A 57,545-nucleotide genomic window follows, 5' to 3' on the forward strand; every position below is an offset into this window, starting at 1 on the left:
TTCTTCAACAACTTCAACCACTTGCGCTTTCGATCTCTCGTAAGCGGGAGGCGAATTCTACAGCGTTACACGCTGCTGTCAACACCTCTTTTTCAACTTCCTTTTGGCTTCGATGAACTGAAGCAACTTGCTGCCGAAAACTGCGTAACTCATTGTTTACCAAGGAGTTTTCCGTTTCGACTGCGCCGGAAGTGGGGCGAATTATAGGCTTCCAGAATCTGCCGTCAACCTTCTTTTTCACATTTCTGTCATATAAGTCAAAAAAGCCCCAAGAATGCAAAGGCCGGCCCCAAGGGGCCGGCCTTTTACCTACCGAGCCTTACAGGCTAGGGAAGGCGAATTGCGACGCTTCATGGCTGGCCCGTTGCGGCCAACGCTGGGTGATTGCCTTGCGACGGGTATAGAAACGCACCCCGTCCGGCCCATAAGCATGCAAATCGCCAAACAGCGAGCGCTTCCAGCCACCAAAGCTGTGATACGCAACCGGCACTGGCAGCGGCACGTTAACCCCCACCATGCCGACTTCAATCTCATCACAGAACAGACGCGCCGCTTCACCGTCACGGGTGAAGATGCAAGTACCGTTGCCGTACTCATGATCGTTGATCAGTTGCATCGCCGCTTCCAGGCTATCCACCCGCACTACGCACAGCACTGGCCCAAAGATCTCTTCTTTATAGATACGCATCTCAGGGGTCACACGGTCAAACAGGCTGCCGCCAAGGAAGAATCCTTGCTCATGCCCGGCAACACTCAAGCCACGGCCATCAACGACCAGCTCGGCACCCGCCGACACACCTTCTTCTATATAGCCACTGACTTTATCCCGCGCCTGCCCCGTCACCAACGGGCCCATATCCAGGCCGCACGAAGTACCCGCCCCAATCTTCAACGCCTTGACCTGCGGCACGAGCTTGGCGATCAACGCATCCGCGACCTGGTCGCCCACGCACACAGCCACCGAGATCGCCATGCAACGCTCCCCGCAGGAACCATAAGCCGCGCCCATCAGGGCACTCACAGCGTTATCCAGATCTGCATCCGGCATCAGCACCGCGTGATTCTTCGCCCCACCCAGCGCCTGCACGCGCTTGCCGCGTTTGGTCGCTTCGGAATAGATGTACTCGGCAATCGGCGTCGAACCTACAAAGCTCAAGGCTTTGACTTCCGGCGCTTCGATCAATGCGTCCACCGCGCCCTTGTCGCCATGCACCACGCTGAGCACGCCTTTGGGCAATCCGGCTTCCTGCAACAGCTGCGCGATCAACAGCGTCGAACTCGGGTCGCGCTCTGAAGGTTTAAGGATGAAACAGTTACCGCAGACAATCGCCAGCGGGTACATCCACAACGGCACCATCGCCGGGAAGTTGAACGGGGTGATACCCGCCACTACGCCCAACGGCTGGAAGTCCGACCACGCATCAATGTTCGGCCCTACGTTGCGGCTGTATTCACCCTTGAGAATCTCCGGCGCCGAGCACGCGTACTCCACGTTCTCGATCCCACGCTTGAGTTCACCCGCGGCGTCTTCCAGGGTCTTGCCATGTTCTTCGCTGATCAACTGCGAGATCCGTGCTTCGTTCTGCTCCAGCAGTTGCTTGAAACGAAACATCACTTGGGCACGCTTGGCCGGCGGCGTATTGCGCCAAGCCGGAAACGCCGCCTTGGCTGAGTCAATCGCCTGTTGAATGGTTTCACGACTGGCCAAAGGCACCTGGTGAATCACCTGCCCGGTAGACGGGTTATAGACGTCGGCACTACGACCGCTGTCGTTGACCAGTTCACCGTTGATCAAATGCTGGATAAGGCTCATGCAGGGCTCCTGAAAAATTGTTCTATATAGAAGGAGAAATCAGTCGATCTTGTTCAGCACTTCGCCGACCGCGTCAAACAGACGGTCCAGGTCCTGCGGCTTGCTGTTGAAGGTTGGCCCGAACTGCAGGGTGTCGCCGCCAAAACGCACATAGAAACCGGCCTTCCACAACGCCATGCCGGCCTCGAATGGACGCACGATGGCATCTCCATCACGTGGGGAAATCTGAATCGCACCGGCCAGGCCGTAGTTGCGAATGTCGATCACATTCTTGCTGCCCTTCAAACCGTGCAGCGCATTCTCAAAGTGCGGCGCGACTTCGGCTACGCTCTGCACCAGGTTTTCTTTCTGCAACAGGTCCAATGCCGCCAAGCCCGCCGCGCAAGCTACCGGGTGCGCCGAGTAGGTGTAGCCGTGGGGGAATTCCACTGCGTATTCCGGCGTCGCCTGGTTCATGAAGGTCTGGTAGATCTCGCTGCTGGCAATCACCGCGCCCATCGGAATCGCGCCGTTGGTGACTTGCTTGGCAATGCACATCAGGTCCGGGGTCACGCCGAAGCTGTCGGCACCGAACATCGAGCCGGTGCGGCCAAAGCCCGTGATCACTTCGTCGAACACCAACAGGATATTGTGCTGGTCGCAAATTTCGCGCAGACGCTTGAGATACCCCTGCGGTGGCACCAATACCCCAGCGGAACCGGCCATAGGCTCGACAAATACGGCCGCAATGTTCGACGCGTCATGCAGCTCGATCAGCTTGAGCAACTCATCGGCCAAGGCAATACCGCCCTGCTCCGGCATGCCCCGGGAGAAAGCGTTGCTGGCCAGCAAGGTGTGAGGCAGATGGTCAACATCCATCATCGCCTGGCCAAACAGCTTACGGTTACCGTTCACACCGCCCAGGCTGGTACCGGCAATGTTCACGCCGTGGTAACCACGGGCGCGACCAATCATCTTGGTCTTCGTGGCCTGACCTTTCAGGCGCCAGTAGGCCCGCACCATCTTCACCGCCGTATCGGCACATTCAGAGCCCGAATCGGTGAAGAACACATGATTCAGGTTGCCTGGGGTCAGCTCGGTGATTTTTTCCGCCAACTGGAAGGACAACGGATGACCGTACTGGAAGCCTGGAGAGTAGTCCAAGGTGCCCAATTGCTTGGCGACCGCTTCCTGGATTTCCTTGCGCGTATGCCCGGCGCCACAGGTCCAAAGGCCCGACAACGAATCATAGACCTTGCGCCCCTTGTCATCGGTCAACCAGCTACCTTCGGCGGCCACGATCAGGCGTGGATCGCGCTGGAAGTTGCGGTTGGCGGTGTAAGGCATCCAGTGCGCATCCAGCTTCAATTGGCTGGCCAGGGACGATGGGGCGTTTTCGGGCATGTTCATCAGCAAAACCTCGCAGGGCAAAAGGCAGCGTCGGGATTGAAAAAGCGTTGTTGCAGCTAAATTGCCACGGGGATAAAGTCGGTGAAATCCAACTCTTCTAACCTTCAGTCAGGACTTCACTAAACTATGAGCAGCCGTCGTCCCGACCCTTTGGCCCAAGTCAGTGACTTCGATATTCGCCTGCTGCGCATCTTTCGCAGCGTAGTGGAGTGCGGCGGCTTCTCGGCAGCGGAAACCGTTCTCGGCATCGGGCGCTCGGCCATCAGCCAGCAGATGAGCGACCTTGAGCAACGACTCGGGCTACGACTCTGCCAACGCGGCCGCGCCGGTTTTTCCCTGACGGAAGAAGGCCGCGAGGTCTATCAATCTGCCCTGCAACTGCTGAGTGCCCTGGAAAGTTTTCGCACCGAGGTCAACGGCCTGCACCAACATTTGCGCGGCGAGTTGATCATTGGCCTCACCGATAACCTTGTCACTCTGCCCCATATGCGCATCACCCACGCATTGGCGCAGTTGAAAGAACGCGGCCCGGACGTGCAGATCCAGATCCGCATGATCGCCCCCAATGAAGTGGAGCAAGGCGTACTCGACGGTCGCCTGCACGTCGGTGTGGTGCCCCAGGCCAGCGCACTGTCGGGCCTGGAATACCAGCCGTTGTACAGCGAACGTTCCTTGCTCTATTGCGCGGTCGGCCACCCGCTGTTTTACGCCGACAACAAGCAACTCGACGACGAGCGCGTCGACAGCCAGGACGCCATCGCCCCCACCTTCCGCTTACCCGCGGAAATCCAGGCCCATTACCAGGCGCTCAACTGCACCGCCAGTGCCTCAGACCGTGAAGGCATGGCGTTCCTGATTCTCACCGGGCGTTATATCGGCTACTTGCCCGATCACTACGCCAGCCTATGGGTACAACAAGGCCGACTGCGTGCGCTGAAACCGGCTACACGTTTTTACGATTTGAGCCTGGCATCGGTCACGCGCAAGGGCCGTCGCCCTCATTTGGTGCTGGAAAGCTTCCTTGAAAGCCTGGCCGCCACCCGCTGATTCGGGCGTCGCACAAAAAGCTGAGCACTTGGACAGCTTTTTGCAAGGACTCAAGGACCTTGAACCGTCCGCCTTGAGTTGACCCGCCATGCCCCCAGAATCCTCCAGCCCCAGCGACCTCATCTACGGCCTCAACGACCGGCCGAAACCACTGCCGGCTCTGCTCGCGGCGCTGCAACATGTGCTGGCGGCGTTCGTCGGCATTATCACGCCGCCTCTGATTATTGGCTCCACCCTCGGCCTCACCGCCCACTTGCCCTACCTGATCAGTATGGCGTTGATGGTTTCCGGCGTAGGCACCTTCATCCAGGCACGCAGGCCGTTTGGTATCGGTGCCGGCATGATCTGCCTGCAAGGCACCAGCTTTGCGTTTCTCGGCGCGGTGTTGTCTGCAGGCTTTCTGGTGAAACAACGCGGCGGCAGCCCGGAAGACATTCTGGCGATGATTTTCGGCGTGTGCTTCTTCGGCGCGGCGGTACAGATTGTATTGAGCCGCTTTATCGGCCAGCTGCGCCGCGTGATCACACCGCTGGTGACCGGCATTGTGATTACGCTGATCGGCATCAGCCTGATCAAAGTGGGTATCACCGACCTCGGCGGCGGTTTCAATGCACCGGACTTCGGCGCCCCCGCCAACTTGGCGCTGGGCCTGTTCGTGGTTTTGACGATCATCCTGCTCAACCGCTCGAACACTCCCTGGGTGCGCCTGTCGGCCATCATCATCGGCCTGGCCCTGGGCAGCCTCGCGGCGTGGTTCAGCGGTAAACTTGTTCCCCAGGCTTTGCCTGACCTGCCATTGGTCAGCCTGCCTACACCATTCCGCTTTGGTTTCAACTTCGACTGGAGCGCCTTCCTGCCGATTGCGCTGATTTATCTGATCAGCAGCATCGAAACCGTCGGCGATCTCACCGCCAATTGCATGATTGCCCGCCAGCCCATCAGCGGCCCTTCTTATATCAGCCGGCTCAAGGGCGGCGTCCTCGGCGATGGGGTGAGTTGCATGATCGCCGCAACCTTCAGCGCCTTCCCCAACACCACGTTTGCGCAGAACAATGGCGTGATCCAACTCACCGGCGTGGCCAGTCGCTACGTCGGTTTGTACATCGGTGTGTTGTTGTTCTGTCTGGGCCTGTTTCCGCTGATCGGCGCCGTGCTGCAGCAAATCCCCAAGCCAGTGCTGGGCGGCGCGACCCTGGTGATGTTCGGCAGTGTGGCCGCAGCCGGCGTGCGCATTCTCGCCCAGGCACCGCTGGATCGACGCAGCATGCTGATTATCGCCACCTCGTTCGGTGTTGGCCTGGGTATCGCCGCGCAACCTAACCTGCTGCACCTGATGCCGACACTGGTGCAGAACCTGTTCGACTCCGCCATCACCAGCGGCGGTATCACCGCCATCCTCCTGTGCCTGTTACTGCCGGAGGCCAAGGCAAGTACCACCGCAGCAAACCACACCCCGGAACGCGACAGCCTGGAACCGCTTTGACGGTTTTATTGCATCAGGACTTGTCTGAGGCTTGAGGGTGGGTTATCTGTGCACACGTCGTCTCTATCGATCAGCACGGAAACCTCCATGAGCCTCGAAGTTCCTGCCCACAGCAACCACGGCGGTAAACCCGCCAGCCGCATTCGGCAAAAGAATGAACAAGCGATTCTCCAGGCTGCTGAAGATGAATTCGCGCGCCATGGCTACAAAGGCACCAGCATGAACACCATCGCTGCCAGCGCCGGGCTGCCCAAGGCCAACTTGCACTACTACTTCACCAACAAGCTGGGCCTGTACATCGCAGTGCTGAGCAACATCCTCGAACTCTGGGACAGCACCTTCAACGCGCTGACCGCCGAGGATGACCCGGCCGTGGCGCTCGCTCGTTACATCCGCACCAAGATGGAATTCTCGCGCCGCCAACCCCAAGCCTCGCGGATCTTCGCCATGGAGATCATCAGCGGTGGCGAATGCCTCACTGAATATTTCGGCCAGGACTATCGGGCCTGGTTCAGTGGCCGTGCCGCAGTGTTCCAGGCGTGGATTGACGCCGGCAAAATGGACCCCGTCGACCCCGTGCATCTGATCTTCCTGCTGTGGGGCAGCACCCAGCACTACGCTGACTTCGCCACCCAGATCTGCCGCGTCACCGGTCGCACCAAGCTGACCAAGCAGGACATGGAAGATGCCGGCACCAATCTGATCCATATCATTCTCAAAGGCTGCGGCATCAAGCCAGCCCTATAAACGAAGCGATTTATGTCTTTTACGCTCACCGGTTTTTGCGAGTTTCGTGAAGAAATACGCAAAAGCCGCTTTATCACCTTGGCGGCGCCGATTACCAGCCCGCAGGACGCCCAAGCGTTTTTCGAGCGACACAGCGACCTGAACGCCACGCACAACTGCTGGGCCTGGAAGCTGGGCGATCAATACCGCAGCAGCGATGACGGCGAACCCGGTGGCACCGCCGGGCGCCCGATCCTCGCGGCCATCGAGGCCCAGGGCTTTGATCAGGTGGCCGTATTGGTGATCCGCTGGTACGGCGGCATTCAACTGGGCACGGGTGGCTTGGCCCGTGCCTATGGCGGCGGGGCCAATAAATGCCTGCAAAATGCCGAGCGCATCGAGCTGATCAGCCGCGTACCCCTGAGCTGCGCCTGTGGCTTCTCCGAGCTGAACCTGGTGAAGCTGCGCGTCGCTGAACTCGGCGGGATTGTGGTGGAAGAAACCTTCACCGCCAACGGTGTAGAGCTGCAACTCGCCCTGGGGGAGGCGCACATCGACACCCTGCAAACCCAGCTCGCCGACCTGAGCCGTGGGCGCATCCTGCTCGAACGCTGAAACTGCTACTGTTATGCGCTGAACTCCCTGAACTGCGATTTCAAAGGAAGCCTTTCATGTCTACGCCAAAAACCGCACTGATCATCGGCGCCTCGCGCGGGCTGGGCCTTGGCCTGGTCAAGCAACTGCTCCAGGACGGCTGGGACGTGACCGCCACCGTGCGCGATCCGAACAAGGCCGATGCCCTGAAAGCCGTGGGGCCGGTGCAGATCGAGAAGTTGGATATGGACGACCAGCAAGCCGTGATCGCCCTGGCCCAACGCCTGAAAGACCGCACCTTCGACCTGCTGTTCGTCAACGCCGGCGTCAAGGGCCCGGCCAACCAGGAGCCCGGCCACGCGACCCTGGCGGAAGTCGGCCAGTTGTTCTTCACCAACGCCGTGGCGCCAATCAACCTGGCCCAGCGCTTTGTCGGGCAGATCCGCAAAGACACCGGCGTGCTGGCCTTCATGAGTTCGGTACTGGGCAGCGTGACCATTCCCGACGGCTCGGACCTGGCGCTGTACAAGGCCAGCAAGGCCGCCCTCAATTCGATGACCAATAGCTTTATCACGCAACTGGGCGAGCCCAAGCCGACGGTGCTGTCGCTGCATCCAGGTTGGGTGAAGACCGACATGGGCGGCGAAAATGCCCACATCGACGTCGAGACCAGCGTGCGCGGCCTGGTGGACCAGGTAAATGCCTACACCGGCAAAGGCGGCCATCACTTCGTCGACTACAAGGGCGACACCATCACCTGGTAATCCCCAAACTGTAGGAGCGAGCTTGCTCGCGAAAAACGCCCAGGCACCGCGTCAAACCAGACTGCCCGCGTCATCCCTGACGATTTTTCGCGAGCAAGCTCGCTCCCACAGAGGTAAACTGCCCACCTCGCCCTCCCCGGCGACCCTGGATCAGCAGACAGGGCAACACTGAGCTGGCAAACCTGAACCCATCATTCAGAGGAGCCGGCCAATGCCTGCGACCCGTATCTGGTTAAAAAACCCCCTCGCGATATTCACTGCCAATCGCCTTGATGCCCGTGGCGGCCTGGTGCTGCAAGACGGTGTCATCACAGAAGTGCTGGCCCAAGGGCAGGCACCTGCACAACCCTGCGCACAGGTGTTCGATGCCCGCGAGCATGTGGTGCTGCCTGGGCTGATCAATACCCACCACCACTTCTATCAAACCCTGACCCGCGCCTGGGGCCCAGTGGTCAACCAGCCGCTGTTTCCCTGGCTGAAAACCCTGTACCCGGTATGGGCGCGGCTCACCCCGGAAAAACTCGCCCTGGCCAGCAAAGTCGCCCTGGCCGAATTGCTGCTCTCGGGCTGCACCACGGCGGCCGATCACCACTACCTGTTCCCCGATGGTTTGGAAAACGCCATTGATGTGCAGGTAGGCAGCGTGCGTGAACTGGGGATGCGCGCCATGCTCACCCGCGGTTCCATGAGCCTGGGCGAAGCCGATGGCGGCCTGCCACCGCAGCAAACCGTGCAGCAAGGCCAGGTGATTCTCGAAGACAGCCAGCGCCTGATCCGCGAATATCACCAGCGCGGTGACGGTGCGCAGATCCAGATCGCCCTGGCGCCGTGCTCGCCGTTTTCCGTCACCCCCGAAATCATGCAAGCCAGCGCCGAGCTGGCCAACCAGCTGGACGTGCGCCTGCACACCCATTTGGCGGAAACCCTCGATGAGGAAGATTTCTGCCTGCAACGCTTCGGGCTGCGTACCGTGGATTACCTCGACAGCGTCGGCTGGCTCGGCCCGCGCACCTGGCTGGCCCACGGCATTCACTTCAACCCGGACGAAATAGCGCGCCTGGGCGCAGCCGGCACCGGCATCTGCCATTGCCCAAGCTCGAATATGCGCCTGGCCTCCGGCATCTGCCCCACTCTGGACCTGCTCGCCGCCGGCGCCCCGATCGGCTTGGGCGTGGACGGCTCGGCCTCCAACGACGCTTCGAACATGATCCTTGAAGCCCGCCAGGCCCTGTACATCCAGCGCCTGCGCTACGGCGCGGAAAAGATCACCCCCGAAGGCGTATTGGGCTGGGCCACCAAGGGCTCGGCGCAGTTGCTGGGGCGCACAGACATTGGCGAGTTGGCCGTCGGCAAGCAGGCGGACCTGGCACTGTTCAAGCTCGATGAGCTGCGCTTCTCCGGCAGCCATGACCCCATTTCCGCACTGCTGCTGTGCGGCGCGGACCGGGCAGACCGAGTGATGATCGCGGGTCAATGGCGGGTGATTGATGGTCAAGTCGAAGGCCTGGACCTCAAGGGCTTGATCGCCGATCACAGCCAGGCCGCGCGCCATTTGATCGCGGGCACCTAAGCCAGGCGCCAATCAAAATGTGAGAGCGGGCTTCTGTGGCGAGGGAGCTTGCTCCCGCTGGGGTGCGTAGCGCCCCCAAAAACCGGCTCCCCCATTGGATCTGCGGCGCCTTTCAAATCGGGTTACAGCCCCAACAGCGACAGCATGATAAAGGTCGCAAACAACACAAAATGCGTCATCCCTTCTATCGCATTGGTTTCACCATCGTTGAGGTTGATCGCGCTGACGATCAGCGTGATAAACACCATCACCGTTTGCACCGGCGTCATCGCCATCTGGAACGGCTGCCCGGTGTAGAGCGCCATGGCTTCCATCACCGGCACCGTCAGGATCACCGTGGACAACGAAGCCCCCAGCGCGATGTTGACCACCGATTGCATGCGGTTGGCCAACGCGGCGCGCAATGCCGTGAGGATTTCCGGAGCGGCCGAGATAGCCGCCACCACAATCGCGGTAATCACTGGTGGTGCGCCTGTGCCTTCCAGGCCCAGGTCGAGGGTCTTGGACATCACCTCGGCCAGCGCGCCAATCACGATCACCCCAAACACCAGGGTCGCAATGGAAAACGTCAGGCTGACAGACGGCGCGTGCTCGTCTTCCGGCTGTTTCTTACGGCGTTTCTCCGGGTAGCTGTAGCTGAAGAAATAACTGTGCGGCCCCACCTGCATGCGCAGGAACAAGGTGTAAAGCACCACCATCGCGCCAATGGTGAAGGCCGAGTAAATTTTCCAGTCCGCTTCGGGGATAAATTCCGGTACCACCATCGACACCCCCATGGCGGTAAGAATCATCACACTGTAGGTGCGCGCCGAGTCATCGTTGTAGGACTGTTCGCCATGCTTGATGCCGCCCATCAGCGCGGCCAGGCCGAGGATACCGTTGATATCGAGCATCACCGCTGAGTAGATGGTGTCGCGCACCAGGGTGGGCGATGGCTCGTTACTCATCATGATCGCCAGGATCACCACTTCCACCAATACCGCGGCGAGGGTCAGGATCATGGTGCCGTAGGGGTCGCCGACTTTTTCCGCCAACTGTTCGGCGTGATGGGCCACGCGCATCGACGCCATCACGATAAACGCGATCAGCGCAAAGCCGGCCAGCAACGCAACCAGTTGGCCGCTGTGGAGCATCCAGTGCTCCAGCGGGTAGGCGGCGATGGCGGCAATCAGCGCCAGCAGCATGAATTTTTCTTGCTTGAGGGATGTGAGCATTCCGGGCCTTTTCGTACAGCGAATCAGTCATTGATGGGGTACAGACTGCGCCGAGCCGCTAACGTTTCGTTACACCTTAGTTCAGGCCGCCCTTGCGTGAGTGACAGAAATACTCTCCTGCTGGTCAGGTTTTGCCGATTATTTCAGCCATGGCCTGTAGAATGCCGCCATTGCACCTGATGAGATTTTAAAAATGTACGATTGGCTCAACGCCCTGCCCAAGGCTGAATTGCACCTGCACCTGGAAGGCTCGCTGGAGCCTGAGTTGCTGTTCGCCCTGGCCGAGCGCAACAAGATTGCGCTGCCATGGAACGACGTCGAAACCCTGCGCAAAGCCTACGCCTTCAACAACCTGCAAGAGTTTCTCGACCTATATTACAAGGGCGCCGATGTGCTGCGCACGTCCCAGGACTTCTACGACCTGACCTGGGCTTACCTGCTGCGCTGCAAAGCTCAGAACGTGATCCACACCGAACCCTTCTTCGACCCGCAAACCCACACCGACCGTGGCGTGCCGTTCGAAGTGGTGCTCAACGGCATCGCCGCTGCGCTTAAAGACGGCGAGCAGCAACTGGGCATCACCAGCGGTTTGATCCTCAGCTTCCTGCGCCACCTGAGCGAAGACGAAGCGCAGAAAACCCTCGACCAGGCGCTGCCGTTCCGTGACGCGTTCGTGGCCGTCGGCCTGGACAGCTCGGAAATGGGCCACCCACCGAGCAAGTTCCAGCGCGTGTTCGACCGTGCCCGTCACGAAGGCTTCCTGACCGTGGCCCACGCCGGTGAAGAAGGCCCGCCCGAGTACATCTGGGAAGCCATCGACCTGCTGAAAATCCAGCGCATCGACCACGGCGTGCGAGCCATTGAAGATGAACGCCTGATGCAGCGCATCATCGACGAACAGATCCCGCTGACGGTATGCCCGCTGTCCAACACCAAGCTCTGCGTGTTCGACGACATGGCCCAGCACAACATCCTCGACATGCTCGAGCGTGGTGTAAAAGTCACCGTGAACTCGGACGACCCTGCCTACTTCGGCGGTTATGTCACCGAGAACTTCCACGCGCTGCACACCTCCCTGGGCATGACCCAGGACCAGGCCAAACGCCTGGCGCAGAACAGCCTGGATGCGCGGCTCGTGAAACCGTAACTGAATAGACTTGGACTCAACCTGTGGGAGCTGGCTTGCCTGCGATAGCGGTGTATCAGCCAGCCTCTTATTGCCTGACCTACCGCTATCGCGGGCAAGCCCGGCTCCCACATGGCCCCATCAGCTTCAAGCCTGGGTGAGTTCTTCCAGGGTCTTGCCCTTGGTCTCCATCCCGAACAGCCACACCACCAGCGCCGCCACCGCAAAGCACAGCGCGCCCAAGGCAAATACCCCGCCCTGCCCGGTTATCGGGAACACCAACCCGGTCACCAACGGCCCCAGCAACGAACCAACCCGCCCAATCGCCGACGCAAACCCCGAGCCGGTTGCACGTGCCGAGGTGGGATACAACTCCGGCGTGTAGGTGTACAGCACCGCCCACATGCCAAACAGGAAGAACTGCATCAACAACCCCGAGGTGATCAGCAGGCCCACGTTGCCGCCAAACACTGCGCTCTGCCCATACAGAAACGCCATCACCCCGCCGCCCAGCAGGGTCACCACGCACACAGGCTTGCGTCCCCAGCGCTCCACCAACCACGCGGCCATCAAAAAACCTGGGATTCCGCCCAGGGAAATGATCACCGTGTAATACACCGACTGAGTCACGGCAAAACCCGATTGCTGCAACAACGCACTCAACCACGACGTCAGCCCGTAGAACCCAAGCAGGGCGAAGAACCACACACTCCAGATCATCATCGTGCGTTGGCGGTACTGCGCCGACCACAGCTGCTGGAACGCGGAGAAAAACGTCCCCGGCGTACTCTCTACCCGTGGCAAAGCAACTGGCTCCGGCAAGTCGGCGCCGCCCAGGGAATCGCGCACCTTCTGCTCGATGCCAAGCAAGACCTTGTCCGCCGCCTCATGGCGCCCAGCCTGTTCCAGCCAACGCGGCGACTCCGGGATAAAGAAACGGATGGCCAGCACGAACACCGCCGGTACCGCCAGCACCAGGAAGATGTCGCGCCAGCCAATCACCGGCAACAAGAAGTAAGACAGTACGCCCGCAGCCACAAAGCCCAACGGCCAGAAACCATCCATCAAGGCGATATAGCGCCCGCGTCTTTTGGCGGGGATCAGCTCCGACAGCATCGACTGGGCAATGGGAAACTCCATGCCCATGCCAATGCCCAGCAGGATCCGAAACAACGTCAGCGTCTCCACCGTCTGGGCCGTGGAACACAAATAGCTCGCCAACCCCCAGAGGACGATGCTCCACTGAAACACCGGTTTTCGACCGAATCGATCAGCAAGCATCCCGGACAGCGAAGCGCCCACCACCATGCCGAAAAAACTCGAACTGGCCAGCAACCCGGCCTGGGCCGTGCTCAGGCCAAACTCGGTTTTGATCGAGCCCAACAGGAAGGTCATCATCGCCAGGTCCATGGAGTCAAAGAAAAACGCCAGGGCGATGATGATGAAAATGATTCGGTGGTAACCGCTGATGGGCAACCGTTCCAGGCGTTCCGCCGCGCTATAACCCTGCCTACCCATGCCACACCCCTCGTATGAAAAATCCCCCTTGCGAGTGTGCGGCATCGTTTGCGCCGGCTATTGCTGGATGCGACCTGACGACAGCTGAGAACGACGCCAGCGCCTGTAGGAGCGAGCTCGCTCGCGAAGATCGTCAACGATAACGCGGGGTTTCTGGATAAAACGCGGCGCACTCGAGTTTTTCGCGAGCAAGCTCGCTCCTACAGTTTGGCGATGCGGGCTATGTGCTCAAGTCCCACATCAGTAACAGACAAGGCCCGTGACTCGTTGATCACGCTGATCCAGTTCGCCTGCAGAAACAGTTGCATCAAGCCCGCCCCCAACGCACCGCCCAGGTGGGGTTGCTGCTGGCTCCAGTCGAAACAGTCGCAGGCCAGCGGCGATGCCAATGCCTGGGTAAAAATGCCCAACTGCGCCAACGCCTGCACGCCATTGGGCGTCACCTCTGTACGCGGCTCATGGCGCTCGATCCACCCGGCCTCAAGCATCCGTTGATACAACTGCGCTGCCAGCTCGCCGCCGAGGTGTCCATGGCACCAGCGGGCACGGCGCAGCAATGGCGGTGCGCGCAGCGCCGTTGGCAAAACATCAGGTGTGCTGCGGGCCGCGCTGGCCATAGTGGTGCTGGCCAGCGCATCAATGGCGGCACTGACATCGGCCGCCGCTACACGAAACAGGCGCTGGCCCCGCCGCGCCTCGATCCGCAACAGGCCGCTGCCGGACAGCCGCGCCAAATGTGCATTGGCTGACGCCGGCGACAGCCCGGCCAGCGTCGCCAGCTCTTCGGAAGTCTTCGCCGAACCGTCCATCAAGGCCCAGAGCATGGCCGTGCGTTTAGGCTCGGCGAGCAAGCTGGCGATCTGACTGATGCAAGGTGCTGCTCCCATGTATTCACTCCCTGTTAAACCATTTTTCTGCTGCGGTTGACGCCCAAGTATAGGTGCGCAGGCAGTAGGTTCCCCGGTGTCTGACGGTGCAAATCAGGACAAGATATGAGTGAAACTTCCGAGCGTGGCGCAGGCTATTGACGAGAAGCCATTCGTCCCGGTCGCTGGGCCGTCAATGTCGCACAACGGGACACGAGCATGTCCCGCAGCAGATTGATGGGTTTACTCAATTGCGCACGGTGGGCGCACAGCAGGTTGAGCGGGGTGCGCTCGCCCTGCAGTTCCGGCAGGATCAGACGCAAGCGCCCGGCCAGCACATCGGTGCTCACATCCAGCCAGGACTTGTAGGCGATGCCCATGCCCGCCACCGCCCAGCGGCGCACCACATCGGCGTCATCGCTGAAGCGATCGCCGCTGACCGTCAGGCCCACATGACGCTTGCCATCGTAAAAACCCCAGTGGTCGTGGACGCGGCTGCCGAGCATGTACAGCAGGCAATTGTGCTGGGCCAATTGCTCCAGATGGCGCGGCTCGCCATGCCGGGCGAGGTAACTGGGGGCGGCGCAGAGTACGCGAATATTGTCCGGAGCAATGGGCAGCGCAATCAGGCTGGAGTCTTCGGGTTCGCCGTAACGCAGGGCAATGTCCACGGGCTGGCGGAACAGGTCGGCGATGCGATCACCGAGCAACAGGCGCACGTTCAGTTGCGGATGCTCCTGCTGGAACGCATCCAGCCACGGCAACAGCTGGTTGCGACCGAAATCCGAGGGCGCCGACAATTGCAGCACACCACTGACATGATCCTGGCCACTGGCCAATAGGCGCCGCCCTTCATCCAGCGCGCTCAGTGACGCCCGCGCGTACGCAAGGAAGCCCTCGCCTTCGGCTGTCAGGCGCAGGCTGCGGGTGGAGCGCGCCAGCAAGCGCGTACCCAGTTGCTGTTCGATACGCTTGAGCGCGGCACTGGCCACCGCCGGTGACAGGTCCATGACCCGCGCCGCAGCCGACAGGCTACCCAAGTCGGCGGCCCGCACAAACAACTGCAAATCATCAAAACGCAGCATGCATTTCCGCTCATTATCAATATTTGGTTGAAACAGCCTGCTGTTTTAGCCGCTTTTATCGGCGTGGGAAATAGCCAATCATCTGCCCATCCCGTTAGCCCGTGCCCGGAGTCGACTATGTCCACCGCTTTTAATGTCATCGCCACGCTGATCGCCAAACCCGGCCAGCACGCCACCCTGGAAACCCTGCTGCGCGGCCTGCTGGAACCGACCCGCCTGGAAGCCGGTTGCGAGCAGTACGACCTGCACCAGGACCTGCAGCACCCCGAGACTTTCTACATGCTCGAGCGCTGGAGCGACGACGCTGCACTGGCCGACCACGACCAGAGCGCGCATATCCAGAGCTTTCGCGCCAAGGCCGCCGATGTGATCGAACACTTCGAACTCAAGCGCCTGAAATTTCTCGCCTGATCCCGCCTTTTTGTAGGAGCGAGCTTGTTCGCGAAAACCCAAGGACGGCGCGCGAAACCAGAAACACCGCGTCATCGTTAACGATCTTCGCGAGCAAGCTCGCTCCTACCTTGACCGTATTCACTTGGAGTCATCATGAAAGCCATTGCCTACTACGCCTCACTGCCGATCAACGATCCAGAATCCCTGCAAGACATCGAACTACCAGCCCCCGTGGCCGGCCCCCGTGACCTGTTGGTGGAAGTCAAAGCCATCTCGGTCAACCCGGTGGACACCAAGGTGCGCCAGAACGTCGCCCCGGAAAATGGCGCCGCCAAGGTGCTGGGTTGGGACGTGGCGGGTGTGGTCAAGGCGGTCGGCAGTGACGTGACGTTGTTCAAGGCCGGCGACAAGGTGTACTACGCCGGTTCCCTGGTACGCCCAGGCGGCAACAGCGAATTGCACACAGTTGATGAGCGCATCGTCGGCCATATGCCCCAAAGCCTGGGGTTTGCCGAAGCGGCCGCATTGCCATTGACCGCTATCACTGCGTGGGAGCTGTTGTTCGAACGTTTGCAGGTCGCTGAAGGCAAAGACGATCAAGGCCAGAGTCTGCTGATCGTCGGCGCTGCCGGTGGTGTGGGGTCGATCCTGACTCAGTTGGCCAACCAGCTCACCGCGTTGAAGGTCATCGGCACCGCCTCGCGCCCCGAGACTCACGCATGGGCCAAGGCCCTGGGAGCACACGTGGTGATCGACCACAGCCAGCCGCTGAGCGAAGTGTTGAAACAGGCCGGGCACGGGCAAGTGACCCACGTCGCCAGCCTGACCCAGACCGAGCAACACTTGGACCAACTGGTCGAAGCACTGCAACCCCAAGGCAAGCTGGCGTTGATCGACGATCCCAAGGCCCTCGATGTGAGCAAGCTCAAGCGCAAGAGCCTGTCGCTGCACTGGGAGTTCATGTACACCCGTTCGATGTTCGAAACGCCAGACATGATCGAGCAGCACAACCTGCTCAATCGCGTGGCCGAACTGATCGACGCCGGCACCCTGAAAACCACGGTGGGCGAGCACTTCGGCGTGATCAATGCGGCGAACCTGCGCCGCGCCCACGCTCTACTGGAAAGCGGCAAGGCCAAGGGCAAGATCGTGCTGGAAGGGTTCTGAAAAAACGGCTGTCAGTGTCGTCTGTTATCCACGTAGGTAACGGACGACACCATTAGTCCGAGAGTTGATCCTTGTCATATTTATGCGCCCGTTCAGGTTTATATTGGCCGCCTTTGCCACGATTCTTTTACGTGAGGAAGTCAGCAATGAAAATCCTGATAAAAGCGTTAGCAAAATCCCCAGGCAGCCAATGGCAAGTTCGTCTCGACGGCGAGGCCATCACCTTTCGCAGTGAAGCCGAGGCCCGCGCCTTCGCCGACACGCTGCAGGCCCGGATCCAGGCGCCCCATCGCTTCCCTCTCAACCAGCAACGTTCCGCTGGCTAAACCGAACTTCAGACCTGCGCCTGTACGGCCCTTGCCCGTTGCAGGCGCTGGGTCGCCATGGCAATGGTCACCGCCAGCACCCCGCAGAGGCTGATGACCATGGCCATCGGCATCGCCGTGCCGTCGTGCAACACACCGACCAACGACGCCGCCCCTGCAGCCACACCGAACTGAATGCAACCGAGCAACGCCGATGCGCTGCCGGCCCGAGCCCCCTGCCCGCTCATGGCACAGGCCGAGGTATTCGGCAAAATGCAGCCCAGACTGGCGATACAGATAAACAGCGGCACCAATAACGGCCATAGTGCCTCAGTGCGCAACGCGGCAATTCCCAACAGCGTCAACGCCGCCGCCACGTACACCCACACGGTACGCGACAACAAAAACGCCGGGCCGCGCTTGGCGAGCAATCTTGCGTTCAGTTGCGCCACCAGGATAAAGCCCGCGGCGTTGGAGCCAAACAACCAGCCGTAATGCTCGGCCGGTACGCCATAGAGCTTGATAAACACGAAGGGGGAACCGGCGATGTAGGCAAACATCCCGGCAATCGAGATGCCGCCGGTCAAGGCATAGCCCAGGTACACCCGGTCTGACAGTAGCGAGCCGTAGCGGCGCAACGAGCCCGACAACGGCTGGCGCGGCTGATTGGCCGGGAAGGTTTCCGGCAACCCGACCGCCACGGCGATGGCCGCCATCACGCTGAACAACGACAACGCCAGGAAAATCGACTGCCAGCCCCACACGCCGACCATCAGGCCACCGGCCAACGGCGCCAGGATCGGGGCCAGGCCGGTCACCAGCATCAGTTGCGAATACACCTTGGCCGAACCCACGGCATCGCATTTGTCACTGACCACCGCCCGGGAAATCACCATGCCCGCACACCCGCCAAGGGCCTGCACGAAGCGTGCACCGATCAGCCATTCCAGGGACGGCGCATACGCACAAGCGAAAGACGCGAGGGTAAACAGGGTGACGCCGCTGAGCAACGGCACGCGCCGGCCAAAGCGGTCGGCCAGCGGCCCGTAGATCAATTGGCCAATAGCCAGGCCCGCGAAATACACCGCCAGGGTCAGCTGGATATGTTTTTCGTCAGTGGCGAAGGCCGAGGCCATTGCCGGAAATCCCGGCAGGTAAAAGTCGATCGCCAACGGCGCGAAGGCGCTCAAGGCGCCCAGAATCAGGATTATGCGAAGGTTCATCAGACACCCAAGTGAGTCGGCAGCTCGACAGTCTAGCCGCGCTTGGGTGCCATGAACATTACGTTAGGTGGCTAACGATCAGAAAATCACGCCAACTTGACGCTGTAGCCTTCCTCGGCAATCAGATCGATCACTTGGTCAGAGGACAGACTGCTTGCCACCCGCACTTCTTTAGCCTTCAAGTCGACCTCCACACTTGCTGCCGAATCCTTGCTCTGTACCGCCTGGGTCACCGCTTTAACGCAATGGCCACAGGTCATTCCTTCAACGCTGAATATTTGCATGACATGACTCCTTTGATGAGGTTGAGCCCAGTGTCGAGCTTGCCATGATGGCAAGGTCAAGTTCTCAGTATTTCTGCCGGGCTGGTATTCGGCGGCGGCGTCGTCCAAGCTTCAACCTCCCTAGCTGTGAACCATGGAGCATTCGCCATGCGCTGGTCGTTTTTTGCCCTTGCCGGCCTGATGAGCCTGCCTGCCGCTGCGCCCCAAGCCCTGGCAGCTGAAGATTATGCGGTGCTGATTATTTCCCGCGAACGCCTGGAAGTGCCGACCCACTGCGAGATCGGCCTGTATATCCAGGACCAACTGGCCGGGCGTCTGTTCCAGGAACAGGCCACCTCCTTCAACCTTCCCCCCGGCGATGTGTCGCTGCGCCTGAAAGTGTTGCCGAGTCAGGCCCCCGGCTGTCTGCCAGGCATGCTCGCGCCTCCCGCGCAGAACATCACCTTGAAAGCCGGTGATGTACGCAAATTACGCATTGCACTGGGCCCGGACGGTATGTACCTCAAAGCGGCGAAACTGGAATACTGAGTAACCCCACGATCGTTCCCACGCTCTGCGTGAGAACGCCTCATCGGACGCGCTGCGTCCCGGGTACAAGGCACTACTTCAACGCCAGGGTGACGCGGAGCGTCACGGGCTGTATTCCCACGCAGAGCGTGGGAACGATCGGCGCAGAGCGTGGGAACGATCGGCGCAGAGCGTGGGAACGATCGGGCTTGACCTTCCCCACAGGTTAAGGTTGATCCTAGTGGCAACTTCTTCTGGAGGACTGCCCCATGAATGGATCCACCACCTTTGACCTGCCCATCGGCGGCATGACCTGTGCCAGCTGTGCCGGGCGGGTCGAACGCGCGCTGGGCAAAGTGCCTGGCGTGCAACGTGTCAGCGTCAACCTGGCCAATGAGCGCGCGCACATCGAAGTACAGGGCCAGATGGACCCCAGCGTGTTGATCGCCGCCGTCGACAAAGCCGGCTACACCGCCAGCCTGCCCCAAAGCGAAACCGCTACCGACGCCGATCAGGCCCGGCGCCTGCGCCGCGAGCGCTGGTCGCTGGTGGCGGGCATTCTGCTGGCGCTGCCCTTGGTGCTGCCGATGCTGGTAGAACCCTTCGGCCTGCACTGGATGCTCCCCGCCTGGATACAGTTTGCCCTGGCCACGCCGGTGCAATTCATCCTGGGTGCGCGCTTCTATGTCGCCGCGTGGAAAGCCGTGCGCGCCGGCGCCGGCAATATGGACCTGCTGGTGGCGATCGGTACCAGTGCCGGCTACGGCTTGAGTATCTATGAATGGCTCACCGCCGCCCCAGGCGTGACGCCGCACTTGTACTTCGAAGCCTCGGCGGTGGTGATCGCCCTGGTGCTGCTGGGCAAATACCTGGAAAGCCGCGCCAAGCGCCAGACCGCCAGCGCCATCCGCGCCCTTGAAGCCTTGCGTCCGGAACGTGCGATTCGCGTGCAGGACGGCCGTGAAGAAGACGTCGCCATCAGTGCGTTGAAGCACGGCGACCTGGTGCTGGTCAAACCCGGCGAACGCTTCCCGGTGGACGGTGAGGTGGTGGAAGGCCAGAGCCATGCCGATGAAGCCCTGATCAGCGGCGAAAGCCTGCCGGTGCCCAAACAACCCGGCGACGCGGTCACCGGTGGCGCCATCAACGGTGAAGGCCGCCTGCTGGTGCGCACCCTGGCCCTGGGCGCGGAAAGCGTGCTGGCGCGCATCATCCGCCTGGTCGAAGACGCCCAGGCCGCCAAGGCACCGATTCAGAAACTGGTGGATAAAGTCAGCCAGGTGTTCGTGCCGGCCGTGCTGGTATTGGCGCTGATTACCGTAGTGGGCTGGTGGCTGTATGGCGCATCCCTGGAAACCGCCATCATCAATGCGGTGGCCGTATTGGTGATCGCCTGCCCTTGTGCCCTGGGCCTGGCCACACCGACCGCGATCATGGCCGGCACTGGCGTCGCCGCACGCCATGGCATTTTGATCAAGGACGCCGAAGCCCTGGAACGTGCCCACGCCGTGAGCGCCGTGGTGTTCGACAAAACCGGCACCCTCACCTCAGGCGCGCCCAACATTGCGCATTTGGCGGCCGTGGATGGTGACGAAGCCCTATTGTTGCAACAGGCCGGCGCCCTGCAACGCGGCAGTGAGCACCCACTGGCCAAAGCCGTGCTGGATGCTTGCCGCGAAAGAGGCTTGGACGTGGCCGATGTGAGCGCCAGCCAATCCCTGACCGGGCGCGGCATTGCCGGTACGCTCGACGGTCGGCCATTGGCGCTGGGTAATCGCCGCTTGCTGGAAGAGACCGGCCTGGACGCAGGCGATTTAGGCCCTCGTGCCAAGGAATGGGAAGCCGAAGGCCGCACCTTGTCCTGGCTGATCGAACAAGGCGCGCGACCTCGTGTGCTGGGGCTGTTTGCCTTTGGCGACACGCTCAAGCCCGGCGCGTTGCAAGCCGTGCAACAACTCAAGGCGCAGCACATCAGCAGCCACCTGATCACCGGCGATAACCACGGCAGTGCACGGGTGGTGGCCGAGGCCCTGGGCATCGACGATGTGCATGCCGAAGTACTGCCCGCCTATAAAGCCGCTGCCGTGGCCGAGCTGAAAAAAACCGGCGTGGTGGCCATGGTCGGCGACGGTATCAACGATGCACCAGCCCTGGCCGCTGCCGATATCGGCATCGCCATGGGCGGCGGCACCGACGTGGCCATGCACGCAGCCGGTATCACCTTGATGCGTGGCGACCCGCGCCTGGTGCCGGCCGCCCTGGAGATCAGCCGCAAAACCTACGCGAAAATTCGACAGAATCTGTTCTGGGCCTTTGTGTATAACTTGATCGGCATTCCCCTGGCCGCCTTCGGCCTGCTCAACCCGGTACTGGCTGGCGCCGCCATGGCCTTGTCCAGCGTCAGCGTGGTGAGTAACGCCCTGCTGTTGAAAACCTGGAAACCCAAGGACTTGGAGGATCAACGCCCATGAACATCGGCCAAGCCGCCCGCACCAGCGGGCTAAGCGCGAAGATGATTCGCTACTACGAAGCCATTGGCCTGCTGAAAACCGCCCACCGCACCGACAGCGGCTACCGGGTGTACGGCCACGACGACCTGCACACCCTGACGTTCATCAAGCGCTCGCGGGACCTGGGGTTTTCACTGGAGGAGGTCGGCAAGTTGCTGACCCTGTGGGAGGACCGGCAGCGGGCCAGCGCCGACGTAAAAGCCCTGGCGCGCCAGCACATCGACGAGCTGAACCACAAGATTCGCGAGCTGGGGCAACTGCGCGATACCTTGCAGGACCTGATGGAGCACTGCCAGGGCGATCACCGGCCCGATTGCCCGATCCTCAAGGAGTTGGCAGCGGGCAACTGCTGCGCCTGACAGACAGCACAATGATCGTTCCCACGCTCCGCGTGGGAATGCCGCTTTCGACGCTCCGCGTCACGCTTTAGGACGCAGAGCGTCCAGGGATGCATTCCCACGCAGAGCGTGGGAACGATCAGCGTCGCTGTAAGTTACTGCATCCAAGGCGGCGGCGGTGGCTCGTCCGGCACTTTGCTTGGTGGCGCATCATCCGCCGCGCGAATCGCCTGGCGACGCTCTTCATCCAGCCGCGCCGCTTCGATTTCGCGGATCACACCGCCCACATCCGCCAGTTCTTCCGGTTCGTCGAACTCACCGGTCAATACACTGGCCGGGTGCAAGGTGCCGGCTTCATACAGCGCCCACATTTCCTTGGCGTACTTGGTTTTCTTCAACTCCGGGGCAAAACGCCCGAAGTAGGAAGCCATGTTGCCAACGTCGCGCTCCAGCATGCTGAACGCGTGGTTGTTACCCGCCGCATCAACCGCCTGGGGCAGGTCGATGATCACCGGGCCCGTAGGCGTGAGCAGTACGTTGAACTCGGAAAGGTCACCGTGCACCAGGCCGGTGCACAGCATCAGCACGATCTGGGAGATCAGGAAAGCGTGGTATTCGCGCGCCTGGTCCGGCTCCAGCACTACGTCATTCAGACGCGGCGCCGCATCGCCGTATTCGTCGGCCACCAGTTCCATCAACAGTACGCCTTCGAGAAAGTCGAACGGCTGGGGCACACGAACGCCCGCACCGGCCAGGCGAAACAGCGCCGCCACTTCCGCGTTCTGCCAGGCATCTTCGGTTTCTTTCTTGCCGAACTTGGAGCCCTTGGCCATGGCTCGTGCCTGGCGGCTGTTACGGACCTTACGGCCTTCCTGGTATTCGGATGCCTGACGAAAACTTCGTTTATTCGCCTCCTTGTAAACCTTGGCGCAACGCAATTCATTGCCGCAGCGCACCACATAAACAGCTGCTTCTTTACCACTCATCAGAGGGCGCAGCACTTCGTCGACCAGACCGTCTTCGATCAGGGGTTCAATGCGTTTAGGAGTCTTCATCAGCTTTTATTGTGGGTCCTGTATTACCAAACACGCGTGTGGCACTCGTTATACGGCAATCGGCTCGCCGGGGGGAGAGGCTACTGACCTCTGACCCCTTGAGAATGCATTCAATGGGCCAATTTTGTCGGCAATCAGCGTTCGATAATCGCCGTCACGCCTTGGCCACCGGCGGCACAAATGGAAATCAGCCCACGGCCCTTGCCCGCCGCATCCAACAATTTAGCCAAGTTGGCGACGATCCGCCCACCGGTGGCGGCAAACGGATGGCCCGCCGCCAGGGAACTGCCCTTGACGTTGAGCCGGCTGCGGTCGATCGACCCCAGCGGTGCGTCCTGGCCCAGGCGGGTCTTGCAATAGTCGGCGTCTTCCCAGGCCTTGAGCGTGCACAGCACTTGGGCGGCGAAGGCCTCGTGGATCTCGTAGTAATCAAAGTCCTGCAAGGTCAGGCCGTTGCGCGCCAGCAAGCGTGGCACCGCATACACCGGCGCCATCAACAGGCCCTCGGCGCCGTGGACGAAATCCACCGCCGCTGCTTCGCCATCGCGCAGGTAAGCCAGGATCGGCAGGCCGCGCTCCTTGGCCCACGCCTCGCTGCCCAGCAGCACCAGAGAGGCACCATCGGTCAGCGGCGTGGAGTTACCGGCGGTGAGCGTGCCCTTTTCGCTGCGCTCGAAGGCCGGCTTGAGGCTGGCGAGTTTTTCCAGGGTCAGGTCGGGGCGCAGGTTGTTGTCGCGGGTGAGGCCGAGAAAGGGCGTGAGCAAATCGTTGTGCCAGCCTTCGGCGTAGGCCGCCGCCATCTTCTGGTGGCTCTCCAGCGCAAGCTGGTCCTGCTCGGCACGAGGGATCTGCCAAGTCTGGGCCATCAGTTCGCAGTGCTGGCCCATGGACAGACCGGTACGCGGTTCGCCGTTGCGCGGCAGTTCCGGCTTGAGGTGATGAGGACGAAGTTGTAACAGGAGTTTTAATTTATCTGCCAGGGATTTGCTGCGGTTGGCTTGCAGCAGGATCTTGCGCAGCCCTTCATTCACACCAATCGGTGCATCCGAGGTGGTGTCCACCCCGCCGGCAATGCCGCATTCGATCTGGCCCAGGGCAATTTTATTGGCCACCAGCAGCGCCGCCTCAAGCCCCGTGCCGCAAGCTTGCTGAATGTCGTACGCAGGGGTTTGCGGTGACAGGCGCGAACCGAGCACGCATTCACGCGTCAGGTTGAAATCACGGGAATGCTTGAGCACCGCGCCGGCGGCCACTTCGCCCATGCGCAGGCCGTGCAGGTTGTAGCGCTCGATCAGGCCCTCCAGCGCGGCAGTCAGCATCGCCTGGTTGCTCGCCGTGGCGTAGGGGCCATTGGATCGGGCGAAAGGAATGCGATTACCGCCAATGATCGCTACACGGCGCAATTGAGTCATGGAAAGCTCCCTTGTGGTGGTGGGTGGAATCATCAAGCCTAGCCTAGGCTCAATCGAACGACTGCCACCCCAGGGTGGTCAACCTTTGAACCCCAGCCTTCGGAGAGCGTTCCATGTCTGACCGTTATATCGACTTCGCCAACTCAAGCCTCGGCCATCGCCTGGTCGCCGCCATTGGCCTGCCGTCACCGGTACGCCTGGAACGCTGGCAAGCCGGGCGCCTGCGCCCGGTCGAAGGTGCGCTGCTGCTGGGCGGTGGCGCATTGGCTACCCAGGTGCTGGCATTTGCCAACCGACTCACCGACGCCGTCTACAGCTACGGCGCCGAAGCCTCGACAGCACCCGCGTGGATTCCAGGACACGGCCCCAAGCTCAAGGCGGTGGTGTTCGATGCCAGCGGTTTGCAGCACACCGACCAGCTCAAGCAGCTGCGCGAATTCTTCCAACCACTGCTTAAAAACCTCGACCACAGTGCCCACTTGGTGATCCTTGGCCGGGCGCCGGAAAGCCTCAGCGATCCGTTCGCCGCCAGCGCCCAGCGCGCCCTGGAAGGGTTCAGCCGCTCTTTGGCCAAGGAGTTGCGCAGCGGTGGCGTGCTGCAGTTGCTGTACGTGGGCGACGGTGCCGAAGGCCAGTTGGAGGGCGCGCTGCGGTTTTTTCTCTCGCCCAAAAGCGCTTATATATCGGGCCAGGTGATTCGCCTGTCAGCTTGCGACACACCGGTGCAAGACTGGACGCGCCCCTTGGCCGGGCGCAAGGCGTTGGTTACCGGCGCCGCTCGAGGCATCGGTGCCTCCATCGCCGAAACCCTGGCCCGCGACGGCGCCGAGGTCATTCTGCTCGATGTGCCCCAGGCCAAGGCCGACCTTGAAGCCCTGGCCGCACGCCTGAATGCACGCACGGTGGCCCTGGATATCTGCGCCGAAGATGCCGCACGCCAACTGATCGAGCACCTGCCAGACGGGCTCGACATCCTGGTGCACAACGCCGGCATCACCCGCGACAAAACCCTGGCCAACATGACCCCGGAATACTGGGACGCAGTGCTGGCGGTCAACCTCAAGGCTGCGCAAGTGCTGACCAAGGCCCTGCTCGACAGCGGCACCCTGCAGGACAATGCACGGGTGGTGTTGCTGGCTTCCATCAGTGGCATCGCCGGCAATCGTGGGCAAACCAACTATGCCGCAAGCAAGGCCGGGTTGATCGGCCTGGCTCAAGCCTGGGCGCCGCTGTTGAAGGAGCGTGGGATCAGCATCAACGCCGTCGCGCCAGGGTTTATCGAAACCCAGATGACCGCGCATATTCCCTTCGCCCTGCGCGAGGCCGGGCGCCGCATGAGTTCCCTGGGCCAAGGTGGCTTGCCCCAGGACGTGGCCGAAGCCGTCGCCTGGCTGAGCCAGCCGGGTTCCGGTGCGGTCAGCGGCCAAGCGCTGCGGGTGTGTGGGCAAAGTCTTCTGGGAGCGTAAGCATGCAATGGCAAACGTTGGACAGCACCCCGCCCCTACTGCCGCTGTATTGGCGTGCGGCGCTCAAGCGCAAGATCACCGGCAGCTCACTGCCCGAATGTGGGTTGCGCTGCCGGATGAGTATCAACCCCAGCGCCGTTGCCGCGTACCGCAAGGTGTGCGGTTTTGCTGACAGCCCGATGCTGCCGGCGACTTATCCGCATATCCTCGCGTTCGGCCTGCAACTGCAACTGCTGACGGACAAGAGCTTTCCGTTTCCGTTGCTGGGGTTGATCCACCTGCGCAATCGCATCCGTATTCATCGCCCGTTGGGTGGCGTGGGTGACGTGAGTGTCGGTGTCTACGCACGTAATCTCAGCCCCCATCCCAAGGGGGCCACCTTTGACATCGTGACGGTTGTCGAGGATGCCCTTGGGCTCTTGTGGGAGGGCGAAAGCCAAATGCTATGTCGGGGCGTAAAGGTTGAAGGCGAAGCTGCGGACAGCGGATCGCAGACTCCAGGAACGCTTACCGAACTGACGCGCTGGAAAGCCCCCCCTGATATTGGCCGACGCTACGCCCGAGTGTCTGGCGACTACAACCCCATCCACCTCAGTACCCCGACCGCGAAGTTGTTCGGTTTTCCCCAGGCCATCGCCCACGGGTTATGGAACAAGGCGCGCACTCTCGCGGCGCTGGCAGAACACTTACCGGCCGCCAATATTGAAATCGACGTCGCGTTCATGAAGCCGGTGCGCCTGCCCAGTGAAGTGATATTGATGAGCAGCGCGGCCGGTTCCAGCGGGACGTTGGAACTCAAAGGCGCTGGGGATATACAACATATGTTGGGGCAGTGGCAGCCGACTGCCTGAAAACCCTGATTAATTGTATATATACACCCTAAGTTATAGCGGACCTTACGAGGTCCGTCTTTATTTACAACACTTTGATTTTACTAATATAAAAATCCTGAAACACCCTTCCATTACACCTTTGGTATTAGTCATTAAGCCGACGATGGCCGGATGTATATAAATCGTTAATACCAAGTTGAGCGTTGCGTGAAAAAGTGCCCTCGCCTGAGATAGCCACACGGACAAACCTATCGTTATCCGAAGAAGTAACGAAGGTTTGAAACAACCAAGGTTGTACCAGGTGCAAGGAACTCAATCATGAAAACTCAAGTCGTGTTTTGGAAAGCAAGTACCGCGCTGGCCCTGATTCTGGCAATGAGCCTGGGCGGCTGCAGCAGCGGTGGTGGCGGGCATAAATCCAGCGTGGCGGCGTCATCGCCGGATGCAGGTGCAGGTGCCGGAGGCGGTACTGGTGGCGGTGATGGCGGTACAGGCGGTGGTACCGGTGGTGGCACAGGCGGCGGTGACGGCGGTACTGGCGGCGGAACCGGTGGTGGCACAGGCGGCGGTGACGGCGGTACTGGCGGTGGAACCGGTGGTGGCACAGACGGCGGTGACGGCGGTACTGGTGGCGGAACCGGCGGTGGCACGGGCGGTGGCACGGGCGGTGGTGACGGCGGAACTGGCGGTGGTACTGGCGGCGGCACCGGCGGCGGCACCGGCGGCGGCACCGGCGGCGGCACCGGCGGCGGCACTGGCGGCGGAACAGGTGGCGGAACAGGTTCGACAACCACCCCACTGGTCACCGGCCAGATTGCCGGCACCCTTGGCACCACTGTGGGCAATGTCGGTACAGCGGTCGGTAACCTGGGTTCGACGTTGAATGGCGTACCCATCGTCGGCGCAACCGCTGGCGGCCTGGTCACCTCGGCAGGCACCGCCGTTAACAGCATCGGCACTGGCGTAACCGCCGGCTTGGGCTCACTGGGCACCAACACCAACTCCTTGGGCACCACGGTGGCAGGCGTAGGTAACGGCGTGGCCGACCTGGGCGGCGGCCTCTCGACCACCGGCCAAACACTGTCAACCACTCTCGGCGGAATACCTGTGGTCGGCGGCGCGACAGGCGGAGTGGGCACTGCGGTAGGTGGCGTCGTGGATAAAGTCGGCACCACCGTCACCATGCTTGGCGATACCCTCAGTACGGCCAGCACCACCGGCCCGCTGGGTTCGTTGACCAACACCTTGGGCAGCAAAGTCGTGGTGCCTGTGGTGTCGCTGGTGGAAAACACCACCGGCAACCTGGGTAACGCAACCGGCCTGGGCACTCCACTCAATGGCGTACTGGATAAGGTCGGCTCGACCGTCACCAGCTTGGGTACTCAAGTCGCCAGCACGGGCGGCACGGGCAACCCGGTCACCGGCGTTGTCGGCACCGTACTCACTGGCGTCGGTGGCACACTGGATAAATCAGGTGGTTATGTCGCCCCAACCGGTGGCACCTCGGCTCCCGGCATTCCGGAACTGGTGGGTGGCCTGGTGGCTAACGTGGGTACCGGCCTGAACGTGGGCAATACCAACGGCACAGTCAGTGCAACGGGTGTGACCGGTGGTGCAGTCGGCGGCACCGTTGCGTCGCTGGGCACTGCGCTGGGTGGCACAGGTGTAGCAAACACCGCAGCTACCGCACCGGTCGCCACCGTAGCGGCCAATGTCGGCGCAGCGCTCAACCCTGTGACCAGCGGCGTCACCAACCTGACCCAAACCATCGGCACCACTACCGGGGTGGGTGCTCCGGTCAATGGTCTGGTGACTCAAGTCGGCGGCGCTGTGAGCAGCGTGGGCACTAACTTGACGGCAGCCAATGCCAACCCGATCACCAACGCGGTAGGCACCACCGTCACAGCGGTCGGCGGCACCGTCGCCTCGGTGGGTGGCCTGGTAACCGGCGGCGCGACTGGCGGCACCAGCGGTGGTTTGCTCGGCGGCCTGAATATCGGCACCACCGCCACAGCAACCGGCACTGCCACCACCACGGGCGGCACTACGGCCACAGGCGGTCTGGGCGGTTTGTTGAATGGCCTGACCGGCAAATAGAAATGCACCTGGCCGATTAGACGGCCTCCCCTACAGCGCCTACGCTTGGTTGAGACGAGAGACCTTTAATAAGTCTCTCGTCTTTTTTATGGGCAGCGACACCTGTGAACAGTCGCCGCCCTCCCGAACCGCGTCCCAGAACCCGGCGGGCCCGAAGCGCTGCTGCAGTTGACCATGGAGTGTCCTATGCGCGTGTTGACCCCGTTGTTATTGCTCACCCTCAGTGCTTACGCCCAGGCCGAGACCCTTCCCAGCTTTCTCAACAGCAACGACACTGTCCGCACCCTGCCGGTACCCAACCTGCCCGCGGACGCCTACCGACCACCCACGTCGAAAACCCAAGTACCCGAGGCGCCGCCGACTGCAGGCCAGCCGCTGTTGATGGACACCAAGGTCACTATTCGAAAGTTGCAGATCGAAGGAGGAACGGTCTACCCGCTCGCCGAGACGGCGCAGGTGTATGCGCCGTTGATTGGACGTGAAACCAACCTTGCGCAACTGATTGAAGCGACCCGTGGCATCACCCGCCGTTATCAGGAGGATGGCTACCTGCTGTCCTACGCCTTCCTGCCGCAACAGAACTTCGAAAATGGCCTGGTCCGCGTGGTACTGGTGGAAGGCTACATCAAGGACTATCAACAAACCGGCGACATTGGTTCGGTGTCGGCCTACGTCGATAAACTCGCGCAAAAGCTCCTGGCCGAACGCCCACTGACTCGCAAGACCTTCGAGCGCTATACCACGCTGATGAGCCGCATCCCCGGCCTCAGCGTACAAGCGCAAGTACCGCCGCCAGGCACCACCGATGGCGCCACGCACATGCAGATCCAGGCCAGCCGCAAACCTTTCACCACCAGCATGAGCCTGGTGCAGAAAAGCCGTGGCGGCACGCAAGCGTTGCTGAGCGCCACCAGCAATTCCCAGACGTCCATGGGCGAGCAGCTCAGCGTCAGCGGCCTGTTCCCACCCGGCGAGGACAAAGAGCATTACTACCGCGTGGACTACAACCAATTCATCAATGCCGAAGGCACCCAACTGGCGCTCGCCGCCGAGCGCTATCGCGCCGACCCCAGCAGCAGCGTGCAACTGGACGGCGGTTTCGAACTCAAGCCGCACCAGTCCATCGACCGCTACTCCATCGGCCTGAGCCACCCGTTCATTGCCTCCCCGACCGAGTCCTTCACCCTGGGCACACGCCTGTACGCGGTCGACCAGACCACGCGCTATAAACTGGTGGGTTACCCGTTGCGTTTCGACATCGAATCCAACCTGCGCGCCCTGGCCTTCGAAGGAGATTGGCGCAAAGCCGACGCGCGACGCCTACGCATCATCAGCGGTGGCCTGTACCAGGGCATCGATGGCCTGGGCGCCAAGGCCCGCAGTGACCTGGACGTGGCTAAACCCGACCTCGACTTCTTCCGCCTGCGCCTCTCCGGCGTGCAAAGCGACAAGTTCTTCGACAACTGGCAAGGCGTACTTTCCGGCGCGCTGTACTGGAGCAACAACACCCTGCCCGACAGCGAACGCGCCACCTTCGGGGGGCAAAATTTCGGCCGCGGCTACCCGGACGACCAAGGCTCGGGCGACAAAGGCTGGGGGGTGGCGTACGAGGTCAACTACAGCTTCAACCGCGCCGGCAACTGGGTGAAAATCCTGCAACCCTACGTCGTAGTCGATCGCGCCAAATCCTGGTTCAACGACCTGCCGGTCAAGGCCAACGACATGTCGTCGGCGGCGGTAGGTTTACGCTTTGGCGACAACAAGTACTACAACATCGCGCTGGAAGCGGCCAAGCCAATGTCGGATATCGCCCTGGACAGCTTCAATCGCAGGCCTCGGTATACGCTGAGCTTCAGTTATCAACTGTGACGAGGGCACCTGTAATCAATGTGGGAGCTGGCTTGCCTGCGATGGCGCTCTTCGGGTCGACCATTTAATTGGGTTGGAATGAGTACATATCTCGATTGTCTGCCATACCGCCTTCGCGAGCAAGCCCGCACACAGTTGGGTTTCGGAGTGTCAGGCAGTTAGTCGCTGACTGTTCGGCCATCATCGCAGGCAAGCCAGCTCCCACATTTAATAAGCGGTGCAGGTCCGTTACCGACCAGGTGTAGAGAGGGGAAACAGGCTGTTGAGGGTATCGAGCAAGCGCACCAGGTAGATCGGCTTGCGAAACAAGTCCAGCACCTGCAAGCGCAGCATATCGCTGACATCGTCCATTTCTGCATGGCCAGACATCACGATCACAGGCAAATGCGAGCGTGAGGTATGTTCGCGCAGGCGCTTGATCAAGGAGATACCACTTTCCTCGGGCATGCGCAGATCGGTGATGACCAGGGCGATATCAGGGTGAAGTGTCAATTCTTGCAAGGCGAAGGTGACGGAGGTCGCGGTGAAACAGACGAACCCCTCGTTTTCGAGGGATTCGGCCAACTCCACCAGCGCATCCTCCTCGTCGTCCACCAATAGGATTTGTTGGCGGGATGACGAAGGGTGGGTCATGGGCGGTACCTGATAAAAAGAATCACCGGAACGAAAGAATACTGCAATGACGGCTAAGTCGCCGCTGGCAGCGCATCGGACACTTGCTCGAAGATGCCTTTTATCTTATCGCCAAGCCCAGTACCAATACCGACGATCACCAACGCAACTATCGCGACGATAATCACATATTCAATAGCCGACGCCCCATCTCTGCGACGCAGGAATAACTGAGCGTGAACATAAAATTTCAAGAACAGGTCAAGGATCATGTTGAGATCTCCTTCATGCGCCACAAAGCGCCGATACAGCTGGCCCGCACAATGATTGCCGTGTGCCACTAGAGCATTGTCAACAAATTTAACACTCACAACTGTAAGAATGAATTAATCATAAAGTATTAGTGGCTCCATGCGCCCTGCAAGTCCGTTGTTTAAAGGCCCGATTCTAAAAACATCGATAAATTTTTCGTTCGGTAATGGCATTTCGTCCTAGCTGAGCTACCTTCAAATAGCCAAATCGTTAGTTGTTCATCACAGCCCAGTTGCGAATTTAACTCGTTTGGATTAACGGGAATAAAAGTAGTGCAACAGGATAGGGAGCGCCGTCATGAACAGTCGCATCAGCATGGTCCTGGCTGGCTTGCTGCTTATCGGAGCCCTGGTGGCAGGGTATTGGGGCCTGGTGCTCAGCCGTCCACCGGCACCTGCCGTAGCACCCTCGCCACAACCTGTCATTTCCGTGGAAAAAACCGTTGCAGTCGTGGAAGACCAGACCCGCCAGCCCGTCGTGGTACTGGTGCACGCGGTTGCGCCTTTTGTGCCCCTCACCGCTGCCGATGTAGCCGTGGAAAAACTGCGCACCGTGCCGGCAGGCAGCCTGACCAGCGTTGACCAGGCCATCGGTCGTACGCCTTTGCGGGCCCTGGGTGCCGGCACCTGGCTCAATGATGAAAGCTTCACCGCCGGCGGCCCCCTGGCCCGCATGATTCGTGCGGATGAACGCGCGCTCGCCGTCGCCGTCGACGAGGTCATCGGTGCCGGTGGCCAGTTGAGCCCCGGCGACTACGTGGATGTCTTGTTGTTCTTGCGCCAGGACAATGCCAATGCCGAGCAATCGGCGCAGGTGGTCATCCCGGCGATTCGCCTGCTCAGCGTCGGCGACCAACTGGGTTTGGCCAACGACGGCAGCCCGGCAGTACCGCCACCCGCCACCGCCGAAGAACGCGCCCAGGCGGCTCAACGTCGCACCGCCGCGCGCAGTGTGGTGCTGGCGGTGCCCGAACAATTGCTGAGTCGGTTGATGCTCGCTTCCCAAGCCGGCACGCTGCGCCTGGCCGTGCGCAGTGCCGACGAACAATTGCTCAGCCGCTACTGGGCCGGTGAAAGCGACACCCCGGACAAGGTGCAAAGCGCCAACCGCGACCTCTACCAATTCACCCAATTGGCCCTCAGCGGCCCGCCGAAAAAAATCACCCCTGCGGTGGCCGTCACCGGCCAGCGTCGGGGTATCGAAGTGATTCGCGGCGCGGCGGCAGCACAACCTACCCCCTGATTGAACAAGGATGCCTTGAATGAGCCAACGCTACGCTCAATTGGCCTTGGCCTTGATGCTGCCGTGCCTGCCCCTGGGCATGGCGATGGGCGCATCGGGCAGCTGCAACGCCCTGGGCCAATTGCCCGCCGTGATCGAGGTAGGCGAAGGCTTGCAGACCGAGCTGCAGTCGCCGGTAGCGATTACGCGCCTGGCTATCGGCGACCCGAAAATTGCCGATGTGCGGGTCAACGGCGACCGCCATTTCCTGCTCACTGGCGTCGGCAGCGGCGCTACCAGCCTGATGGTGTGGACCGGCTGCTCGACCACGCCGCGCCAGAGCATGGTGTTCGTCAAGGGCAAGGCTACTTCGGCGCTGACCAGCCAATCGCTGTCGCCCTCCGAAGACCCGACGCTACCCAGCCAGGTGCAGACCGATATTCGCTTCGTCGAGGTCAGCCGCACCAAGCTCAAGGAAGCCAGCACCAAGATCCTGGGCATGGGTAAAAACTTCTTCCTCGGCAGCCCCGACTTGCTGTCCCCGTCAGAGGGCATTTTCAAATTGCCGGTGAGTGCCGACAACTTCAACATCGGGTTTGGCGGTGGCCGGGTCAAGGCACTGATCAACGCCCTGGAAAGCAGCGGCTTCGCCTATACCCTGGCGCGCCCGAGCCTGGTGGCCATGAGCGGCCAGAGCGCGACCTTCCTGGCCGGCGGCGAAGTGCCGATTCCGGTGCCCAGTGCCGGCAGCGACACCATCACCATCGAATACAAGGAGTTCGGTATTCGCCTGACCCTCACGCCCACGGTCATCGACCACAACCGCATCGCCCTGAAAGTCGCCCCGGAAGTCAGCGAGCTGGATTACAACAATGCGATTCGCATCGAAGGCATTCAAGTGCCGGCCCTGACCGTCCGGCGCACCGACACCAGCGTGTCACTGGCCGACGGTGAAAGCTTCGTGATCAGCGGCCTGATCAGCAGCACTAATCGCTCCACCATCGCCAAGCTCCCGGGCCTGGGCGATATCCCGATCCTTGGTGCGTTTTTCCGCGACTCCAATATCCAGAGCGAAGAGAAAGAACTGCTGATGATTGTCACGCCGCATCTGGTCCAGCCACTGGCTGCCAATGCGCAGTTGCCGTCGCTGCCCGGCGAAAAACTGCGCACCTATGACCCGAACTGGTTCCGCCTGTTCTTCCTGGAAAACGGCAACTTCGACCGTCGCAGTGGACTTTCCCAATGAGCGATAGCCTGAGCCAGACCTTCCTGGCAATCACCCGTAACAGCACCGACCTGGAATGGCTCCAGGGTGCCCTGGCCCCTCTTGGCCAAGTGATCAACGTGGGCGGCGGCAGCCTGGATGAATTGCTGGCACTGGTGGACGTGACCTTCGCCAACCTGGTGTTCGTGGGCCTGGACCGCGAGCACCTGGTAGCCCAGAGCGCCTTGATCGAAGGCGCCCTGGAAGCCAAGCCGATGTTGGCGGTGGTGGCCTTGGGCGACGGCATGGACAACCAGTTGGTACTCAACGCCATGCGTGCCGGTGCGCGGGATTTTGTCGCCTATGGTTCACGCTCCAGCGAAGTGGCCGGGCTGGTGCGGCGCCTGAGCAAGCGCTTGCCGCCCAGCGCGCCGAACGCCCATCTTGGCGGCCTCACCGTGCTCTACGGTGCCCAGGGCAATACCGATGGCGCCCTGCTGGCGAGCCACCTGGCGATGGTGGTGCAAAAGAGCGGCCAGCAGACGCTGATGCTCGACCTCGGCCTGCCCAGGGGCGACAGCCTGGCGCTGCTGGGCCTGGACAGCACCTTCAATTTCGGTGACGCCTTGCGCCACCTGCGACGCCTGGACGCCACCCTGATCAACAGCGCGTTCACCAGCACCGACGACGGCCTGCGGATCCTCGCCTACGCCGCCAGCGATGACCCGTTGGAAATGACCAGCGCCGCCGAGCTGTACATGCTGCTCAGCGCCTTGCGTCAGCACTTCCAGCACATCGTAGTCAACCTCACCGGGCAAGCGGACAGCGAAGCCCTGCGCACCTTTGTCAGCCACTGCGACAAGCTGCTGTGGTGCACCGACCAGTGCGTACTCGACTGTCGGCGCAACCTGGCGATGCTGAACCTGTGGCGCGAAAAAGGCATGAAGCTCGACCATGCCAAGCTGCTCGTCGATCGCTACGTCAAAGGCTGCGCCCCCGGCACCGAAGCCCTGGAAAAAAGCTTTGGCCTGGAGTGCATCGCCGTGCTGCCCCTGAGCCCCGAAGTGCGCCTGAACGCCAAGAACCAAGGGCAAAGCCTGTTCACCCTGGCCCCCCGCGAAGCCTTGACCCAAGCCCTGCGCCACCTGGGCGAGCGCCTGGCCAAACGCACCGAAGGACTGGATAAACCTTCGACGCGCTGGTTCGAACGCCTGCTGGGAGCGAGTCGATGAACGGCGAAAAACTCTTCGGCGCACCGGCCCGTGGAAGTGCCGCGCACAACGATCACGACGGCCTGAAACTGGTGCTGCATCGCTACATCATCGATGCCATCGAAGAATCGGGCCAGAACCTGCTGGAAGGCTCGCGCCAATCCCTGGCGCAATTTGTCATCGACAAAGTGGCCGAATACATCACGCGCATGCACCTGGCGATTTCGCGCTATGAGATGGAGCGCTTGGCCGAGGAAATCGTCGATGAGCTGACCGGCTTCGGCCCGCTGGAAGTACTGCTGCGCGATGTGTCGATCACCGAGATACTGGTCAACGGCCCGCACAGGGTGTTTATCGAGCGTGACGGAGTACTCCACCAGAGCGACCTGCGCTTTATCGACGCGCACCATGTAGAACGCGTGATGCAGCGCATTCTCGCGCCCCTTGGAAGGCGCCTGGATGAGTCGTCGCCGATGGTCGATGCGCGCTTGCCGGATGGCAGCCGGGTCAATGCGATCATCCCGCCGATTGCCTTGGACGGCCCGTGCCTGTCGATCCGTAAATTTCGCAAGGACATGCTCAAGAGCAGCGACCTGGTGGCGATGCAAACCATCGACCATAACATCTTCGAGTTCTTCCAGGAGGCGGTGGGCAAGCGCTGCAATATCCTCATCAGTGGCGGCACCGGCACCGGCAAGACCACGCTACTCAATATCCTCAGCCAATTGATCAACCCCCACGAACGCCTGGTCACCATCGAAGACGTCGCCGAGCTGCAACTGGGCCACCCCCACGTGGTGCGCCTGGAAACCCGCCCGCCCAATGCCGAGGGGCATGGCGAGGTCAAGGCCAGCGACCTGATTCGCAACGCCCTGCGGATGCGCCCGGACCGCATCATCCTTGGCGAGATCCGTGGCGTCGAAGTGCTCGACGTGATGACGGCCATGAACACCGGCCATGACGGTTCCATGAGCACCGTGCACGCCAACAATGCCCAGGACGCGTTGCTGCGCCTGGAAACCCTGGTGGGCCTGACCGGCCGGGTGGTGGCGGAGAAAACCCTGCGGCAGATGATCTGTGCCGCACTGGATGTGGTGGTGCAACTGACGCGCCTGCCCGATGGGCGCCGTTGCGTCAGCGAGGTGGTGGAAGTGGTGGGGGTGCGCGACGACGTGTATGTCACCAACACCCTGTTCCGCCTCGACCGCCGTACCGGTTTCGGCTTTCTGCGCGAAGCGCTCAACCCGGCCGGCGACAAGCTGCGGCGCGAATCGGCATTGCCGTTGTAGAGAGGGCTCATGACCGGACTTGTCTTGCTGCTCATTTGCATCCTGCTGATCAGCCTGTCCGTCTGGCTGTTCCAGCGAGGGTTGCGCCAGGCCGGTACCGACCGGGTGCTGGAGCGGCTCAGCGACGGCCAGCCGGTGCCCCAGGAGCCGAACGGCAGCTGGGTCGCGCTGGAGCGCATGTTCCAGCGCGCCGGCCTGGGCAAGCCCACCGACCGCCTGGGTTTGTGGCTGAGCGGCTGGGCGCTGGGCATGTTGCTGGGCTATCTGCTGGCCGGCGGGCTGGGACTGTTGGCCATGCTGATCCTGCCGCTGCTGCTGCTGCGGGTGTATATCGCCTGGCGCTACCAACGGCGAGTGCAGCGCATGGTCGAACAATTACCGCAGCTGCTGGACCACAGCGTGCGCAGCCTCAAGTCTGGGCGCACCCTGGCGGACGCTGTGCTGGGCGCGATCGACAGCACCGAAGCGCCGCTCAAGCAGGCCATGAGCCGCATCCAGCGCAACGTGCAAATGGGCGTGAGCCTGCCGGAGTCGGTCAGCGACTTTGCCGAGTTTTACGAGCGCGATGAATTCCGCCTGTTTGCTCTTGGCCTGAAGGTCAACCACCGCTACGGCGGCAACGCCAGCGAGCTGCTGGAAAACCTGATCAAGATGATCCGCGAGCGCGAACAGGGTGCGCGCCAACTCAAGGCCATGACTGGCGAAACGCGCATGACCGCCTATGTGCTGGCGGGTTTGCCTATCGTCATGGTCGGCTACTTCCTGATGGTCAACCCGGGCTACCTGATGAGCATGTGGAATGACGGAACCGGGCGCCACCTGCTGCTGGCCGCGGTGGCGCTCGACATCACGGGCACCTTCGTCATGTGGCGCATGTTGCGGAGTATTTGAGATGGCCATCCTGATTTGCATCCTGTTGTCGCTCGCCGCCGTCGCCTTGATCGTCGGCAACCTGCTAGAGCAAAGGCGCCGTCAACGCCTGGTCAGCCAACGCCTGCAAGGCCAACTGACCCGCGAGGACAAACTCGGCAGCCTGATGCGCCAGTTGGGCGCCAGCACCGTGGCCCAGCGCTCGGTCAGCCTGGACAACGAAACCCAGACCCTGCTCAACCGAGTCGGTTGGCGTAAAGCCAACCAGCGCTCCATGTTTGCCGCTTTCCAGATCGGTGTGCCCATCGTGTTGCTGGGCTTGACCCTGCTCGGCCAACAGCTGCTGTTTCCCCATGCCGGCTCACCCTGGATTGCCCCGGCGATTGCCCTAGGCATCGGTTACTTGCTGCCCAAACGCATCCTCGCCCTCAGTGCGAAATACCGCCAGGAGCGTATCGCTCGGGAAATCTCCACCTTCATTCCGTTACTGCGCATCCTGTTCGAATCCGGCATGGCAGTTGAGCAATCGCTGCGGGTGTTGAGCACCGAAGCCCAGCGCTTGCTGCCAGACCTGACCCATGAACTGCGCCTGATCCTGGCAAGGGTCGACTCGGGCCTGGAACTGTCCGAAGAGCTGGGCAAGACCGCACGCCTGTTGGCCGTGGATGAGTTCACCGACACCTGCATCATCCTTCAGCAGTTGATCCACCAGGGCGGCGGCGCGATGAAATCCTTGCTGGCCCTCAAGCAGTTGCTTGACGACCGCCGCCTGACCCGCCTGCAGGAATACATCTCGAAGATGTCCGCGAAGATGTCCGTGGTGATGATGGTGTTCCTGTTTCCCGCCTTGCTGATCGTGCTCGGGGGGCCGGCCATGATCGCCATCTCCCGAGCCTTGAATAACTTTTGAGGAGCCTGCCATGAAACCACTGATCGTCGCCTTGAGCCTGCTGATGCTGGGCGGCTGTGCCAGCAACGGCCAGGTTCCGTGGGCCGGGTTGCTGGCGCCGGGCAGTTGCCCCAAGCCCAGCTCGGACCAGGAGCTGTCGCTGAACCTGGCCGATGACATGGCCAACGAAGGCAAGCTGCACGCCAGCCTTGCCAACCTGCAGAACCTGCCCAGCGCCCTGCCCCAGGTTCGTCAGCGCCAGGCCCGTGCCTATCGCTTGCTAGGCCGTCCCGACGCCGAGCCGTTGTACCGCAGCCTGCTGGGCACCTGCCTGGCCGCCGACGGTGAGCACGGCCTGGGGCAACTGGCGTCGGCCAAGGGCGACAACGGCCAGGCCATGGCTCACCTGCAACGCGCAGCACGGCTGGCGCCCACCGACGAAAAAATCCGCAACGACCTGGGCGTGGTGTACCTCGATCAACGGCGCCTTGAAGACGCGCGCTTTGAATTCATGACCGCCATCGAACTCAAGCAGAGCGATCAATTAGCGGCGGTCAACCTGGTGACCTTGCTGATCTATCAGGACAACTGGGAGCAAGCCGCGAAAGTGGTCGGCCAACTCGGGTTGAGCCCTGATCAGGTGACCCGAGCCCAGGCACGGGCGCAACACCTCAAGGACGCTGGCACGGCACCGCAGCGCCCAGTCAAAGATCAGGTAGCGGCGGTCAGCGATACGCTGCCGGCCTCTGTGAAATAAGGAGTCGATGATGAAATTCCAATACCTCGCCGGCCTTGCATGCCTGGCCCTGCCCCTCCTCGCTTCGGCCATCGAAGCGGGGCCGTCTTCACCCCGGCAGGCCGAAACGGAAAACTGGATGGCACTGCAACTGAGCGGGCGCGCAGCCTCGGCCAACCCCCAGAAAACCACGCCGGCAGAACGCGAACAGGCGCTCAAGCGCTGGCTGGACAGCAACAAGCACCCGATTCCGGAGTTCTTTGATCAGAAAATAGGCGGCACTGCGCAAAGTGGAAGCAAGTAAAGCTACTGTGGCGAGCAAGCTTGCTTGCGCTGGGGAGCGAAGCGCCCCCAAGAAAAGCCGACTCCAGCTGCGCTGTCGAGCGGGAGCAAGCTCCCTCGCCACAGAAAGATGGCTCCTGCAAGGTTTGCTTGGGCCTTTAGTGCGCAGTCACCCGCTGGCGCATCGCCGAGTTGCTCGGTGACAACGCCAGCGCCAACTGCGTGCGGTTGTGCATATGGGTCAGGCGCAGCACCTGGGACACGTACAGCTTCACCGTGTTCTCGGTAATCCCCAATTCACAGGCAATCTGATAGTTGGTCTGGCCCTTGCCCACCAGGCGAGCCACATCCAGCTGGCGCGGTGACAGCTGATTGAAAATCGCCGGGATCTCCAACGGCCCGGCTTCATCGGCCGATGGGTCCCCATCATGGTCCTGGAGCGTCGGGTTGCGACGCACTTTGTCCAAGTCCATATACAAGTCATTGATCGATTCGGACAGGTACTGCAACTTCTGGTTGAGCGTGCCCAGCTGCAGGTCTTTTTGCCGTTCCTCCAACGCCGCTTCCTGGCGCTTGAGGCCTTCGAGCAATTCATCGAGGTTGATCGGCTTCTGGTAGTAATCGGCGATGCCCGCACGCAGGGCTTTGATCACATCCTGTTTGTCGGCACGACCGGTGAGCATGATCGCTTCGAACGCACGATGTTTGCCGGCGATCCGTTGCAGCGCCTGGACCAGTTCGATGCCGTCCATGTCCGGCATATGCAGGTCACACAGAACTAAACCAATCTGAAGGTCTTCGCCAAAACGCTGGACCGCTTGCTGGCTGGACTCGCACGGGACACAACGGTACCCGCTGCTTTCAAGAAATTCACAGAGTTCCTCCACGATCAATGGTTGATCGTCGACAACGAGCACTTTTACTGCAGACGTAAGCTTGTTCACGCGCTACTCCATGCCTGGCAAGCCAAATGATGACCTATCCTTTCTGACGAAAACTCCTACACAACTACTCATTAAACGTAGACGTACTTTCCGACTATGTACATAGCATTAATCAACTCGTGCGACTGATGGATCCAAAACCAGCTGCCGGCAAAACCTGTCAAAACGAAGGGCGCAAAGGGCTGTTTTGTTGACGCTTGCCCTGCCCGCTCAACGCGATTTGAGCTAAGCCATTGATGCATAAGTGTCCAGGCCACCATGACGATGCCGGCACCGATCAACGCCCCCAACAGGTAGTCGATATTGGAGGCCAGCCCCAAGGCGGCTAGCAACTTCACATCCCCCGCGCCAAAGCGGCCCAACGCATAGCCCGGCAAGGTCAGTACCAGTGCCAAAGCCAAGGCCAGGCCGCCCTCGCTGCGGGGCGCACCCAGCCAGGTCGAGCCCGCCCATAGCAGGTAAATCAGCGCCAACAGCCCGACGCCCAGGGTCAGCGTATTGGAAATTTGGCGCTGGCGAATATCCTGCACAGCACATACGCCCAACCACAGCACAATCACTAGCGTCTGGATCACGTAAAAAACATCCCTTTTGGCTGAATGATTCTATGCTGATATCAAGTACTCGACTCAGGGTAGACGCAGTCATGAAATCGAGCCTCCCGAGAAAGCAAAAAGGCGCTGCGGCGATCGAGTTTGCCTTGGTCTTCGTGATTTTCTTTGCAGTGTTCTACGGCATGCTCAGCTACAGCTTGCCGCTGCTGTTGATGCAGTCATTTCACCAAGCGGCAGCCGAAGGGGTCCGCCGCAGTGTGTCCCTGGACCCCAGCACCGCAGGCTATTCGGCCCTGGTGGTGCAACGCGCCAAGGATGCCGCCCAGGCCCAATTGAACTGGATCCCCGGCTCATTGAAATTCTTGCCCGGCTATATCACCGCCACCTACACCAATAATTTGCTGACAGTGAAGATCACCTACCCCTCGGCCAATATCAAAGCGGTCTTGCCGGCCCTGGTATTGCCCGGGGTGGGCACCGTACCCAACCTGCCCACCAACCTCACTGCTACCTCGAGCCTTCAGTTTTGACGACGGGGGATAAATTGTTCGCACGCCTGCGCGGGCGCACCAGCGCCCTGGCCTTGGGCGCGCCAGCAACCCCCGCGCCGGGCCTGCAACTGCAACTGGACAACCTGGGTGGGGTGCTGAACATCTCAGGCACCTTGAGGCCTTTGCTTGCCCAGCATCTTGCCAACGCGCCCAACCCCCCCTTGCAGACCTTGCTGTGTGCCGACAGCGCGCGGAGTGTCGAGGGCACGCCGCAGGAGTGGCAACGACACGGCCTGGACCTCGACTTCCAGGGCGCTGCTGGCCAGGTCCTGCATACCCGCGGCTGGATCGAGCCGGAGGGCGACGGCTGGGCCCTGCACCTGCTGGACATCACTGACCTGCTGGCCGACCGAGTACGGGTGCAGCAACGCGAACAGAACCACCAACTCGCCGCCCTGATGAGCGAACAGCTGCGCGTGTGCAGCCCCAACCGCCTGCCCGAGGTGTTCAGCGAACACCTGCGCAGCGTGGCCCAGCGTTGGCGCATCCCCTGCGTCGCCATGGCACTGCTCGACGAAGATGATCAAGGCTGGCGCATCTACAGTCACTACGCCGCTCACGACGCCCCGGCCTTGTGGCAGACCGGGCAACACCTGGGCACCAGCCTGGACAGCATCAACGGCAACACACCACTTAGCCTGGACATTGCCCAGGGGCGCAGCGACAACCCGCGCCTGCACAGTGTATTTGGCAATGCCGACGGCTTCCTGGTGCCGTACCGCGACAGCCATGGCGCCGCCGCGTGGCTGCTGTGTGGCTTCTATAACGGCCAGGCACACCACACCGGCGAGCGTGACTGGCTGAACCTGTGCGCAGCACTCGCCGCGCCGCTGCTGGGCCGTCTGCGCGAACAGCGTCACCACCAGCAACTGGAACGGGTAGAAGCCCTGCAAGGCCTGCTCGGCACTGGCTGGTGGGAACTGTTGCCCGCTACCCAGGAAATCCAACTGGCGCCACAATTGCTGCGCAACCTGAGCCTGGACGACGGCCCCACCCGCCAACCCCTCGGTACCTGGCTCGAGCTCATCCACCCCGCCGACCGTCAGGCCCTCGACAGCCGCCTGCAAGACCTGCAAGCCCTGGGCAAGCCACTGCTGACCAACGTGCGCCTGCAACGCACCGAGTCCGAGCAGTCGCCCCTGTGGTACCGCATACAAGGCCAAGTGCTGGGAGCCGGCAATGAACGGCGCTGGGTCGGCTTCATGCTCGACATCAGCGACATCCAGAACCAGCAACTGCAAGCCGCCGCCGCCCATGCGCGCCTGGACAACCTGATCGCCAGCTCACCGGCCGTCATCTATGTGCAGCGCTACGTCAACGGCGCGCTGCACCCAGCGTTTTTCAGCGCCAGCCTGTTGCCGCTGCTGGGCTGGACCTTGGCCGATTGCAACCACGACACCCTGGCGGCGCTGATCCACCCCGACGACCGAGAACACTACTTCGAACGCACCCGCCAGCTGCTGCGCGAAGGCAACGTGCGCAGCCGCTACCGCCTGCGCGACAAGCAAGGCAACTACCACTGGCTGCTCGACGAAGCCAAGCTTTTGCGCGACGACCTCGGCTTGCCGGTGGAAGCCGTGGGCCTTTGGCTGGACGTCACCGAGGCGACCCTGGCCGCCGAGCAGGTGCGCCAAAGTGAAGAGCGCTACCGCATCCTGGTGGAAGACTCGCCAGCGATGATCTGTCGCTACCGTCCCGACCTGATCCTCACCTTCGGCAACACGCCGCTGGCCAATTACCTGGAATCCCGGCCCGACCAATTGCCAGGCATCGACTTGGGCCAGTGGCTGTCGGATGAACAGCGCGCCGCCTTTATGCAACGCATTCAGCAACTGACCCCGGAATTCCCGGTGAGCACCGCGGAAATCAGCCTGCAACTGCCGGGGCGCGAACATGCCTGGTGGGTGTGGTCGGACCGTGGCGTCTTCAATGAACAAGGCGCTCTGATCGAAGTGCAGGCCGTGGGCCGCGACAACACCGAAGTACGCCGCTCCCAGCAGCAACTGACCCAAAGCGCGAAAATGGCCACCCTCGGCGAAATGGCCACCGGCCTGGCCCATGAGATCAACCAGCCGCTGAACGTGATGCACATGGCCATCACCAATGTGCTCAAGCGCCTGGGCAATGGCGATGTGCAAATCGACTACCTCACGGAAAAACTGCAGCGTATCGACGCCCAGGTGCAACGCGCGGCACGGGTGGTCGACCATATGCGCGTGTTCGGCCGCCGCTCGGAAATCGAGCAGCAACCGTTCGACCCCGCGCAGGCGCTGGAGGGCACCCTGTCCCTGCTCAGCGAAGGCCTGCGCGGCAAAGGTGTAGACGTGCGCATCAGCCCTGCGGACTTCTCGGTGCAGGTCAAAGGCTATGTCGACCAGCTGGAACAGGTGCTGATCAACCTGATGGTCAATGCCCGCGACGCATTACTCAGCCGGCGAGAAAAAGACCCCGCCCTGCGCCCCTGGATTGCCCTGCACAGCGAGCACGACAGCCGCCATGTGCGTATCTGGGTCGAAGACAACGCCGGCGGGATCGACCCGCGCCTGTTGGAGCGGATTTTCGAACCGTTCTTTACCACCAAGCCGATAGGCGTCGGCACCGGATTGGGGCTCTCGGTGAGCTATGGGATTGTGGAAAACATGGGTGGGCGCCTGAGCGTCACCAACGGCGAGGCCGGCGCGAAATTCTGCGTCGAGTTACCCATCGCGCAAAACTCAATCAGCTAACCACGATGCGAAGCGAGCCGCTCTTGCTCTTGCTCTTGCTCTGCTTTTGATCTTAGGCGCCCCGTCAAACCACGCTGGCCGGAATTCGACAGGGATTTGGGGGGTAAACCGGCAGGGATGCCGGTTTAGCCGCCCCGCGCCATGGATGGCGCGTGGCGGCGGCCCCCCAAATCACTGGCGGATTGCGGGCACACCGAGCCTAGGCGAGGTGCCGAGTGGTGGGGCAAGAGCCTTTTGCTTACTTTTGGGCTCTTTTCAAAAGTGAGCCGCTGTAAAAGCGGAACCCTAAGTGGCCGTTACCGCAGGAATGGATATGTACACGTTCCAACTGTGTTGACTGCCAGGCCGCCTTCGCGAGCAAGCCCGCTCCCACAGTTGGATCGCGGGGGGTCAGGTAGATAGGCGTCGACTGGCAGGCCGCCATCGCAGGCAAGCCAGCTCCCACATTTGGAACGCGGGGTGCCAGCCAGATAGGCGTCGGCTGTCAGGCCGCCATCCCAGACAAGCCCCCACATTTGGAACGCGGTGCATCAGATAGACCAACAGGCTAAATCACCAGAGAAGCCCGGCCCATATGGCAAGAGAGATTGGCACCGACTTCGGCATTGCCCAGGTTGATGCCCAAGGCGCTGAGCAAGGTGTTGACGACAGGGTCGAGAATCGGTGACAGCACATTCTGGATCAGCCCCACCACCGCCGTGGTAATGGTCGCCAACAGCCCGGCAACCCCAGCCAACGCGCCACTGGAGACACTGCCGCTGGGCGGTGCGTAAGTCACCTGCAAGCCATTAAGGGTCGCCGCCAGGCTGCCGACGATATTGGCGGTGCCCGGCGCGAACTTGTAGGTGGGCGGCGCATTCATCTCGGCCACCGGCGCAAACACCATCGTGCTGGTTTGCGCGGCAATGGTGGAGTTGGCTTTCAACAGCAAACCACCCCCCACATTGGGTGTACGGTTGGGGCTGCACAGCAGCGTCAGGACCACACAGTAGCGCTGGCCAAAATCGATCAGCCTGACCGGCTGCACATCGACTGCTGCGGAGGAAGAAAAAGCCGCCACCGGATCCACTGTACCGACCGCCAGGGTCGCCAGGGACGTAGTGGTTTTCACCGTCAAGGATTTGGAGGCCGGCGAGTCGCAATTGAAATCCGTGACATTGGTTTGCGCACTGCCGGCTTCGATGTAAATGGCCAGCGATGTGGTGACATCGACGTCAGCCACATTACAGGCCACCAGGCACAACACACCGCCAACCACCGCCGGCAGGTTGAGGTTCAACAAGCCCTTGACCACCTGGGACACCGGCGTGCCCAGGCCCGTCAATATGGACGCCACGCCAGAGACCGCCTTGATGATCGGCGCCTGCACGGTCACCAACGTGCGCACTTGCGCGGTGCGTACAAAAATCTGATCGGTCGGCGGGGTATTCTGCAAGCCCTTCTTGGCCAGCATAGGATTGCCAATGGCCGACAGCTGCGGCGGTTCGATGACCTTGGTCTGGATCGACACATTGCCCACCAGCGGAATCGCGACCTGCGCCGCCGCACTCACCGCATTCTTGCTGCTGGACAACTGCGCCACCGCTTCCAACAGTTGAAACAATTGCACGTTGCTATTCAGCGCCGCCGTCGGCGTGCCGGTGGCGATGTCAATCAGGTCACCCACGGTCAACAGCTTGCTGTTGGGCGCAATGGCTTGAATCGAAATCACGTCATTGACGACCGCTGTGACCGCCGCACCGTTTTTCTGCAAAACCTTCACAGCAGCGTCGATCAGTTGAGTAGCCGAGACTGCGGTACTGAGCAAGGCATCGTAGTCACCGGCCTTCACGTTCAGGTTAATCGCCAGTTGGTCCAAATAACTGAGCAGGTTGACGTTGGTCTGCAGCAAGCCGTTCCAACCCGCCGCCGTGAGCGAAAGGTTGCCGCCGAGCAGGTTGCCGATGACCAGGTTGAGCAGCGGGGATTTGCCTGAATCGACGCTGGCCAGGCTGCTGCGGATCGACAGCTGCGCCACGGGCGGTGGTGTCGCCGCGACGGCGGTGGCGCTCAAGTTGATTTGCGGGGTAATCGGCGCACCACTGAACAGGTTCCACAGCCCATTGGCAACGCTGGTCATCACAGTGCGGGAAGCCACCACGCGGATAGCGTCGCTCTTGGTGGCATCAGCGGTAAACACACGGGTGTTCAGAGCATTGGTCGCCAGGGTGCCGCATGTCACCGCCAGGGTGCTGCCATTACCGACCACAAAACCGTTGCGCGCCGCATTTTGCGTGGCATAGGCGTTTGCGGTGGTGTTGGTACCGCATTGGCCACCGAGACTGGCTGCCTCCAACGCCGAGGTATCGGCGACGGATTGCAGCTTGCGCTTTTCCAAATACAAGCGCCCGCTGTCGACCGCCAGCAACGTAAACACCAAGGCCAAGGCCAAAGTGCCTGCCGCCATCAAGCCAATTGCACCACGCTGTCTGGAGCCGAATCGGGGAGACATCGAAGCACTCCTGCGCTAACTCTCCGTTGCACTGGAGTGTAGACAAGGCTTCGGCAGGTTGCTGGCAACTCGCCACATTGGCGACTGGCGGAGATGCCCTGATACGCCCTGATACTGTAGGAGCGAGCTTGCTCGCGAAAAACCTACAGACGCCGCGTTGATTCAGGAAGTACGCGTTATCGTTGACGTTTTTCGCGAGCAAGCTCGCTCCTACAGTGAGCGATCAGCGCGGCGGGTAGTTGGAAAGAATCTTGGTCACGGTGCTGCGGATGGCTTTGTTGCGTTCCTCGGGGTTCGGCGTGCTGGCCATCATCTGTTCGTCGCTGCCGCGCCACACCAGCTTGCCGTCCTTGCCGTCGAGCAGGTCGATCTGGATGGTCGCGACCTTGTAGGTGATATTGCGGGTTTCGTTGTACATCGGCGCGCCCCAGTAACCATTCCACGGGCCGCCCCAGGCACCGCCATAGTTGGTGGTGACTTGCTGCTGGCGGTCTTCGACGATCAGGTAGGCCTGTACATTCAGGTCAGCCTTGGTGCCCGCCGCCGCAGGACGCATACCGCGCTGATCCAGCTGTTCGCCCACGGCCTGGCGGATGCGTTGCTCGGTGAGGTCGCTCTTGATCCTCGGGTCATCGGGACGGTACTGCAACGCCGGGTCTTTCCAGGCCCAATTACGGTAGGCGCCGAAGTCTCGGCTGGCGTCGAAATCGTGGTTGACCTGGTTGCTCTGGCAACCGCCCAGCAACATGACAACAGCAAGCGCAGCGATGCGACGAAGCATGGTGTTCTCCAAAAACAACGTGGGCCTGTAATGAGAATAGCTGCTAACTGGGCGGATAGGCAGCCATTGCCTTCTGCATCGCCTTGCGCAAGCTATCGGCGCGTTCGCTCAGGCTGCCCTGGCTGGTGGTTTCGGCACTGGTGCTCCACACCGGCTGGCGGGTGCGCGCATCAAACAGGCTGATACGCGCCACGGCCACTGTCACTTCATAGGTGCGCACCACGGGCACGCTGTTGTACATGCCGTAACCGTTGCCATAGCGGTTATAGCCGCCGTAGCCGTAACCATAATCGTCCTGGACCTGGCGCAGGCGTTTTTCCAGGCGTACATCGGCGCTCACAAGCAGGTCGGGCGCACGCTTGTCATGCAAGGGGCGCAAGCCTCGCTGATCGAGGGCGCCGCTGACCGCCTCGGCAATCTGCGCCGAATCGGCCCAGGCCGTGCCCGCCGGCAACTGACCGTTGAGCCAACCCCAGCTGCGGTAGGCACCATAGTCGCGCACCGGCGCGGGGTAGGCGCTGGCATCAAAGGTAGTAGCCGCCTGGGCGGGCGCCGTCGGCATCGGTGCCGAACTGGCGACGTAAGGATTGGGGCTCGAGCACGCCCCAAGGCCTAGAGACAACAGGATTAAACCGAGACGACGCATGTCGACCTCCCACGCTGGGCCGCTTAAACCGGGCGGCAGATCCAGTGCAAATATCGCCCAAGCCCGGCAAAGCTTGGGTGACGACGGTGAGCGAGCTCCATCTCCAACAAGTCCTGCAGGTTGGCGCGAGCCTGGAATTCCACCGGCATATAGTCGTGGAACACCCGCACGCCACTTTGGCTTTCGACCTGCCACAACCCTTCAAGTTGCGCCGCCAACTCCCGTGGGTCCAGGGGTTGTTGCGGCGTCAGGCTCTGCTTTTCGCCGGCCATGTCGTTCTTGCGCATTTTGCGGAAGTGGCCTTTGAGCAGGTTGCGGTAGATCAACGCATCACGGTTGTAGAACGCCAGGGACAACCAGCCACCCGGCAGCGTCAGCTGGTGCAGCACCGGCAGGATGGCGTGGGGCTCGGCCAACCACTCCAGCACGGCATGACACAGCACCAGATCGTAAGGCTCGGTGAGCTGGCCAAGCAAGTCCTGCCACGGTGCATGAATAAAGGTCGCGCTTTGGCCCGCGTCGGCGAAGCGCTGGCGCGCACCTTCAAGCATCGGCGCAGCGGGTTCGGCCAAGGTTACCTCGTGGCCCTGCTCGGCCAGCCACAGCGACATGTGCCCCAGGCCTGCGCCGATATCCAATACGCGCAACGGCCGCTGCGGCAAGGCTTGCACCAGGTCGGCCTGGAGCACCGCCAGGCGAATCGCGCCCTTGGCACCGCCGTAGATTTTTTCGGCAAAGCGCGTGGCCAACTGGTCGAAATGACGATCACTCATGGGCAAACCGCCGTTCGCTATCGGCCAGTTTGGCGCGCACCACTTCGTTCATATCCAGCCCCAGCTCACTGCACAGCAACAGCAGGTACAGGACAATATCGCCGACCTCCTGGCCCGCATGGGCGAGTTTATCGGCGGGCAGTTGGCGGGATTGGTCTTCGGTGAGCCATTGGAAGATTTCCACCAGCTCGGCCATTTCCACGCTGGCAGCCATGGCCAGGTTTTTCGGGCTGTGGAACTGCTTCCAGTCGTTGGTATCGCGGATGCGGTGCAGGCGTTCGGTGAGGTGTTCGAGGTTCATGCGGGGGCTCCTGAATGGGTATAGCTTACCCGATCATTCCCACGCTCTGCGTGGGAATGCTTCCAGTGACGCTCCGCGTCGCCTGCGCGGATGACGGGACGCGGAGCGTCCCAGGCGGCGTTACCACGCAGAGCGTGGGAACGATCAGCAGAGCGTGGGAGCGATCAGCAGAGCGTGGGAACGATCAGTCGACAACGCTGAACTCGAGCCTGGCGGTTTGACCGGCTTCATCCAATACGCTGAGCTGATAGCGGCCCAGCCGTTCAAAACTGGCATTGATGCTGTCCTGATTGGCGCTGTCACCCAACGGCGCCCCATTGAGGAACCACCAACGCCGGCCACTGCCGCCCAGGGCGGAGATGTTCAGGCGCAAGGCTTGTTGACTGGCAGCGGGCAGGCGCAGTTGGTCGCCTTCGCGTACGCCCACGATGGACAACGGCGATGAAGCGGCCAGCGCCGGCGGAGGGCAATCCGGGTCAGGCGCAGGAATGCGCGCTTCCCGGCGTTCAATCCTTGGCAACCAGGGCTCCAGCGGCGCCGGCCACAGCGCAATGTTTTTGGGGGTTGCGCCAGGGCAATGGGCATCGACCCTCAAACCCTTGGGGTTAACCCAGATGCTTTCCATCAAGCCCACGCTCAAGGGTTGATCCAATGCCTGCAAGGTCGGCGGCGTGGTGTTGTCCAGGGTCCAGGCAAAACGCTGGCGGCGGCAATTGGGGTCGCTGCGGCTCATGGGCTGGCCCAGCGGCCAACAAATCGCTGCCACGCCGATATTGGCAGGCACCGGTTTGACTGGCGCACTGATGCCGCGCTGGCTGTCGCGGTTGGTCAGCACGTCATGCACCTGCAACATCAACGGTGCTGCCGACGCCAGGCCGAACTGCCCCGGTACCGGCGTGCCATCGGGCCGGCCGATCCATACGCCAATCAGGTAACGCGGGCCCACGCCAATCGCCCAGGCATCGCGAAAGCCATAACTGGTGCCGGTTTTCCATGCCAGCACCGGCCGTTGGACCAGCTCGGCACGCGGGTCGCGGTCGGGCCGCGCTTGGCCGCTGAGGATGCGCCGCACAATCCATGCGGCGCCGGGCGACAGCAACGGCCGCTCCCTGAGCGTATCGTCCGGCTGTAACCGCAGGCTGGCGCTCTTGCCATCGCGGGCCAGGGCGCTGTAACCACTCACCAGATCTTCCAGACGACTGCCCGCACCGCCGAGGATCAGCGCCAGGTTCGGCTCGGCCAATGCCGGCAACGCCAACGGCATGCCACCGATGCGCATCTGTGCGGCAAAGCGCTTGGGCCCGTAGGCTTCCAGCAGTTGCACCGCAGGCAGGTTCAACGAACTGGACAACGCGGTGCTCGCCGGCACCGCGCCAGTAAAACCCATGGAAAAGTTGCCTGGACGGTAATCGCCATAGCGCCGAGGCACGTCCTGCAACAGCGATTCGGAGTGAATCAGGCCGTCATCCAACGCCATCCCGTAGAGAAAAGGCTTCAAGGTGGAACCGGGCGAACGCAGCGCGCTGATCATATCCACATGGCCAAAGCGCTTGGTGTCATTGATATCCACCGACCCCAGGTAGGCGCGCACCGCCATGCTTTCTTCTTCCACCACCAGGATGGCCGCGGAGGTGTGCTCCGGCAGGCGTGCGCGCCAGCCCAACAGCAGGTCTTCGAGACGGCGTTGCAAGGTGGCATCCAGAGTGGTGCGAATCAGTGGCGGGCTGTCGGGGCGATTCAGGCGACGTGCGAGCAAGGGCGCCAGGCTCGGTTCCAGGCGTGGGGCGAGCAACAGGGGTTCTTCCAAGGCTTCATCCACCGCCGATTGCGGCCATACCTGAAACTCGGCCAGGCGGCGCAGCACTTTGTCCCGGGCCTGCTGGGCGCGCTGCGGATGACGGTCCGGGCGCAAACGACTCGGCGCCTGGGGCAATACCGCGAGCAACGCGGCTTCGGCGTGAGTCAGTTGTGATGGCGACTTGCCCAGGTACGCCCAACTCGCTGCCGCCACGCCCTGCAGCGTACCGCCGAAGGGCGCACGGTTCAGGTACAGGTTGAGGATTTCATCCTTGGACAGGTGCCACTCCAACTGCGCGGTACGCCACAGCTGGCGTAACTTGCCGTGCAGGGTGCGTGAGTGCGGGTCGAGCAGGCGCGCCACTTGCATCGACAAGGTGCTGCCGCCGGACACCACTCGTGCGCCGCTCAGGTTTTGCCAAGTCGCACGCACCAGCGCCAACGGGTTTACGCCGGGGTGTTGGTAGAACCAACGGTCTTCATAGGTGAGCAGCGCGTCGAGGTAATAGGGTGAGACTTCGCGGGTTTGTACCGGGTAGCGCCATACGCCATTGGCATCGGCAAATCGCCACAGCGGCGTGCCATCTTCGGCCAGCACCACCCGCGCCAGGTCGTCCTGGGGCAGGGGCAAGGGCCAGATGCGATCGGCCAGCCATAGCAGGGCAACCACCAACACCACACAACCCAAAGCCCAGCGCAATAACTGTGGGAGCGGGCTTGCTCGCGAAAGCGGTGGGTCAGTTGGCAGAGATGTCACAGGCACGCCGCCTTCGCGAGCAAGCCCCACACATTGGGCCGCGTACATCCGCAGGTGATTAAACTAAAACTCAAACGGGCAAACCTCTATGCTTGCAGGGAACTCGCCTGCGTTATCGACAACCAAAGGCACAGTTACGCCCACCTTCTCATCAGGACACGCACATGCAGGTAGAAAGCTTTTTCGAATGGTTGGGCCAGGCGCTCGGTTCCGTCATCCGTTTTATCGTCGACGGGCTCAGCGGTTTGTTCGGGGCCTTGACCCACGCCGGCGGCAACTTTATCGACGGCCTGTCACGCACCTTGGGCATGGACACCTCGATCATCAGCATCATCACTCTGATCGTCGGGTTGCTCTTCCTGTACTCGGCGGTACGCGCCTTTATGCGGGCCTCGATTATCGTGGGAATCATCTGGCTGATGCTGGGGCTTTGGTTGCTGAGCTGGGTCGTACACTGATATTTCGATCCTCTCCTGTAGGAGCGAGCTTGCTCGCGAAAAACTCACAGACGCCGCGTTGATTCAGGAAGCACGCGTTATCGTTGACGTTTTTCGCGAGCAAGCTCGCTCCTACAGTGTCTTTCAGCGGCCCTTGATCACCATATCCACTGGCGTCTCGCCCACCGCCTGCCAGTTCGGCCGATACATCGACTCCACTTGCGGCGGCGGCACGCGGTAGGTTCCCGGTGTCACCGCACGCGCCAGGTACAACAAGTGCGTGGTGCCATAGCCATCCAGATTCATCGCCGCCACATAGCGGTCGTCCCGGAACTCCTGATGCTTGAGCGATGCGTTCTGCATCGACTCGCGCCACTCCTTCACCTGGCTGCTGGCGTTCTCCAGGCTCGCTGCGCTTTGTGCCAGGTTCTGGTTTTCCAGTTCCAGGCCGGCGGGCAGCAAGTCCACCACCAAGGCATCCGGCACGCGTTGCTTGGCACTGACGGCCAGGTGCACCAGCACCAGGTCGCCGCTGTTGAGGCTGCGCAAATTCAACGGCTGGCCATTCATGCCCAGGTATTCGCGGCGAATACTCAGGTTCTCGCCACCCGGGGCAGGCGGCACTTGTGGGTAACCCGAGATTGTCAGTTGCTGGTAGACCGGCACACCGCTTTGATTGGTCAGGCTCAAATTGCCGGAAAGCAGCTTGCCTTCCAGGTTGAGCGTCGACTGTTGGTTGTTCAGCTCATGCTCCCCGTCGCTGCCATCCAACAGCACCTTCCACGCCGATTCGGGCTGCGCGAAACCCAGCCGCCCGGCCAGGAACAACGAGTTGCGCTCCTGGGTCGACAGATAGGGGCTGGCCGCCAACTGGTCCGACAAGGTAAACAGGCGCTCTTCACGCTTGCCCTTGGCCAAGTCGTTCTCCTCCAGCAACGCCAGAATCATCGCCTGATCGCGCAACGGGCTGCCGTAGTCGGCCAGCCACTCCTTGGCACTGCGCTGCGCCGCCAAACCGGCGAGCAAGGCTTGATCGGCACGCGGCTGGTCGCCCATTTTCTGCAGGGCGATGGCCAACTGCACCAACGGCAAGCCGGAGCGTGCGTCGCTGCGCCGTTCGAACAGACTGCGCAACGCACCCAACGGCGCCTGCTGACTGCGCGCCAGCACCATACCGGCGTAGGCCTGTACGGCGAAACGCGTGTGCTCGGCGTTGTCGCTGTAATCCACCTCGATCAGGTTACGTTCCTGCACATACCGCAACAGGCGCTCGCTGGCCTTCTTCAAGGCTTCAGGCGGTACTGCAAAACCCTGGTCGCGGGCGCGCAGCAGGAAGTCGGTGACATACGCAGTCAGCCAATATTCTTCCTCGCCATCAGCGCCCCACAAACCGAAGCTGCCGTTGTAGCGCTGCATGCCCAGCAGGCGCTCGATGCCCAACTCGATCTTGCGCTTGCGCTCGGCATCCGGCTCGCCCTTGATGCTCAGGCGCTTGAGCAGCGCATCGTCGGCATACAGCGACGGGTACAAGCCACTGGCGGTTTGCTCTAGGCAACCATAGGGGTACGCCTTGAGCGCACTGATCTGCGCGCCCAGGTTCAACGGCGGCCGGCTCGACAGGCTCAACAGCGCCTCACGCCCCGAGGCATCGAACTGATCCAGTGCGCCCGCCGGTAAGCTCCACGGCTGATCCTTGATCACGGCGCGGTAATGCTTGAGCAAGGCCGGGTACGCCGGGCGCACGCCTAAGGTCCATTCGCGGCTGAATGGAGGCAGGTTTTCCCCCGGCAGGTCCAGGCCATTGACCGTAACCTTGACCTTGCCCTGACCGAAACCGCCCCAGGCTTGTACCGGAATACGCAGGGTGGTGCGCTGGCCTTGCTTGAGTTCAACCGATTGCGCGTCGCTGTTGACCAGTTCCAACGGCCCTTGCGTCGTTAATTGCACATCGAGTTTCTGCGCCTTGCCCGACAGGTTTGAGAGGTCCAGGGCCAGGGTGGTCTGGTCGCCTCCTGCCAGGAAGCGCGGCGCCGACAACTCGGCAATCAGCGGGGCGGCAATCACCGTCTTGCCTTCCGCCATACCGTAGCGATCATCGCTCCAGGCTTGGGCCATCAGGCGCAGTTCGCCGTTGAAGTCGGGGATATTGACGCTGACTTCGCCCTCGCCTTTGTCGTTCAGCGTCACCGGGGCGCTTTGCAGGGCGACGATGGTTACGCTGGTGTCCGGGCGTTTGCCGCCTTTGGCCAACGCCGCGTCGCCACCAAATGCCAGACTGGCCAGGCGCCCTTGGCCGGCTTCAATCAACTGGCCGTAGATGTCGAATTGGTCGACGCCATAGGCTTTGCGGCCAAACAGGCTGGCGTACGGATCGGGCGTTGGAAATTCGGTGATATTGAGGATGCCCACGTCCACTGCCGCAAGCAGTACGTGCACCTTTTGAGGCACACTGCCATCGGCGTTTTTGGCGGCGATCTTTACCGTCAGCGGTTGTTTGGGGCGCATTTTTTCAGGTGCAGTGAGGGTCAGGCCGAGTTTGCGCTGGGTGCGATCCAGCGGCAGGTGCAGCAAGCCCACGGCGCGTTTAGGCGTGATATTGGCTTTGCGCTCGCCGGGACGAATCACCAGGGCGCTCACATACAGATCGTGGCTCGACCATTTAGGGTCGAGCTTCACCGCAAAGCTTTTGCCTTCGGCCGGCACGTCGATTTCCTGCCACCACAGCGGGCCTTCGGCAGACTCCACCAACAGGTAGCCTTTACCGGCAGCCGGTGGCGTGACGGTGACGTTGGCGGTGTCGCCATCGCCATAGGCGGGTTTGTCCAACGCTAGCTTGACCTGGTCGGGGCGCACGGCGCCGCCTTCGGTGTTGTCCTGGGCCTGGTAGCCGGCCCAGAAACGCAGGCTGCTGACCAGCCCGGTCTGCGGGTCTTCGACCTCCACGCGGTAAGGGCCCCACTCCACCTGGAAGCTGACCTTGGCGGTGTCGCCCGCCTTGATGTTCAGGCTCTGCTCATCGAGGTTGAGGAATTTCTCGTTGAAGTGGTAGCTCCAGCCGTCATTCTCCGAGTAGTTCCAGTAGTAGTCGCGGCGCTCACGCACCAGGCGCACCTTGAGGTCTTGCGCGGCCAGTTTCTGACCGTCCTGGTTGGCCACCAGCACTTCGAATTCCACCGGGCCATCGCCGTTGGTTTCCTTGCCGTCAAACAGGCCACGCAGGCCCGGCAATTGCTCGGCCGGCCAGATCGGCTGCACCAGGCGCCGGGTGATCGGCCGACCGCCGGACTCCTGCAGGCTGGCTTGCACAATCAGTTGCAACGGCGACTTGGCCTCGGCCCACTTGCTTTCCAGGGTCAGCGCTTGCTCGCCATTGGCGTCGAGTACGCTTTCGTCCAGTTCGAAATCCTGGCTCAGCTCTTCTTCAGTGACGGAACCGAACTGGTAGCCCGGCAGGGATTTGACCGCCTCACGCAGTGGCCGCACGTACACCTGGCCACTGACGCGGTTACCGGAGGCGGGCGCGCCGTAGAGGTAACGACCGTTGACCTGGATGACCGGGTTATCCGCCGGGCTCAACGCCGTGTCACTGCCCTTGAGTTCCAGCGCCAGGCGTTCGGGCAGGAAGTCTTCGACGAGAAATTCATAGAGTTGCGGCTTGCCGTCACCGAGGTCGAACACCAACTGCCAGCGCCCGGTCGGCGCCTCGCCAGCCAGCTGCAACGGGTATTGATACAGGCCCGACGCGTCGGCCTCCCACACGAACTTGCGACTCACCTGTTCATCCGGGCGCCGCACTTCGACGCTCACCGGCTGAGGCTTCACCGCCTTGCCATCCTTGTCACGCAACAGCGCGTTGAGCAGCACGGTTTCGCCGGGGCGATACAAATCACGCGGGCCGAACACAAAGAACTGCAACGGGTGGGACGGTTGCCCGCCGATATCGAACTCCGCCAAATCCAGCGCGGCGCTGTCCAGGCGCAGCAGGCTGGTTTGCTCGCCCTGCTTGGCCAGTAACACCTGGGCTTTTTTCGGCAGCGGCAACTCGGCGTGGCCACCGTCTTCGGTCTTGCCCTGGCCGAGCACGCGGCCTTCGGCATCGAGGATTTCCAGTTCGACGCCGTTGAGTGCCTTGCCGCCTTCCAGGGCCTGGGTAAACACATCCAGGCGATTGGCGTAGCGGTGCACCGACAGGCCGATATCACTCAAGGTGAACAGGGTGGCCGGTTGCGAATAGTTGTAGGTGCCCGAAGCGCGCATCACCGCGAGGTACACGCCCGGCTGCTGCAACTGCTTGAGGCCGGCAATCGGTAGCAACAGGGTTTCGCGGGTATTGCGCGCCGGGTTCAGGTCGAAACGCCCGCCGTACACCAGTTCGGCCATTGGCAGCAGTTCACGGGACTCATAGCTTTGCAGGCTGGTATTACGCCCCCACTGCGCCAGGAACGACGGCAGGGATTCGGGTTTGATCCGAAAGAATTCCACGTCGATCTTGTCGACATTCAACGCGATCACCGGCAGGCCCTCGGCCAGGCGCGTCGGCAACAGGGTGCCACGGCTGGCGAAGCCGACGGTGGCTTGCAGGTCGCGGGTTTCCAGGCGGGCGCTGTATTCGGCGGCGAGGGTGTTGCCGTTGACCGCCTTCACCCCTGCGTCCACGGTCAGCACCAGTTTGCGCTGCGGTTCAAGGTGGCGCAGGCGCAATTCCATCAGGTTATCGGACAGTTCCCAGGCGCCATCGACCTTGCCGGACTTGCTGTCTACCAGGTGCAGCTTGTCGGCGAATTTCTGATCGGGGTCCAGCGGAATGGAAAAACTCACCGACAGCGTGCTGGCCCCATCCAACTGCACCTCGGACACATCCACCACGCTTAGCTCACGCCCGGCATAGCGTTGCTTCAACGCTGCCACGTCCACCGCCGCTTTCACCGGCTTCGGCGCTGCCGCCACGGTGGGCGCAGGCGGTGCAGCGGGTTTATCGGAAGAATCGCAAGCGCTCAGCAGGGCCAGCGCGCAGGCCAGGAACAGTCCTTTGTTAAGCATGGGGCACTCATAGTCAGAGGGAACCGAGGGGTGAACTATATATCAGCGCCGACCAAGCTGCTGCGGCGCCGGTCACATTGACCGACGGAGGGGCGGTTGGTTCTAGGTGGGCATGAAGCCAAGCCAAATCCCACAGCCACTGGAGATCAAACGGTGGGAGCTGGCTTGCCTGCGATAGCGGTCTTTCAGCCGATATCTTCACTGGCTGACCCACTGCTATCGCAGGCAAGCCAGCTCCCACATTGGTTCTGCTGTGTGGCGGGTTGACGGTTACAATGCCGCTCTACCAAGGAGCCTTCATGACCGCCCTGCTGACCGACTGGCGCCACCGCCCCACCCATCGCCGCGTCTGGGCCCTGGCCGCGCCGATGATCCTGTCGAATATCTCGGTGCCCTTGGTGGCTCTGGTGGACAGCATGGTCATCGGCCACCTGCCCCACGCCCACCAACTGGGTGCCGTGGCTGTC

General features: G+C 61.7%; 50 protein-coding genes (1 of these 50 running past the window's edge). 29 read left to right on the top strand and 21 right to left on the bottom strand.

The genetic code is table 11. From position 1 onward, the window contains the following. Positions 1-319 precede the first annotated feature (319 nt). Together JFT58_RS23405 and JFT58_RS23410 are read right to left on the bottom strand one after the other, a co-directional pair. A complete protein-coding gene (locus JFT58_RS23405; RefSeq protein ID WP_054896426.1) occupies positions 320-1,813 on the bottom strand; it encodes a CoA-acylating methylmalonate-semialdehyde dehydrogenase in 1,494 nt (497 codons plus the stop codon). 39 nt (positions 1,814-1,852) lie between these two features. Next, positions 1,853-3,202 (bottom strand): aspartate aminotransferase family protein, encoded by a 1,350-nt coding sequence (locus JFT58_RS23410; RefSeq protein ID WP_054896425.1) that lies wholly within the window; start codon positions 3,200-3,202, stop codon positions 1,853-1,855. A 126-nt stretch (positions 3,203-3,328) separates the two neighbouring features. On the opposite strand from JFT58_RS23410, the gene JFT58_RS23415 reads away from it, so the two are divergent. The 6 genes from JFT58_RS23415 (at position 3,329) to JFT58_RS23440 (ending at position 9,386) form a co-directional block, all read left to right on the top strand. After that, complete coding sequence (locus JFT58_RS23415; protein ID WP_034125912.1) at positions 3,329-4,249, top strand: LysR family transcriptional regulator; 921 nt, start codon at positions 3,329-3,331, stop codon at positions 4,247-4,249. Between the two features lie 88 nt (positions 4,250-4,337). After that, positions 4,338-5,732, top strand: coding sequence for a uracil-xanthine permease family protein (locus JFT58_RS23420; RefSeq protein WP_054896424.1), 1,395 nt, complete (start codon positions 4,338-4,340; stop codon positions 5,730-5,732). An 87-nt stretch (positions 5,733-5,819) separates the two neighbouring features. Continuing rightward, a complete protein-coding gene (locus tag JFT58_RS23425; RefSeq protein WP_034125910.1) occupies positions 5,820-6,479 on the top strand; it encodes a TetR/AcrR family transcriptional regulator in 660 nt (219 codons plus the stop codon). Positions 6,480-6,491: 12 nt separating this feature from the next. After that, on the top strand, positions 6,492-7,073 hold the full coding sequence (locus tag JFT58_RS23430; RefSeq protein ID WP_054896423.1) for an IMPACT family protein: 582 nt from the start codon (positions 6,492-6,494) through the stop codon (positions 7,071-7,073). A 56-nt stretch (positions 7,074-7,129) separates the two neighbouring features. Then, positions 7,130-7,816, top strand: coding sequence for an SDR family oxidoreductase (locus JFT58_RS23435; RefSeq protein ID WP_047712496.1), 687 nt, complete (start codon positions 7,130-7,132; stop codon positions 7,814-7,816). A 211-nt stretch (positions 7,817-8,027) separates the two neighbouring features. After that, positions 8,028-9,386: an 8-oxoguanine deaminase gene (locus JFT58_RS23440; RefSeq protein WP_054896422.1), complete on the top strand. Its 1,359-nt coding sequence runs from the start codon at positions 8,028-8,030 to the stop codon at positions 9,384-9,386. 122 nt (positions 9,387-9,508) lie between these two features. Here the strand turns inward: JFT58_RS23440 and JFT58_RS23445 are convergent, their stop codons facing one another. After that, positions 9,509-10,600, bottom strand: coding sequence for a calcium:proton antiporter (locus tag JFT58_RS23445; RefSeq protein WP_003188263.1), 1,092 nt, complete (start codon positions 10,598-10,600; stop codon positions 9,509-9,511). Positions 10,601-10,793: 193 nt separating this feature from the next. Between JFT58_RS23445 and JFT58_RS23450 the strand changes: the two genes are divergently transcribed. After that, the gene (locus JFT58_RS23450; protein ID WP_014716772.1) at positions 10,794-11,747 is read left to right on the top strand and encodes an adenosine deaminase; all 954 of its coding nucleotides are present in this window, start codon (positions 10,794-10,796) and stop codon (positions 11,745-11,747) included. Between the two features lie 126 nt (positions 11,748-11,873). Here the strand turns inward: JFT58_RS23450 and JFT58_RS23455 are convergent, their stop codons facing one another. The 3 genes from JFT58_RS23455 to JFT58_RS23465 form a co-directional block, all read right to left on the bottom strand. Beyond that, on the bottom strand, positions 11,874-13,244 hold the full coding sequence (locus tag JFT58_RS23455) for an MFS transporter (RefSeq protein WP_054896421.1): 1,371 nt from the start codon (positions 13,242-13,244) through the stop codon (positions 11,874-11,876). A gap of 200 nt (positions 13,245-13,444) precedes the next feature. Beyond that, positions 13,445-14,131 (bottom strand): ArsR/SmtB family transcription factor, encoded by a 687-nt coding sequence (locus JFT58_RS23460; protein ID WP_054896420.1) that lies wholly within the window; start codon positions 14,129-14,131, stop codon positions 13,445-13,447. A gap of 134 nt (positions 14,132-14,265) precedes the next feature. Beyond that, positions 14,266-15,195 (bottom strand): LysR family transcriptional regulator, encoded by a 930-nt coding sequence (locus JFT58_RS23465; protein ID WP_034125904.1) that lies wholly within the window; start codon positions 15,193-15,195, stop codon positions 14,266-14,268. Positions 15,196-15,312: 117 nt separating this feature from the next. Here JFT58_RS23465 and JFT58_RS23470 point away from each other — a divergent pair, with 117 nt between their 5' ends. From JFT58_RS23470 to JFT58_RS23480, 3 genes are all read left to right on the top strand, one after another. Continuing rightward, positions 15,313-15,606: a putative quinol monooxygenase gene (locus JFT58_RS23470; protein ID WP_003188253.1), complete on the top strand. Its 294-nt coding sequence runs from the start codon at positions 15,313-15,315 to the stop codon at positions 15,604-15,606. A 135-nt stretch (positions 15,607-15,741) separates the two neighbouring features. After that, positions 15,742-16,755, top strand: a complete 1,014-nt coding sequence (locus JFT58_RS23475; protein ID WP_054896419.1) for a zinc-binding alcohol dehydrogenase family protein — start codon at positions 15,742-15,744, stop codon at positions 16,753-16,755. A 146-nt stretch (positions 16,756-16,901) separates the two neighbouring features. Then, positions 16,902-17,081 (top strand): hypothetical protein, encoded by a 180-nt coding sequence (locus JFT58_RS23480; protein ID WP_014716767.1) that lies wholly within the window; start codon positions 16,902-16,904, stop codon positions 17,079-17,081. Positions 17,082-17,089: 8 nt separating this feature from the next. Here JFT58_RS23480 and JFT58_RS23485 read toward each other — a convergent pair whose 3' ends face one another. Then, complete coding sequence (locus JFT58_RS23485) at positions 17,090-18,283, bottom strand: multidrug effflux MFS transporter (RefSeq protein ID WP_057977734.1); 1,194 nt, start codon at positions 18,281-18,283, stop codon at positions 17,090-17,092. An 86-nt stretch (positions 18,284-18,369) separates the two neighbouring features. Next, the gene (locus tag JFT58_RS23490; RefSeq protein WP_054896417.1) at positions 18,370-18,567 is read right to left on the bottom strand and encodes a heavy-metal-associated domain-containing protein; all 198 of its coding nucleotides are present in this window, start codon (positions 18,565-18,567) and stop codon (positions 18,370-18,372) included. A 147-nt stretch (positions 18,568-18,714) separates the two neighbouring features. Here JFT58_RS23490 and JFT58_RS23495 point away from each other — a divergent pair, with 147 nt between their 5' ends. From JFT58_RS23495 to cueR, 3 genes are all read left to right on the top strand, one after another. Next, on the top strand, positions 18,715-19,095 hold the full coding sequence (locus JFT58_RS23495; protein ID WP_034125899.1) for a hypothetical protein: 381 nt from the start codon (positions 18,715-18,717) through the stop codon (positions 19,093-19,095). Between the two features lie 248 nt (positions 19,096-19,343). Next, the gene (locus JFT58_RS23500) at positions 19,344-21,545 is read left to right on the top strand and encodes a heavy metal translocating P-type ATPase (RefSeq protein WP_054896416.1); all 2,202 of its coding nucleotides are present in this window, start codon (positions 19,344-19,346) and stop codon (positions 21,543-21,545) included. Next, entirely contained in the window at positions 21,542-21,943 is a 402-nt protein-coding gene (cueR, locus tag JFT58_RS23505; protein ID WP_014716762.1) for a Cu(I)-responsive transcriptional regulator, read from the top strand. The genes JFT58_RS23500 and cueR overlap by 4 nt, the downstream gene beginning before the upstream one ends. A 134-nt stretch (positions 21,944-22,077) precedes the next feature. Here the strand turns inward: cueR and JFT58_RS23510 are convergent, their stop codons facing one another. After that, complete coding sequence (locus JFT58_RS23510; protein ID WP_014716761.1) at positions 22,078-22,977, bottom strand: PA4780 family RIO1-like protein kinase; 900 nt, start codon at positions 22,975-22,977, stop codon at positions 22,078-22,080. 134 nt (positions 22,978-23,111) lie between these two features. Then, positions 23,112-24,389 (bottom strand): acetyl-CoA C-acetyltransferase, encoded by a 1,278-nt coding sequence (locus JFT58_RS23515; protein ID WP_054896415.1) that lies wholly within the window; start codon positions 24,387-24,389, stop codon positions 23,112-23,114. A gap of 113 nt (positions 24,390-24,502) precedes the next feature. Here JFT58_RS23515 and JFT58_RS23520 point away from each other — a divergent pair, with 113 nt between their 5' ends. The 4 genes from JFT58_RS23520 to JFT58_RS23535 all read left to right on the top strand — a co-directional run bounded on the left by JFT58_RS23520 (position 24,503) and on the right by JFT58_RS23535 (position 30,654). Next, on the top strand, positions 24,503-25,855 hold the full coding sequence (locus JFT58_RS23520; protein WP_054896414.1) for a 3-oxoacyl-ACP reductase: 1,353 nt from the start codon (positions 24,503-24,505) through the stop codon (positions 25,853-25,855). A 2-nt stretch (positions 25,856-25,857) separates the two neighbouring features. Further along, a complete protein-coding gene (locus JFT58_RS23525; protein WP_054896413.1) occupies positions 25,858-26,706 on the top strand; it encodes a MaoC family dehydratase in 849 nt (282 codons plus the stop codon). 300 nt (positions 26,707-27,006) lie between these two features. Further along, a complete protein-coding gene (locus JFT58_RS23530) occupies positions 27,007-28,785 on the top strand; it encodes a collagen-like triple helix repeat-containing protein (protein ID WP_081089324.1) in 1,779 nt (592 codons plus the stop codon). Between the two features lie 186 nt (positions 28,786-28,971). Then, positions 28,972-30,654 carry a ShlB/FhaC/HecB family hemolysin secretion/activation protein gene (locus JFT58_RS23535; RefSeq protein WP_034125892.1) on the top strand — a complete coding sequence of 561 codons (1,683 nt, stop codon included), beginning with the start codon at positions 28,972-28,974 and terminating at the stop codon, positions 30,652-30,654. Between the two features lie 228 nt (positions 30,655-30,882). Here JFT58_RS23535 and JFT58_RS23540 read toward each other — a convergent pair whose 3' ends face one another. Next, on the bottom strand, positions 30,883-31,287 hold the full coding sequence (locus tag JFT58_RS23540; RefSeq protein WP_034125891.1) for a response regulator: 405 nt from the start codon (positions 31,285-31,287) through the stop codon (positions 30,883-30,885). Between the two features lie 53 nt (positions 31,288-31,340). Continuing rightward, a complete protein-coding gene (locus JFT58_RS23545; protein WP_034125890.1) occupies positions 31,341-31,538 on the bottom strand; it encodes a Flp family type IVb pilin in 198 nt (65 codons plus the stop codon). A 337-nt stretch (positions 31,539-31,875) separates the two neighbouring features. Between JFT58_RS23545 and cpaB the strand changes: the two genes are divergently transcribed. From cpaB to JFT58_RS23585, 8 genes are read left to right on the top strand one after another with little or no spacing between them, the layout of a single operon-like run. Continuing rightward, positions 31,876-32,820 carry a Flp pilus assembly protein CpaB gene (gene cpaB, locus JFT58_RS23550; RefSeq protein WP_054896412.1) on the top strand — a complete coding sequence of 315 codons (945 nt, stop codon included), beginning with the start codon at positions 31,876-31,878 and terminating at the stop codon, positions 32,818-32,820. A 19-nt stretch (positions 32,821-32,839) separates the two neighbouring features. After that, positions 32,840-34,045 (top strand): type II and III secretion system protein family protein, encoded by a 1,206-nt coding sequence (locus tag JFT58_RS23555; RefSeq protein ID WP_054896411.1) that lies wholly within the window; start codon positions 32,840-32,842, stop codon positions 34,043-34,045. Beyond that, on the top strand, positions 34,042-35,235 hold the full coding sequence (locus JFT58_RS23560) for an AAA family ATPase (RefSeq protein WP_034125887.1): 1,194 nt from the start codon (positions 34,042-34,044) through the stop codon (positions 35,233-35,235). Before JFT58_RS23555 ends, JFT58_RS23560 begins: the two co-directional genes overlap by 4 nt. Beyond that, the gene (locus JFT58_RS23565) at positions 35,232-36,503 is read left to right on the top strand and encodes a CpaF family protein (RefSeq protein WP_054896410.1); all 1,272 of its coding nucleotides are present in this window, start codon (positions 35,232-35,234) and stop codon (positions 36,501-36,503) included. The genes JFT58_RS23560 and JFT58_RS23565 overlap by 4 nt, the downstream gene beginning before the upstream one ends. Before the next feature lie 9 nt (positions 36,504-36,512). After that, positions 36,513-37,394 (top strand): type II secretion system F family protein, encoded by an 882-nt coding sequence (locus tag JFT58_RS23570; RefSeq protein WP_054896409.1) that lies wholly within the window; start codon positions 36,513-36,515, stop codon positions 37,392-37,394. A 1-nt stretch (position 37,395) separates the two neighbouring features. Next, complete coding sequence (locus JFT58_RS23575; RefSeq protein WP_054896408.1) at positions 37,396-38,283, top strand: type II secretion system F family protein; 888 nt, start codon at positions 37,396-37,398, stop codon at positions 38,281-38,283. Positions 38,284-38,293: 10 nt separating this feature from the next. After that, positions 38,294-39,019, top strand: coding sequence for a tetratricopeptide repeat protein (locus tag JFT58_RS23580; RefSeq protein ID WP_034125883.1), 726 nt, complete (start codon positions 38,294-38,296; stop codon positions 39,017-39,019). A gap of 10 nt (positions 39,020-39,029) precedes the next feature. Continuing rightward, a complete protein-coding gene (locus JFT58_RS23585) occupies positions 39,030-39,302 on the top strand; it encodes a DUF3613 domain-containing protein (protein ID WP_034125882.1) in 273 nt (90 codons plus the stop codon). Between the two features lie 136 nt (positions 39,303-39,438). Here the strand turns inward: JFT58_RS23585 and JFT58_RS23590 are convergent, their stop codons facing one another. After that, a complete protein-coding gene (locus JFT58_RS23590; RefSeq protein WP_034125881.1) occupies positions 39,439-40,224 on the bottom strand; it encodes a response regulator transcription factor in 786 nt (261 codons plus the stop codon). Positions 40,225-40,295: 71 nt separating this feature from the next. Then, the gene (locus JFT58_RS23595; protein ID WP_054896406.1) at positions 40,296-40,799 is read right to left on the bottom strand and encodes a prepilin peptidase; all 504 of its coding nucleotides are present in this window, start codon (positions 40,797-40,799) and stop codon (positions 40,296-40,298) included. A 71-nt stretch (positions 40,800-40,870) separates the two neighbouring features. Here JFT58_RS23595 and JFT58_RS23600 point away from each other — a divergent pair, with 71 nt between their 5' ends. Continuing rightward, complete coding sequence (locus JFT58_RS23600) at positions 40,871-41,308, top strand: TadE/TadG family type IV pilus assembly protein (protein ID WP_003188217.1); 438 nt, start codon at positions 40,871-40,873, stop codon at positions 41,306-41,308. Further along, on the top strand, positions 41,305-44,055 hold the full coding sequence (locus JFT58_RS23605; RefSeq protein ID WP_054896405.1) for a PAS domain-containing sensor histidine kinase: 2,751 nt from the start codon (positions 41,305-41,307) through the stop codon (positions 44,053-44,055). Before JFT58_RS23600 ends, JFT58_RS23605 begins: the two co-directional genes overlap by 4 nt. Positions 44,056-44,602: 547 nt before the next feature. Here the strand turns inward: JFT58_RS23605 and JFT58_RS23610 are convergent. From JFT58_RS23610 to pbpC, 6 genes are all read right to left on the bottom strand, one after another. Further along, a complete protein-coding gene (locus JFT58_RS23610; RefSeq protein WP_054896404.1) occupies positions 44,603-46,546 on the bottom strand; it encodes a pilus assembly protein TadG-related protein in 1,944 nt (647 codons plus the stop codon). Positions 46,547-46,769: 223 nt separating this feature from the next. Next, positions 46,770-47,327 carry a DUF4136 domain-containing protein gene (locus JFT58_RS23615; protein ID WP_054896403.1) on the bottom strand — a complete coding sequence of 186 codons (558 nt, stop codon included), beginning with the start codon at positions 47,325-47,327 and terminating at the stop codon, positions 46,770-46,772. A 43-nt stretch (positions 47,328-47,370) separates the two neighbouring features. Continuing rightward, on the bottom strand, positions 47,371-47,973 hold the full coding sequence (locus tag JFT58_RS23620) for a DUF4136 domain-containing protein (RefSeq protein ID WP_054896402.1): 603 nt from the start codon (positions 47,971-47,973) through the stop codon (positions 47,371-47,373). A 23-nt stretch (positions 47,974-47,996) separates the two neighbouring features. After that, positions 47,997-48,746 carry a methyltransferase gene (locus JFT58_RS23625; RefSeq protein WP_047712475.1) on the bottom strand — a complete coding sequence of 250 codons (750 nt, stop codon included), beginning with the start codon at positions 48,744-48,746 and terminating at the stop codon, positions 47,997-47,999. Continuing rightward, positions 48,739-49,047, bottom strand: a complete 309-nt coding sequence (locus tag JFT58_RS23630) for a MazG-like family protein (protein ID WP_003188211.1) — start codon at positions 49,045-49,047, stop codon at positions 48,739-48,741. Before JFT58_RS23630 ends, JFT58_RS23625 begins: the two co-directional genes overlap by 8 nt. A gap of 184 nt (positions 49,048-49,231) precedes the next feature. Then, positions 49,232-51,544, bottom strand: a complete 2,313-nt coding sequence (gene pbpC / locus JFT58_RS23635) for a peptidoglycan glycosyltransferase PbpC (RefSeq protein WP_081089325.1) — start codon at positions 51,542-51,544, stop codon at positions 49,232-49,234. 221 nt (positions 51,545-51,765) lie between these two features. Here pbpC and JFT58_RS23640 point away from each other — a divergent pair, with 221 nt between their 5' ends. After that, entirely contained in the window at positions 51,766-52,059 is a 294-nt protein-coding gene (locus JFT58_RS23640; RefSeq protein WP_003188208.1) for a hypothetical protein, read from the top strand. 123 nt (positions 52,060-52,182) lie between these two features. On the opposite strand, the gene JFT58_RS23645 is transcribed toward JFT58_RS23640, so the two are convergent. After that, the gene (locus JFT58_RS23645; RefSeq protein ID WP_054896401.1) at positions 52,183-57,078 is read right to left on the bottom strand and encodes an alpha-2-macroglobulin family protein; all 4,896 of its coding nucleotides are present in this window, start codon (positions 57,076-57,078) and stop codon (positions 52,183-52,185) included. 299 nt (positions 57,079-57,377) lie between these two features. Here JFT58_RS23645 and JFT58_RS23650 point away from each other — a divergent pair, with 299 nt between their 5' ends. After that, positions 57,378-57,545, top strand: the start of a protein-coding gene (locus JFT58_RS23650) for an MATE family efflux transporter (protein ID WP_054896400.1). It continues 1,179 nt past the right edge of the window; 168 of the gene's 1,347 nt are visible here — the first part of the coding sequence; it begins with the start codon at positions 57,378-57,380; its stop codon lies off the right edge, out of view.

The sequence above is a fragment of the Pseudomonas sp. MF6767 genome, from assembly GCF_016405475.1.
Lineage (GTDB): Bacteria > Pseudomonadota > Gammaproteobacteria > Pseudomonadales > Pseudomonadaceae > Aquipseudomonas > Aquipseudomonas paracarnis.

Excerpts from the sequence above, each read along its gene's own strand:
- JFT58_RS23615 (WP_054896403.1), bottom strand. The coding sequence starts at position 47,327 with ATGCTTCGTCGCATCGCTGCGCTTGCTGTTGTCATGTTGCTGGGCGGT.
- JFT58_RS23515 (WP_054896415.1), bottom strand. The coding sequence starts at position 24,389 with ATGACTCAATTGCGCCGTGTAGCGATCATTGGCGGTAATCGCATTCCT.
- JFT58_RS23640 (WP_003188208.1), top strand. The coding sequence starts at position 51,766 with ATGCAGGTAGAAAGCTTTTTCGAATGGTTGGGCCAGGCGCTCGGTTCC.
- JFT58_RS23630 (WP_003188211.1), bottom strand. The coding sequence starts at position 49,047 with ATGAACCTCGAACACCTCACCGAACGCCTGCACCGCATCCGCGATACC.
- JFT58_RS23440 (WP_054896422.1), top strand. The coding sequence starts at position 8,028 with ATGCCTGCGACCCGTATCTGGTTAAAAAACCCCCTCGCGATATTCACT.
- JFT58_RS23555 (WP_054896411.1), top strand. The coding sequence starts at position 32,840 with ATGAGCCAACGCTACGCTCAATTGGCCTTGGCCTTGATGCTGCCGTGC.
- JFT58_RS23465 (WP_034125904.1), bottom strand. The coding sequence starts at position 15,195 with ATGCTGCGTTTTGATGATTTGCAGTTGTTTGTGCGGGCCGCCGACTTG.
- JFT58_RS23500 (WP_054896416.1), top strand. The coding sequence starts at position 19,344 with ATGAATGGATCCACCACCTTTGACCTGCCCATCGGCGGCATGACCTGT.
- JFT58_RS23545 (WP_034125890.1), bottom strand. The coding sequence starts at position 31,538 with ATGATCCTTGACCTGTTCTTGAAATTTTATGTTCACGCTCAGTTATTC.
- JFT58_RS23460 (WP_054896420.1), bottom strand. The coding sequence starts at position 14,131 with ATGGGAGCAGCACCTTGCATCAGTCAGATCGCCAGCTTGCTCGCCGAG.
- JFT58_RS23625 (WP_047712475.1), bottom strand. The coding sequence starts at position 48,746 with ATGAGTGATCGTCATTTCGACCAGTTGGCCACGCGCTTTGCCGAAAAA.
- JFT58_RS23420 (WP_054896424.1), top strand. The coding sequence starts at position 4,338 with ATGCCCCCAGAATCCTCCAGCCCCAGCGACCTCATCTACGGCCTCAAC.
- JFT58_RS23475 (WP_054896419.1), top strand. The coding sequence starts at position 15,742 with ATGAAAGCCATTGCCTACTACGCCTCACTGCCGATCAACGATCCAGAA.
- JFT58_RS23435 (WP_047712496.1), top strand. The coding sequence starts at position 7,130 with ATGTCTACGCCAAAAACCGCACTGATCATCGGCGCCTCGCGCGGGCTG.
- JFT58_RS23530 (WP_081089324.1), top strand. The coding sequence starts at position 27,007 with ATGAAAACTCAAGTCGTGTTTTGGAAAGCAAGTACCGCGCTGGCCCTG.
- JFT58_RS23510 (WP_014716761.1), bottom strand. The coding sequence starts at position 22,977 with ATGAAGACTCCTAAACGCATTGAACCCCTGATCGAAGACGGTCTGGTC.
- JFT58_RS23540 (WP_034125891.1), bottom strand. The coding sequence starts at position 31,287 with ATGACCCACCCTTCGTCATCCCGCCAACAAATCCTATTGGTGGACGAC.
- JFT58_RS23430 (WP_054896423.1), top strand. The coding sequence starts at position 6,492 with ATGTCTTTTACGCTCACCGGTTTTTGCGAGTTTCGTGAAGAAATACGC.
- JFT58_RS23425 (WP_034125910.1), top strand. The coding sequence starts at position 5,820 with ATGAGCCTCGAAGTTCCTGCCCACAGCAACCACGGCGGTAAACCCGCC.
- JFT58_RS23525 (WP_054896413.1), top strand. The coding sequence starts at position 25,858 with ATGCAATGGCAAACGTTGGACAGCACCCCGCCCCTACTGCCGCTGTAT.
- JFT58_RS23565 (WP_054896410.1), top strand. The coding sequence starts at position 35,232 with ATGAACGGCGAAAAACTCTTCGGCGCACCGGCCCGTGGAAGTGCCGCG.
- JFT58_RS23560 (WP_034125887.1), top strand. The coding sequence starts at position 34,042 with ATGAGCGATAGCCTGAGCCAGACCTTCCTGGCAATCACCCGTAACAGC.
- JFT58_RS23470 (WP_003188253.1), top strand. The coding sequence starts at position 15,313 with ATGTCCACCGCTTTTAATGTCATCGCCACGCTGATCGCCAAACCCGGC.
- JFT58_RS23495 (WP_034125899.1), top strand. The coding sequence starts at position 18,715 with ATGCGCTGGTCGTTTTTTGCCCTTGCCGGCCTGATGAGCCTGCCTGCC.
- JFT58_RS23535 (WP_034125892.1), top strand. The coding sequence starts at position 28,972 with ATGCGCGTGTTGACCCCGTTGTTATTGCTCACCCTCAGTGCTTACGCC.
- JFT58_RS23520 (WP_054896414.1), top strand. The coding sequence starts at position 24,503 with ATGTCTGACCGTTATATCGACTTCGCCAACTCAAGCCTCGGCCATCGC.
- JFT58_RS23570 (WP_054896409.1), top strand. The coding sequence starts at position 36,513 with ATGACCGGACTTGTCTTGCTGCTCATTTGCATCCTGCTGATCAGCCTG.
- cueR (WP_014716762.1), top strand. The coding sequence starts at position 21,542 with ATGAACATCGGCCAAGCCGCCCGCACCAGCGGGCTAAGCGCGAAGATG.
- JFT58_RS23600 (WP_003188217.1), top strand. The coding sequence starts at position 40,871 with ATGAAATCGAGCCTCCCGAGAAAGCAAAAAGGCGCTGCGGCGATCGAG.
- JFT58_RS23610 (WP_054896404.1), bottom strand. The coding sequence starts at position 46,546 with ATGTCTCCCCGATTCGGCTCCAGACAGCGTGGTGCAATTGGCTTGATG.
- JFT58_RS23585 (WP_034125882.1), top strand. The coding sequence starts at position 39,030 with ATGAAATTCCAATACCTCGCCGGCCTTGCATGCCTGGCCCTGCCCCTC.
- JFT58_RS23580 (WP_034125883.1), top strand. The coding sequence starts at position 38,294 with ATGAAACCACTGATCGTCGCCTTGAGCCTGCTGATGCTGGGCGGCTGT.
- JFT58_RS23455 (WP_054896421.1), bottom strand. The coding sequence starts at position 13,244 with ATGGGTAGGCAGGGTTATAGCGCGGCGGAACGCCTGGAACGGTTGCCC.
- JFT58_RS23415 (WP_034125912.1), top strand. The coding sequence starts at position 3,329 with ATGAGCAGCCGTCGTCCCGACCCTTTGGCCCAAGTCAGTGACTTCGAT.
- JFT58_RS23485 (WP_057977734.1), bottom strand. The coding sequence starts at position 18,283 with ATGAACCTTCGCATAATCCTGATTCTGGGCGCCTTGAGCGCCTTCGCG.
- JFT58_RS23575 (WP_054896408.1), top strand. The coding sequence starts at position 37,396 with ATGGCCATCCTGATTTGCATCCTGTTGTCGCTCGCCGCCGTCGCCTTG.
- JFT58_RS23620 (WP_054896402.1), bottom strand. The coding sequence starts at position 47,973 with ATGCGTCGTCTCGGTTTAATCCTGTTGTCTCTAGGCCTTGGGGCGTGC.
- JFT58_RS23645 (WP_054896401.1), bottom strand. The coding sequence starts at position 57,078 with ATGCTTAACAAAGGACTGTTCCTGGCCTGCGCGCTGGCCCTGCTGAGC.
- JFT58_RS23410 (WP_054896425.1), bottom strand. The coding sequence starts at position 3,202 with ATGAACATGCCCGAAAACGCCCCATCGTCCCTGGCCAGCCAATTGAAG.
- JFT58_RS23445 (WP_003188263.1), bottom strand. The coding sequence starts at position 10,600 with ATGCTCACATCCCTCAAGCAAGAAAAATTCATGCTGCTGGCGCTGATT.
- JFT58_RS23450 (WP_014716772.1), top strand. The coding sequence starts at position 10,794 with ATGTACGATTGGCTCAACGCCCTGCCCAAGGCTGAATTGCACCTGCAC.
- JFT58_RS23490 (WP_054896417.1), bottom strand. The coding sequence starts at position 18,567 with ATGCAAATATTCAGCGTTGAAGGAATGACCTGTGGCCATTGCGTTAAA.
- JFT58_RS23480 (WP_014716767.1), top strand. The coding sequence starts at position 16,902 with ATGAAAATCCTGATAAAAGCGTTAGCAAAATCCCCAGGCAGCCAATGG.
- JFT58_RS23405 (WP_054896426.1), bottom strand. The coding sequence starts at position 1,813 with ATGAGCCTTATCCAGCATTTGATCAACGGTGAACTGGTCAACGACAGC.
- cpaB (WP_054896412.1), top strand. The coding sequence starts at position 31,876 with ATGAACAGTCGCATCAGCATGGTCCTGGCTGGCTTGCTGCTTATCGGA.